This window comes from Streptomyces sp. NPDC046866 (assembly GCF_040704625.1).
Classification (GTDB): domain Bacteria; phylum Actinomycetota; class Actinomycetes; order Streptomycetales; family Streptomycetaceae; genus Streptomyces.
This window is the reverse complement of sequence record NZ_JBEYXN010000013.1, coordinates 57,672-115,342: the sequence shown is the minus strand read 5'-3', so window position 1 is coordinate 115,342 and position 57,671 is coordinate 57,672. Positions and strand designations below refer to the sequence as shown.

Sequence of the window (57,671 nt, the reverse complement as noted above, 5' to 3'; positions counted from 1 at the left end):
CACCTCCATCACCCTGCCCGACCTGCGGGCCCTGGCAGCCCGGGCCGGAGAACCGCCCGGGCCCGGCGGGGTCGTGATCACCAGCCCGCCCGGCTCCCAGCTGTCCTTCGACCCGGGCGGCGGCACGCCCGGCGGCGGCTCGGTGACCGGCACGACCCCCCGCATCTGCACCTTCGCCCTCGAGATCTTCATGATCGTGGCGTACTTCCTGTTCTCCATGTTCCTGCCGATCGTGGTGTTCCTGTTCCGGCTGTGGTGGCTGCTCGCCCTGCGGTTCTGCCTGCCGCCGTCCGCCACCGCGATCGCCACGCTGAAGGCCCACTTCGACGCCGGGCGCACCCTTGCCGACATGGGCGCCGCGGAAAGGGAGGCCTTGGACGGCCTGCTGGGCGCCCGGGGGGCCACCGCCCGGCTCCAGGCCGGCGAAGGAGGCTTCCGGGAGGAGGACGGCAAGGACCTCTTCGAGGCCGTGACCCCGCCCGACCCGGCACCCGTACCCGTGCCCCCGCAGCCGCTGCCGCCGGTGGACGACCCGCTGTGCGGGAGCGGGGGGTGACCGGCCGGGCCGGGCCCGTCCCGGCGCCCGCGCCCCGGGATCCGGCGGCCAAGGCGCCGGTGCCCGGCCCGGCTCCCCTTCCCGGGGCGGCTTCCACGCGGCTGGCGGACGAACTGGCCCGGGCCCTCATGGCCCCCGCCGCCGCCGAGGTGCGCTCCGCGCGCGAGGCCGCCTCGGCGCCCGGGGTACGGACGCACCGCCGCGGGGGTGCCGGCGGCGAGGGTTCCGCCCACCGCGGCGACCGCCGGGTGCCGGGCCCGGGCCCGCAGGGCGGCCGCGTACGGGCGGAGGAGACCCCCGCGGAGAAGGCCGGCGCGGAACCCGCGGAGCACTCCGGCCCCGGCGCGGACCCCGGTGACCTCGTCACCCTGGAGCTCGCCGAACACGAGCGGTGGGCCGCCTCCTTCGGAGGCCTGGGGACGGCCGGGACCGACGCCAGGGCGCGGTACCTGCTCGAGACGGCCGGCCAGGGCGCCGCGTCCGGCGCGGCCGGCGGCGCCGTGACGGGCTTGGCGATGAGCGCGATCGGCGCCGCCGTGGGGCAGATCGCCGCCCGGCGGCTCGCCACGCTGGCGGTGTCCCGGGGCCTGTCGGCGACGCCCGTCCCGGGGTTGGGACCGGCGATCGGCGGCCTCATGGCCCTCGGCGGACTCGCCACCCGCGACTGGAGTGCGACCGGGCGCACCGTCGACCGGATCGGCACCGGGACCGGCTACGAACGGCTCGCCAACGACCTCGAGGGGCTGGCCGAACTGCTGGACGTGGCCACGGCGCTGATGGACGTGGTCGGCGGCGTCCTCGGCGGCATCGCGGTGGGCATGTGGGTGGGGGCGGTGGTGTCCGGCGGGACCCTGGCCCCGCTCGCCCTGACCCTCTCGGCGGTGGCGACGGCCATGGGCCTCGCCACGACGGCCGTCGGCCTGATCACCAACGCGACCGTGCGGCCGGTGGTCACCGCGCTGCGCGCCCTGCACGCCTTCGAGTCCCAGGCCGACCCGGCGGGGATCGAGGAGCAGGGCCGGGAGCTGTCGGCGGCGGCGGGCCAGGTCACCGGCGCGGTGGCGGGCGCCCTGGCCGCGAAGGCGGGCGCGCGGGCGGGCACGGCGGGCGGCGACCGCCTGGACCGCGGCATCACCCGGCTCCGACAGCGCGCCACCGGCGGCGCCCCCGCCCCGTCCGTCACCTCGTCCGGCGGCCCCCGCCTCCACGTGGAGATGCCGGAGGCCCCCGGCCCGGCCCCTGCACCCCACACGGCCCCGACCTCGGGCACGTCGGTCCATGCGGACCCGGCCACGACCTCCGGCGCGACCATCCACGCCGACCCGGCAACCGGGTCGGGCGGCACGACGCACACCGACCCGGGTACGGGCTCGGGGCCGACCGCCCAGGCCGACGCCGGCTCCGGTGCGGTGGTCCACGTGGACCCGGCCGCGGACACCGAAACTGCGACGCACGCCGCCCCCGCCGCAGGCACGGGCGGCGCCACCCGCGCCAACCCGGGCACCGGCGCGGCGCGGCCCGCCGCGCACGGACCGGCGCCCCTGCACGATCCCGCCGACTTCAGCGACCTCGGCCCGCTGGTGCGGAGCCTGGACGAGGATCCCGTCGTACGGGCACGTCTCACCGACGAGCGCCCCGAGCTGCCCCGGCGGGCCGTCCCCTGGACGCGCCGCGAGGCCCGGGCACATGCCAACCGGCAGGCCGCGGACCACCGGGAGGCCACCGGCATGACCGGTGATGTCGTGGAGGCCGGGCACACCGCAGCCGCACGCCACGCGGCCGAGTCGGGGATTCGGGAGCAGGACTGGAACACCCAGCAGATGCAGCCCCTGCACAGCCGCCGCGACCCGGCCCTGGCCGTCACCGTCACCCACCAGGACGGCCGGCAGAGCACCAACACCCGCCACCGTGCCCAGGAGCGGCTCATCAACGCCGCGACCGACCATTCCCGGGCCGCCGCCGAGGACGGCACGCTCGGCCCCCGCGGGCAGCTCGACGCCGCCGACCTGGTGGTCTGGCAGGCGGAGAACGTGCCGCTCGCCCAGGACAACGTCGAGCGGCTCCGCGCCGGCGGCCGCGCCCCGGCGGAGGCCGGGCCCCCGGTCGACCCCGCCACCGGCCGGGTCGTCCCCCGGAAGGCGCCGGCGCCCGCGTCTCCCGCGGGGGCCGCCCACACGGCGCCCGCGCCCCCGGCGGCCGGGTACCCCGACCACACCGCCACCCTCCCGCCCACCGAGGACCGCGCCGCGGCGATGGCGCAGTACCGGGCACAGGTGCAGGCCGACCCGGCCCGCGAGTCGGGGGTCTGGCTGGACTCCGACGGCCGGTACCACGTCATGCAGGGCGGCCCGGGCTCCGTCAACCCGCCCCCCGGGGTGTCCGGTCCGCTGCGGCTCGTCTACCACAGCCACCCCACCACCGCCGATCCGGCGATGCGGCTCCTGAACAGCCGGCCCTCGCAGGCCGGCGGGGACTTCGCCGTACTCCAGTACCAGCACGGCGAGGGGCCGAAGGGCGCCCGCACGGTCTCGGAGCTGCACTTCCCCGTGTACGCGGAGGACGGCAGCCACAGCGGCTACGGGGCCACCCGGTTCGCCTACGACCCCACCCACCCGCTGCCGCTGCACGTCAGCACCACCGTCCCCGGCGGGCGCAGCACCACCCTCCGCTACCGGGACTTCGCCGACTACCAGCGCCGCGCCCGCGTCGGGGCCGGCGGCGCCACGCCGGCGGAGCGGGCTGCGGCCTTCGCACACAGCGAGGAACGGCTGCGCACCGACCGGGCCGAGGCAGCCCGGGCCGTCGAGGGGACCGTACGCGCGCTGCGCCCGGCGCCCGGGGTGCTCGGCGTACGCGAGGGCCGCGAGCAGGGGCGGCAGGACGGCGAACGCGCAGCGGCCGCCGGCGCCGAGCCCACCCGCACCGGGCCCGCGTACACGGCCCGCACGGCCGGTCTGCGGCCCGGCGAGTCCGTGGAGATGCCGGTCAACCCGGCCTACGCAGCGCCGCCCGGCACCCGGGCCGAGCTGGCGGCCCTGCGCGAACGGATCGCCCTGGCCCGGCAGGCCCAGGGCGAACTCGCCCGGACCGAAGCCCGGATGGCGGGCCAGGCGGCCGTCCAGCGGGGCCAGGACGCCCAACTCGACCGGGCGGGCGGGGTGTCGCAGCACCTCGTCGAAGGCGGCCGGGTCCAGGCGGCCGCCACCGGTGCCACGCGCTCGGCCAACCGCGAGCAGCAGGCGACGGCCGAGGGCGCCGCCGACCGGCTGGGCCGCTCGGCGCAGCAGGCCGGCGCGGTCGCCACCCTCGTGGGAAGCCTGAAGGCCTTCCAGGGACTGGCGCACCTGTTCGGCTGTCTGCCGGGCAGTCTCGGCGACAGCGCCCGCGGGGCGCGCGCCGATGCGGCGCGCCTGATCGCCGCCCTGGGGCGGGTCGCCGAAACGGACGCCGCCCGGCAGTCGATGGAGGCCGCACGGTCGGACCTCCGGGCGGACGAGAGCCGCATCGGCACCGTCGAACGGTCCGACCGGCAGACCGCCGGCGAGCTCGACCGGGGCCGCCGCCAGGTCGAGGAGCTGCGGGCGCGCAACCAGGAGCGGCTGGGCGAGTCGGAGGCGACCGGGCAGCAGGCCCGGCAGGAACGGCGTGCAGCCGTCGGCGACGAGGTGGGGACCCGGGCCGCCCACGACGACCTGCTCGTCCGGATGCAGGCCTGGGCGGCGGAGCACCGGGCGGCCCGGGAGCGCGCCGTCGAGGCGGCCCGCGCCCGGCTTACGGCGCAGGGGTACCGGGTGCGCGAGCCACGGTAACCACCGGATCCCAGGGAACCCCCGGAGCCCCGGGTACCCCCGGAGCCCCGGGTACCCCCGGAGCCCAGGGAACCCCCGGAGCCCCGGGTACCCCCGGAGCCCCGGGCACCCCCGGGAGCCAGCCGCGGGAGCCCGAGAACCCCCGGAGCCCGAGGAACCCCCGGAGCCCCGGGAGCCTCGGGAACCCCCGGGAGCCCCGGGAGCCCCGGAGCCCCCGGGACCCGCGGGCCCCCGGAGTCCCAGGACGTACAGGAGCCACAGCAGTCACAGGAGCCACAGAAGACAGGGGAGACGCGGTGGATGCGAGAGAGCCGATGACGACGATGCCCGAGCCCTCGGCAACCGCCGCCGCCCGGCAGCAGGTTGCCGAAATGCGCGGCAGCGGCCCAGCCGAACTGGCCGAGTCCCTGGAGCAGTTGGCCATGGCGGCTATGGACGAAGGGGACGTGGGCGCGGCCGCGGCCGCCCTGGAGGAAGCCGCCGGGCTGTGGGACCGGGCGCGGGAGCCCGAGCGCCAGGGGTTCTGCCTGCTCCTGGCCGCCACCGCCCAGCGCCTGCGCGGCGACCTCGGGGCGGCCCGGCACGACCTGGAGCGGGCCGCCGCCGCGGACCTGCCCGAGGCCGTCCGCCGGGCCTTCGGCACCGAGCGGGCCGAACAGGCGCTGGCGGCAGGCGATGCGCAGGGCGCGTACGAGGCCTTCGGCGCAGCCCTCGACGCCCTGGACGGCGCCGGCCCGGACGACGCCCTGGTCCGGGCCCGGGTCCTGCAGCGCCGGGCCGCCGCCGCGCTCGCCGCGCAGCGGTGGTACGACGCGGCCGGGGACCTGATGGACGCCGAGGAGCTCCTCTTCGCCCACGGCGCCCACGACGAGGCCGAGGCGGCGGCGCTGGGCGCGGCGCTGGCCGTCGCCCACGTCGCGCCGGACACCGCGGAACGCGTGTGGGCCGCCGCCACGGCCGCGGCCCCCCGCGACGCGACGGCCGCGGTCCGGCGGGCCCTTGCCGGCGGCCGGATCGCCCTGCTCGCCGACGACCCGGCCCGGGCCCTGCGGCGGTTCGACGCGGCCCGCGGGGCCGCCCTGGACGGAGCCGACCCGATCGCCTACCTGGCCGCCGTGCAGGAGGCCGTAGGCGCCGCCGAGTTGCTCGGCGACGACGCCACCGCCTACGCCCGCCTCGCGACGGCCTGCGCCACCGTCGGCGACCTCCTCGGCCGGGAGCTCGGCCGCCGCCTGGTGCGGCCGCTGCTGGACGCGCTGCGCGAACGCCTCGGACCCCGGCGCTTCACGGCCGCCCGGGCCGCGTACGAGGAGCGCGCCGACCGCCCCGGAACCGGCGCGACGCCACCGTGACGGCCGACCCGGAGGATCGCAGCCATGAGCGTGAGCACAGGGACCAACGGGGCCGGCGGCCGGACGGCCCCGGCCGCGGCCGACGCCTGGGCCGGGACCGGGATCCGCTTCCCGCTGCGCCCGCAGGCCGGCCCCGGCGGCGCAGACGCCCCGTACGACCCCGCCGCCGGGAACGGCCCCGACGGCGCACCCCGCCCCGGCGCCCGCCTCGGCTGGGTGTCGGGCGCGGACGCGATCCGCCAGTCCGTGGAGACCGTCCTCGACACCGAGCCCGGCGAGCGCGTCATGCGCCCCGCCTTCGGCTGCGCCCTGCGCCGCCACCTCATGGCCCCCAACACCGCCGCCACCCGGACCGCCATCGCCGCCGAGATCGGCGAGGCGCTCACCGCATGGGAGCCCCGGATCAGGGTGACCGAGGTCGGCGTGACCCCCGGAGAGGAGCCGGCCCTGGTGTGGATCGACATCTCCTACGTACGGCTGCTGGACCTGCGGGCCGACAACCTCGTCTACCCCTTCTACCTGCGATAGGGGCCGGGTGACGACCGCATGCCGCTGATCGGGCCCATCCTCGACGACCGCACCTTCGCCCAGCTCCGCGACGAACTCGTCCGCCGGATCCCCGTCTACGCCCCCGAATGGACCGACCACAACGCCGGCGACCCCGGCATCGCCCTGCTCGAACTCTTCGCCTACCTGGGCGAGTCCCTGCTCTTCCGCTTCAACCAGATCCCCGACGCCACCAAGGCCGCCTTCCTCCGGCTGCTCGGCGTACGCCCCCGCCCCGCCCTCACCGCCCGCACCCTCCTCGTCCTGGACACCGACCGACCCGAGGGCGTGCAGGTGCTGCCCGGCACGGAGGCCCGGGCCGGTGCCGTCCCCTTCGAAACCGGCCAGGAGACCGTCGCCTGGCCGCTGGAGGTCCTCGCCGCCGGCAAGACCCCCGCCGCCCCCGCCCCGCCCGGCAGCACCGAGGCCCGGCGCCGCGAGAACGTCGTCCAGACCCTCCCCAAGGCCGACCGCGACCGCATCGCCGCCGGCGCCCCGCTCTCCTTCCACCTCACCACCCGGGTCCCCGCCGACCCGCTCGACCCCGAGCAGCCGCCCCTCGACGTCAGCACCACCCTCGACCAGAGCCTGTGGATCGCGCTGCTCGCCAAGAGGACCACCGACCCCCGCCGCCTGTCCGGCCAGACCCTCTTCCTCGGCGTCGTCCCCGACGAGCAACTGCCCCGCCCCCACGACCTGCGCGCCCGCGACCCCCACGACCCGACCAGGGTGCGCGCCGGCGAACTGCTCACCGCACCGCCCGGCTTCCTGTGGGAGCTGTGGAACGGTCCGGCCGCCCGCACCCCGTTCACCCCGCTCGCCGTGCTCGGCGACACCACCCGCGGACTCACCACCGCCGGCGTGGTCAGCGTCGCCCTGCCCGCCGCCCTCCCCGAGCCGCCCCCGTCCCGGCCGCCCGCCGGCGGGGGCCTCGACCGGCCGCCCGTGCTCGACGACGAGGCGACCGCCGCCCGCGTCCTGTTCTGGCTTCGCGTGCGCCGCCCCGCCGGCGAGAACGACGCCATCCACCGCATCCGCTGGGTCGGCGTCAACGCCGTCGGCGCCGTCCAGGCCCGCACCGCGGCCCCCGAACTCCTCGGCACCGGCACCGGCGACGCCGGCCAGGCCTACCGCCTCACCCAGCGCCCCGTCCTCCCCGGCAGCGTCCGCCTCGAAGTGGAGGAGGCCGACGGCTGGCGGCCCTGGACCGAGGCCGAGGACCTCGCCGCCGACGGCCCCCTCGACCGGCACTACACCCTCGACGCCGACGCCGGGCTCGTCCGCTTCGGCAGCCGCGGACGCCTCCCGCAGATCGGCGAGCGCATCCGCGTCCTGTCCTACCGCCACGGCGGCGGCTCCGCCGGCAACGTCCCGGCGGGCGCCGTCACCGCGCTGACCGGGGTCGCCGGCGTCAAGGCGGTGAACCCGCTCCCCGCGGCCGGCGGCGCCGACCCCGCCTCCCTCGCCGACGCCCTCGACGCCCTGCCCGCCGAGGTGCACCGCCGCGACCGGGCCGTGACCGCCGACGACTACCGCGCCCTCGCCCTCGAAGTCCCCGGCGTACGGCGCGCCGAGGCCCTGCCGCTGCTCCACCCCGACACCCCGGCCGTGCCCGCCGCCGGCGTGGTCAGCGTCCTGGTCTTCCCCGCCGAGGACCTGCGCGACCCGGGCGCCCCGCTGCCCGACCTCGCGCTGCTGCGGCAGGTGGCCGCACACCTCGTGCCGCGGCGCCCGGTCACCGCCGAGCTGTACGTCATCCCGCCCACCTACGTCGACCTCGCCGTCTCCGTCGGGATCCGGACCCGCGAGGGCTACCAGCCCGACGCCGTGCGCCGCTGGACCGAGCTGATCCTGCGCCAGTACCTCGCCCCGCTCCCGCCGTACGGGCCCGACGGCGCGGGCTGGCCGCTCGGCCGGGCCGTGCGGCGAGCCGAGCTCGAAGCGGTCGCCGTACAGGTCGAGGGGCTGGAGTACCTGGAGGGCGAACTCCTGCTCGCCCGGCGCTCCGGCCCGGGCTGGACCCCGCAGCCGCTCGTCCCGCTCGAAGCGTGGGAGGTGCCCCGCCTGAGCGCGGTCACCGTCGTCACCGGCAGCCCGCCGCCCGCCGGCTCCGGATACGGCTCCCCGCCACCGCCCCCCGGCGACCCCGTGGTCGTCCCGCTCCCCGCGGAGGTGTGCTGATGCACGGCGACCGCACGACCGCCCTGCTCGCCGACCCGGACCAGTGGCTGCGCTGCCGCCACGAGTCCACCGCCCTCCTGGACGGCGGCGGCGTCCAACTCGCCTGGGAGCCGGAGCCGGAGCCGGAGCCGGAGTCCGAGCGCGACCCCGGCCCCGGCCCGGAGCCCGGGGCCGGCGCCGCCGCCGGGGTCGGAGCGGGAGCCGGAGCCGGAGCCGGGCCGACAGCGGCAGCCGGCGCGACCGCCGGTGCGGCCGCCGGCCACGGCCCCGCCGGGTTGGCCTTCGACCGCTGGGGCCGCGCCTACCGCTCCCACCCGCGCGACGGCCGCGTCGACGTCCTCCCGCCCGACGGCACGGGCACCCCGGCGGCCGGACCGCCGCGGCCCGGCACGCTCTGTGTCCCGCGCGGCCTCGCCGTGGACGCCGGACAGCGCCTCCACATCGCCGAATCCGGCGCAGGCTGCGTGCACGTCGTCGACCTGTGGGGCGAGCGGCTGCTGCGGCGCGTCCCCGTCCGCACCCCGGCCCACCCCCACCGCCGGCCCCTCGACCTCACCGCCCACTGCGGCGCGGTCGCCGTGCTCGCCACCCGGCCGGCCGGACTCCTCCTGATCCACGGCCGCCGCGGGCCCCAGCGCGGGCCCGCCCTGCACCGGCCGCCCGGCGCCGAGAAGCTGCGCCCCACCCGCATCGCCGACCACGCCGGCCTGCTCCACGTCCTGTGGACCGGGCCCGTCGGCGGCCGCGCCGTCGCCGCCCGGGCCGACGGCACCCTCCCGCTCACCGTCGAGGGGGGCACCGACCTCTGCCTCACCCCCGACGGCGCCCTCGTCGTCGCCCGCGGCCCCGGCCGCCCCTTCCGCCGCTTCCGCCCCGACGGCACCTCCTGGTCCGAGATCGAACCCCTGTACGCCCCCGGCTACGACGGAGGCGCCCTCACCGTCGACCCCGACGGCCGCATCGCCTTCACCACCGCCGACGGCACCGGCCGCACCGCCGGCCCCGCCGCCCGCTACACCCCCGCCGGCACCGTCCTGTGCTACCGGCTCGACGCCGGCGAGTACCGCACCCGCTGGGGCCGCCTCTTCCTCGACGCGTGCATCCCGCCCGGCACCGAGGTCAAGGCCGCCTTCCTGACCGACGACGAGGACACCGTCCCCGACCCGCTGCCCTGGCAGCCGCCCGTCCGCGGCCCCCGCGCCGTACGCCGCCCCGACCTCACCCCGCCCCTGCCCTCCGCCGCCGCCCGGGCCGCCCGGCTCGCCGCCCCCGCCCCGCTGTTCCGCCGGCCCACCGGACGCGAACTGCCCTGGACCCAGATCGACCCCGACGACGGCTTCGAGACGTACGAGGCCCCCGTCCAGGCCCCGCCCGGCCGCTACCTGTGGATCGTGCTCCGCCTCACCGGCACCCTCCGCGTCACCCCGCGCATACGCGCCCTGCGGGTGGAGCGGCCCGGCCACCGGCTGGCCGCGGCCCTGCCCCGTGCCTGGAGCCGGGACGAGGCCGACGCCGCCTTCCTCCAGCGCTTCCTCGCCCCCGCCGAAGGCCTCCTGCACGAACTGGACTCCCGCGCCGCCCTGCGCACCCTGCTCCTCGACCCCCGGACCACCCCGCAGGAGGCCCTCGGCTGGCTCGCCGGCCTCCTCGGCCTGGCCCTGGACCGGCGCTGGCCCGTGCCCGCCCGCCGCGCCCTGATCGCCCAGGCGTACGACCTCTTCCGCATCCGCGGCACCGCGGCCTGCCTCGAACGGATCCTGCGGCTCTACCTGCCCGTGCCCGTGTCGGTGGTGGAGCACTGGCGGCTGCGCGGCCTCGGCGGAGCCGTGCTCGGCACCGCACCCGGCGGGCCGCCCGCCCCCGCCGTCGGCGGCGCCGCCCGCACCTCCGGGGCGCTCGGCCGGTTCACCGTCGGCGGCACCCGGCCCGGCGAGGACGGCTACACCGCCACCGCGCACCGGTTCAGCGTGCTGATCGCCGCCGCACCGAGCCCCGCCCAACTCGACGTCGTCCGCGCCGTCGTGGAGGCCCACAAGCCGGCCCACACCCGCGTCGACATCTGCCCGCTCGGCGCCGGCATGCGCATCGGCCGCGCCCTGCACCTCGGGCTGACCTCCGTCGTCGGCCCCGGCGCGGCCTGGGCCCCTGCGGTGGTCGGCCGCACCGCGGTCGGCACCGACGGGATCGTCGGCGTGCCCGCGGCCGGCTCCCGCGTCGGTGAGAGCACCATCGCCGGGGCGGTGCGCGTCGGATGACCGCCTCGACGGCCGCCACCGCCGGCCCCCTTGCCGCCCCCGGCCTCGTCGTCGGCCGGCTCTCGGCCACCCTGCGCCACGGGCCGGGCCGCCCGCCGCCCGCCGCTGACCCCTTGCGCGGTCCCCTGCTCCACGCCGTGGGCGGCCGGCTGGAGTCGGCCCTGCGCGCCCTCGCCCTGCCGCCGGGCCGCTGGTGCGTGGCGCGGCTCGACCTGACCCTGCCCCTCGACCTGGACCGCCCCGAGCGGGCCCTCGCCGACGACTGGTCGCGGGCCGTCGCCGCCGCGATCGAGCGCACCGTACGCGAGGGCGCCGCGGGCGGGGGCCCGGCCGCTGCCGTCCACTACCGCCATGACGCCGACCTGCTCGCCGACGCCGTCGCCGGGCTCGCCACCGGACGCCTCGAACGGCTGTGGGCCTGGCGGCAGACGGGCCTGCTGCACCCCGGGGACCCGGCCCCGCAGACCTCCCCCGGCGAGGCCGCCCTCGCCGTCCTCGCCCGCCACCCGCAGCAGGCCGCCGCGGCCGTGCTCCGCGCCGCCGAGCAGTGCGGCGCCGCCGCCCTGCACCGGGCCTGGGGCCGGCACGGCTGGCAGCGCCTCGCGGCCCTCGCCGGCGGCGCAGGGCCCGCATCCGGCAGCGCGGCCCCCGGTTCCGCGGGCACCGAGCCGCGCGCTGCGGACAGCAGGGCGCGCGCCCACGCCCTGCTCGCCGGCTCACGGCTCGCCGCCCTGCTGCGGGACAGCCGGCTGCGCCCCGCCGAAGAGACCGCCGCCGCCTGGGCCGTCCTGATCCTCGCCGAGACCGACCCGGCCGCCCTGCACCGGCCGGGCCTGCACCGCCTGCTCACCGAGGCCCTGAGCGCCCCGGACCCGTCCGAGCCCGCGCTGCCGCCCCCCGGCCCGCAGGGCCCTGCGGGCCGGCGGCGGGAGGCGGCCGGCGCCCCGGGAGCCGTCGCGCCGGGCCCCCGCGCCGCCGCGGACGAGGACGGCCCCGCCGCCCCCGCCCGGCAGCCGTCCGCACACGCACCCCGCCGGCCGGCCGCAGCACCCTCCGGCCCCGCGCCCGACCCGGGCCCCGCCCTCGTACCCGTACCCGTACCTGTACCCGACCCGCCGGACGGTGCCCCGACCGACTGGGCCGGCCTGCTGTTCCTCCTCGCCACCGCGGCCGACGCCGGCCTCCCGGACCGGGCCCTGGACGAACCGGCCCTCGGCGCACGGCCGCTGCCCTGGGTCCTGCACGCCACGGCCCGCACCCTCCTCCCCGCCGCAGACCCCGACGACCCGGCCCTCCTCGCCCTCGCGGGCACGGCCCCCGCCCGAGCGGCCCCGCTGCTGGCCGCCGCCCCGCCCACCCCGCGGGAACGGCCCTGCCTCGACGCCCTCGCCGCGGCCTGGGCCCGGGCCACGGCCGCCCGCATGGCCGAGCCGGCCGACCCCCACCGCCTCGTCGCAGCCGTGGCGCGGCGGCGGGGCCGGATCCTGGCCGAGCCCGGCTGGATCGAGGTGGTGCTCCCCGGTGCCGATGCCGACGTGGCGGTGCGCCGGGCCGGGCTCGACCTCGACCCGGGGTGGGTCGGCTGGCTCGGTGCCGTCGTGAGGTTCCGCTATGTCTGAGCGCACCAGCCTCGCCCTGTCGGCCCGCGCCGCCGCCGTGGCCGTGCGGGTCGCCGACCTGCTGGACTCCCTGTGCAGCGAGGAGGCGGGCGCCGAGCCCGCCGCCTTCCTGCGCGACTGGGCCGCCACCGCCGTACGCCGGGCCCGGCCCGGCCCCGGCGGCCCGCCCCCGTCCGTCACCCCGCTCGACCGGCTGGTGCGCCGCTACGGGCTCGGGGTCCTGGAGACCGAACTCGTCCTGTTCGCCGGGCTGCCCGAGGAGCACGAGGGCCTCGCCCGCACGTTCCGCACCATGAGCCCCACCGGGGCCCCGCACCCCGGCGTCGGCCTGGCCGCCCTGCTGGCCGAGCGCGGCGGCGTACGGGCGCCCGCCGCGGACCGGGCCGCCCTGCGCCGGCTGCTCCACGAGGGCCCGGCCGTACGGTCCGGGGTGCTCGCCCTCACCGGCGAGGGCCCCTTCCACGAGCGCTCCCTGACCCTCGCCGACCAGCTGTGGGAGGCCCTGCACGGCTGCCCCGCCCGCCCGGCCGCCCTGGAGGAGGCCGACCCCGGCCCGCCCGTCCCGGGACTCGACGGCTGGCTCGCCCTGCCCGAGAGCGCCCGGGCCGTGGCCGCCCTCCGCTCCCGCGAGCCCAGGGTCCTGCTCGTCGGCGCCCGCGACGAGACCGTCGGCCTCAGCCGCTGCACCGCCCTGGCCGACGCCGCAGGGCTCGGGCTGTTCGCCGCCCGGGCCCGCCCCGACGACGCGCGCGCCCTGGGCCTGCTCGGCCTGCACGCCGCCGTGCGCGGCGCGGTCCCGCTGCTGGTGGTGCCCGCCCCGCCGCCCGGCGCCGCCGCCCCGCTCACCCCGGCGGCCGACCGCATCCGCGGCCCGCTCCTGGTCTGCGCCGCGCCCGGCACCGTACGCCCCGCCCCGCAGCGGCCGGTCCTCACCGTGCCCGTCGGCCCGGTCGGGGTGGCCGACCGGCGCCGGGCCTGGCGGGCCGCCCTGCCCGAAGCCCCCGACGCGGCCCCCGAGCTGGCGGCCCGTAACCCCCTGGACCCGGCCCTCACCGCCCAGGTCGCCCTCGACGTACGCAGCCGCGCCGCCCTCTCCCGGGACGGCGGGCCGGACGGCGGGGCGGTGGCCGACGTCTCCGAGGCCATCCGCGCCCGGGCCGGCGCCCTGCTGCCCCCGGGCGTGGACCTCGTCGGCCCGCAGGCCCGCTGGCCGCGCCTGGTCCTCGCCCCGGAGGCCGACGGGCAGCTCCGCGACGCGGTGGCCCGGCTGCGCCACCAGGCGCTGGTCCTGGACGACTGGCGGCTGCGCGAGGCCGCCCGGGCCGCCCGCGGGGTACGGCTGCTGCTGACCGGGCCGCCCGGCACCGGCAAGTCCCTGGCCGCGGAGGTCCTCGCCACCGAGGCGGGCCGGGACCTGCTCGTCGTCGACGGCTCCGAGCTGGTGTCGAAGTACATCGGCGAGACGGAGAAGAACCTCGCCGCCTGCTTCGAGGCGGCCGAGCGCACCCAGGCGGTGTTCCTGCTGGACGAGGCCGACGCCCTGTTCGGCACCCGCACGGAGATCTCCGAGGCGAACGACCGGTTCGCGAACATGGAGACCGCCTACCTGCTCCAGCGGCTGGACCGCTTCGACGGGCTCGCCGTCCTGACCACCAACCTGCGGCAGAACATCGACGCCGCGTTCATCCGCCGCATGGACTTCGTCGTGGAGTTCCCGCTGCCCGACGAGGCGGGCCGGCACCGCATGTGGGAGCTGCACCTGCCCCGCGCCCTGCGGCACGCCGACGTGGACCCGGCGGCCCTCGCCCGGCACTACCCGGTGCCCGGCGGCTGGATCCGCAACGCCGCGATCGGGGCGGCGTTCCGGGCGGCGGACGAGGCGGGCCCCGTGCGCCAGCGCCACCTGGTCGACGCCGTGCGCCGCGAGTACGGCAAGGCGGGCCGGCCCTTCCCCGGCGAGCCGCCCGCGTCCGGCGGCCCCGGCGCCGACGACCGGGCCGCCCGGGCCCTGGCCGCCGCACCCGTCCCGGCCGCCGCGGAGGTCCCGGGCGCGGCGCACCCCGCGGCCGCCGCGGCCCCAGGGGCCGCGCCGTCCGCCGCCCCCTTCGCGCTCGACAGGCGTACCCGGAAGGAGACCCCATGACCGCGCTCGGCACCGGCGGGCCCGGCGGCACCGGCGGCACCACCCCGTGCGGCTGCGGCTGCGGCGGCGCGCCCGCCCCCGACCTGCCCACCGGCCCCACCGGCCCCACCGGCTCCTGCGGGGGCGGTCCCTGCGGCGCGGAGGAGCTGCCCGCGCACCCGTTCCTCGCGCTGCGGGTGGCGTACGGGATGCTGCTCGGCGAGGACGACTTCCGCGTCCTGATGGGCAATCCGCGCGGCAAGCTGATGCTGCACCAGGCCTGGCAGCACGGCCCCGGAGTGGTCTGGGGCCTGGGGCTCGCCCGGACCGGCGACGAGCTCGCCGTCCTGCCCGGGCTCGCCGTGGACGCCCTCGGCCGCGAAGTGAACCTGGAGGCCCGCTGGTGCCTGTCCCTGGCCCGGTGGGCGAAGGACTGGGCCGAGGAGCACCCGCCGCAGGCCTCCGCACTGCCGGCCCCGCGCACGGCAGCCGGCGCGGCGGCGCCCGCGGACGCGGAGCCCGCCCCGCCCCTGCGCCGGACCGCCGAGGCCTGGATCGTCGCCGAGTTCGCCTCCTGCCCCGACCGGCCGGTGCCCGCGCTGGCCGACCCGTGCGACGTGACCCGCCGTCACGACGACTGGTCGCGCCACGTCGAGACCGCCCGGATCGCCCTGCGCTCGCGGCCGCCCGAGCCCTGGCGCCCCTATCACCGCGTACGGGTCCTGCTCGGCCTGGAGGAGGCCCGGCCGGGCGATCCGGCCGGCCGGGAGGCCCTGGCGGAGGCCGCCGCCGTCGCCCGGGAGCCCGCCCACCGGCGCGCCCCCGCGCTGCTCGCCGCGTTCCGCCGGCTCGCCGCCCGGGACGCCACCGCGCAGGCACCGCAGTGCGCGGAGGGCGACGCCTGCCCGCCGCGCGCGCCCGTGCCGGAGGAGCGGGGCGCCGTCCTCCTCGCCCGCCTGACCGTCGCACTCACCGAGTACGACGGCTGCGTACGGGTCGAGGGCGTCGACGTCGACCCCGACGTGCGGACCGCGCTCCTGCCCGCCACCACCTTGCAGGACCTGCTCTGCGGCCTGGCCCCCGGCCTCCTCGGCGTCGCCGCCGAGACCGATGCGGGAGGCCCGCGGCTCCTGCGCGACTCCCTCGCCTGGAGCCGCGAGCACACCGTGCTGACCTTCGAGGTCACCGCGCCGCTCGCCCCGGGCTGCGCCGAGCCGGAAGGCATCGAGATCACCTCGCTCTCCGACGGCGGCCGCGGCTGGGCCGCCGAAGAGGTCGCGCAGATCGGCATCTCGGCCGACGGCCTCCGGGTCCGGGTCGACCTCGACCAGCGGCCCGCCTACGAGACCGTGCGCATCCGCATCCGCGGCACCGGCCCCAAACCCCTGTACGGCAACGCCCCGCGCGCCCCCTTCGCGGGGGCGGTCGGCGGGCCGCCGGGCACCCTCGACGAGGGCCACGACGCCGTCGTCACCGTCCATTTGCCGCGGTCGGCGGCCTCCGGGAGGACCGACGCATGACGACCACCGAAGGAAGCGCCGCCCCAGCCGCAGGGCCCGCGTCCACGGCCCCGGCGTCCACGGCCCCGGCGCCCACGGCCCCGGCGCCCACGGCCCCGGCGCCCACGGCCCCCGCGTCGACGGCCGCCGCGCCCGCCGCACCGCCCTCGGCGACCGCCGACGGCGGGATCGACCGGCTCAACGCCTTCGACGGCCTCTTCCTGCGCGCCGAACACCTCACCCGCATCCAGGACTACGCCCGCGAACTCGCCCTCGCCGTGGGCGCCGCGGCCGGCCCCGGCGTGGCCGAGGGCTACGAGGTCAGCGTCCGGGCCGGCGTGCTGCGGGTCGGCGCGGGCCTGGCCGTCTCCGCCGAGGGCCGCCCGCTGCGCTCCGACCGCCTGGTCACCCTGCCCCTCGCCGGCCTCGTCCCCGGCCCCGACGGGTTCTGGTGGGTCGAGGCGGTGCCCGCCGCGCGCGAGTACGGCGAGGCCCCGGTCCAGGGCGTCTCCTGCGACGACCCCTGCTCCGGGACCGCCGCGACCCGGCACCCGTACACCGCGGAGGGCGTGCGGATCCGGCTGACGGAGGACCGCGAGCGGGGCCTGGACGCCCAACTCCCGGCCGCCCGCCGCAACTACCTCGCCTCCCGGATCTTCCGCGCCGAGCGCACCGAGCACTCCGCCTGGCCGTACGGCACCGCAGGCGGCGGCGCCGGAACCGGCACCGGCCCGGGCGGCGCCCCCGCCCTCCCGGCGGACTGGGACCCGCCGCCGGCGGCCCCGAGCCGCTCCCAGGCCGTCCGCCTCGCCGTGCTGCTGCGGGTCCCCGGCACGGCCGAGACCTTCGAGGCCGACACCTGGACCGCCCGCCGCGACCGCGGCGCGCCGCCGCCGGACCGGTACTGGCAGTCACGGCTCGGCATGCGCCCCCGGGACGTCTTCACCGCCCAGATCCTCCAGTTCCAGACCCAGCTGGCGCAGGTGCTCGCCGCGCAGGAGGCGCCCCGCACCGACCTGGGGCCGTTGCTGGAGCAGCTCGCGCTCCTCGGCGGGCCGCAGTTCCTGAAGTCCCACACCAAGGACCAGCTCGGCCGCGAGGTGGCCCGGATCGTCGCCGGCCTCGCCGAGGGCGCGCCGACCGCCCCGGCCGCGCCCCGGGGCCCGTACTCCATCGCGGAGCTCGGCCTCGTGGAGCTGCCGCCGGCCGGCTACCTGCCGCTACCGCCGGCGGCGCCGCCGGAGGATCCGCCGGAGGACCGCGACGGCCCGCAGCCGGAGGACCGGGACGGCCCCCGGGACGCGCAGGGCGGCCCCTGGGACCGGGTCCGGACCCTGCTCGGGCCGCACGTGGACCTGGCCTACTGCCGGGCCGGGCTCGCCGACGTGGCCGACGCCGTCGAGGAGGCCCGCAACCGGGACCGGATCAGGCTGGACCGGCCGGACGCCGTGGACGTCCTGCTGCCCGTCGACGAGGCGGGGGAACAGGCCGCCGACTGGGTCGCGTTCGTCCGCAGCAGGCGCCGCTCCTGCCACAGCCCGGGCAGCACCGCCCGGGGCCGCACGGACACCCCGGGAGCAGATCGAGAAGGGTGAACTGTAGCACTCGGTGACTGATCGGTGACGCATTGCGCATAGAGTGAGCGGTCGGACTTCTCTGAGGAGGACCGCCTATGTACCAGCAGTTCCTCGAGTCGCCGGTCCGGGTCCCCGGGCCCGGAGCGGGTGAGGCGCCGACCATCCATCTCCTCGGCGGCCCGCGCGTCGTCCACCAGGGGAGATGGCTGGACGTCCCGGAGGGGGGCAAGCGGCTGCTCGCGTTCGTGGCGCTGAACGGCGGACGCGTCGAACGGCGGCACGCCGCGGGCACGCTGTGGCCCTCCGGGGACGACCTGAGGGCGGCGGGGAACCTGCGGTCCGCACTGTGGCGGCTGAAGGCCGCCGGCATCGACCTGCTCGACTCCGACAAGTGCTCGCTCTCCGTCCGCGAGCACACGGTGGTCGACCTGTACGTGCTGTACGGCTGGGCCGGCCGGCTCATCAACGGCACCGCCACCACCCAGGACCTCTCGGGGCTGAAGTGGCGCGCCGACGCCCTGGACCTGCTGCCCGGCTGGTACGACGACTGGGTGCTGCTGGAGCGCGAGCGGGTCCGCCAGCGCCTGCTGCACGCCCTGGAGGCGCTCAGCCGCGAACTGGCGCGCGCCGGGCGGTACGCCGAGGCGGTCGAGTCCGCGCTCGTCGCGGTCAGCGCCGAACCGCTGCGCGAGAGCGCCCAGCGGGCCCTGATCCAGGCGCACTTGGCCGAGGGGAACCTCGTCGAGGCCATGCGCACCTACGACACCTACCGCGACCTCGTCAAGCGGGAGCTCGGAGTGGAGCCCGGCCGCGAACTCTCCTCCCTCATACGCGACTTCTGCCGCACCGCAACCCGGTCCCGCGAGGTCCTGGCCGCCCGGGTGCGACACGCCTGATCCCGGGCCAAGCTGGGGGCATGAGCGACGACCCACAGGGCGGGACCGGCACGGAGCTGCGCCTGGCCCTCGCGATGCGGGGCGGCGTCAGCCTCGCCGTGTGGATGGGCGGGGCCTGTTGCGAAACGGCGGCGCTCCGGTCGGCGGCGCCGGGGCCGCCGGCCGCCACCGCGCCCGAGGCGGCGGAGGAGGAGGCGCCGGCGGGCGAAGCCCCGGTGCACGGGCCCGAGCCCGCCCCGGGGCGGGACGTCTACCGGGGCCTGCTGGCGGCGTGCGGCTACGACCGCGTCGAGGTCGACGTCCTGGTCGGCACCAGCGCCGGCGGGCTCAACGGCGTCCTGATGGCCTGCCACCTCGTGTACGGGATGCCCTTCGGCGAAGGGGTGCGCAACCTGTGGCTGCGCCTGGGCGACCTCGAAGGACTGCTGCGCCGCTCGACCCCCTTCCACGTACCGGCCTCCCTGATGCGCGGGGACGGGGTCTTCTACAAGGAGCTGCGCTCCTCCCTCGGCGAGCTCGTCAACCAGGCCCCGCCCGCCTGGCGGCCGCCTGCTTCGCTGCGGCTGATCCTGACCGCGACCCGCCTGCGGCCCCGCCGCGACTGGGTGCGCCCCCGGCTCGGCCGGCCGCAGCTCGTCGGGCGGTCCGACGCCTACTTCCGCTTCCGCCACCGCGGGGCGCTCACCGACTTCCCCGACGACGTCACGGGCGCCGCGCGCGACGAGGCCCTCACCCGTCTGGCCTACGCCGCGCGCACCACCTCCTCCTTCCCCGGCGCCTTCGAGCCCGGCCAGGTGTACGTCGCCACCGGGGCCCAGAGCCTCACCGACCCCCCGCGGGTGGACATGCGGGGCGTCAGCAGCGAGACCGGCTACCCGGACGAGGACCCGGACGGCTGCGTCGAGCTCATGGACGGCGGCCTGCTGGACAACATCCCCGTCGCCTGGGCCGTACGGGCCATCGCCGGGGCCCCGGTGACCCGCAGGGCCGACCGGTGGCTGCTGTTCCTGCAGCCCGTGCCGCCGTTCCCGCCGCCCGCCGCGCCGCCGCAGGCCAGGCGGCGCGTGACCCGGCTCGTGCGGACGGCCGTGCAGTCCCTCGCCGTCAAGACCGGATCGGAGTCCCTGCGCGACGACGCCCTCGCGCTCCAGGCCGCGGACGCCGCGGCCCATCAGCGGCAGAGCGCCACGGGGGCGCTGCCGCTGACCCTCGACGCCCTGGAGGGCATGGTCCCGAGCCGGCTGGAGATGTACGCGAGCACGGTCGGCGGCGCGGAGGCCACCCGGCTGATCCGGCTGCTGGAGGACCCGGCGGACGTGACCGGCCCGGACGCGCTGCCGCTCCCGGCCGGCCCGGGCCCGCTGGAGCCGCTGGACGAGAGCGGCGAGGGCTCCGTCACGCTGTTCCGGCGGCTGCGGGCGGCCTCGGCGGCCCTGGTGCTCCCCGCCGGGGGCGGGCACCTGCCGGAGCCGGGGTGCTCCCCGCTGCCGCTGGCCCGTACGGTCCGGCTGCTCCTGGACTGGGTGCGGGCCTGGGAGGCCGGGCGGGAGGGGGCCGGGCCGGAGGGGGCCGCGCCGGACGAGGGGGAGCGGTACGCCGGGGGGCCGGGGGCCGCGCCGGCCGCCGGTCCGGTCGCCGAGGAGCTGCGCCGGCGGCTGCACGCCTTCCGGTTCGCCGTCGCCGTCCTCATCGCCGCCCGGGACCGCCTGCTCCTGCAGGCCTACCGCGACGCCCTGGCCCGGCGCATCCTGCCCGAGGACGCCACCGGGCCGTACGTCGCGGCCACCCTGCGGCTGGCGGCGCTGATGCCCGCGCTCCCGCCGCCGGGCGCGGACCCGCGGCAGTGGGAGACCTGGGCGGTCAACCTCGCCCAGGCGGCGACCGCCGGGACGCCGCCGCCCCCGCCGGCCGCCGGGCCGCCCGAGGCCGCGTACGCGCAGCTGTGGCTGCGGCTGGCCGAAGCGGCCGCGGACGTCGGCACGCGGCTCCCCGCCGGAATCGCCGGCTTCGAGGCCCTCCACGAGGCCGCGTCGCAGGGCGCGCTGCCGATGGCCGACGCCCTGGCCCGGGCCGAGGTGCTGCTCGGCCCGCTGCGCCCGAACCCGCTCGCCGAGGCCGCCGACATCGCCTTCCACACCGTCTCGGCGGCCAACACCGGCTGGGCCACCGACACCGTCCTGCCGCAGGTGGACCGCAATTCCCCGAAGGCGCTGGTCCGCGCCAAGCTCAGCGGCAACCAGCTCAACAACTTCGCCGCGTTCCTCAGCGCCCGCTGGCGATGAGCGACTGGACCTGGGGCCGGCTCGACGGGGCCGCCTCCCTCGTCTCCGTCGTCGCCACCGACGAGCGCCTGCAGCGCTCGTTCGGCGGCATCGAGGACCCCACCGCCCTCGCCCGGGCCGTCGCGGAGGCCACCGGGCTCGGCGAGGCGTTCGTCGAGGCCTGGGCCGCGCACGTCGTGGCGCAGGGAGATTCCGTCGCACCCTGGGACCGGGTCCGGGCCGTCCTCACCGAGCTGCGCCAGCGCGAGGTCCTCGCCGAGGAGCTGCCGCTCATCGCCGAGCTCCACGCCCGGGGCCCGCGCGGCGGCAACCGGCCGCCGCCGGTCCCGCCCGCCCCGCCCCCGCTCGCACCGGAGGCGTTCGAGGACGCCGTACGGGCCCTGCGGGCCATCGGAGCCGAGGAGGTCTCCGACCTGGTGCGACAGCGGGACCCGCGCCGGGCGGCCCTGCGCGCGGGCCTGCTGGCCTGGCCGGCTCTCCAGCCCTCCGGCAGGGGCGGAGCCCGGCTCGTCCAGGGCGTCCTCGGCGTGCTGAAGCCGCTGGTGTACCTGCCGTTCCTGTACGCCGTCCTGGCGCCCTGGCCGGCCCTGGCCGCCGCCGCGCTGATGTGGACGGGCATCGCCTTCTGCACCGGCCAGTGGTCCTCCCTGCCCGGCCACGTCCCGGTCTGCCTGTACGCCATGGCCGCCCTCGCCGCCGGCACCGGGCGGTTCCGGCCGCCCGGGCTGCGGTACGCGGCGCTCGCGTCCCTGGCCGTGCCGCCGCTGGCGCTGTGGCTGCTGCGCGGCCACCAGCCCCCGGACCTCGGCCCCGGCTGGCGGTCGCTGGTCATCGGTGCGGCCTTCGCCCTCGCCGCCGCGGGGGTGCTGGACGCCGGCACCGACCGGTGGCTGCTGTTCCCGGTGGCGGCCCTGGTCGCCGGCGGCTGGGCCGCGCTCGTCCAGTTCGGCCGGCCCGCCCTCGACAACGGCTGGTGGGGCGCACTCATGCTCTACGCCGTCCTCTTCTGGGTGACGTTCGTCCTGCCCTGGCTGTATCCACGGGCGGCGCCGCGGCCGACCCGGCGCCCGGGCACTCAGCCCCCCGCCGACCGCTCGGATAGGGTGAATCGGTAGGAATCAGACCCTCCGGGGTGAGGTCGGGTGCGGTGGACGCTTTCCAGTCGACGAGCGAGGTCCCGGACCAGCCGGCCGCGGCTGTCGGGTACGCGGGCGTGCTCCGCGAGCTCCTGCCGATCGCGCTGTGGCGCGAGGACGCCGACGGCCGCATCGTCGAGTGGTCCCTGGCCGCCCAGGACCTGCTGGGCCACCGCCCCGAGGACATCCTCGGCCGGCCCGGCACCGCCGTCCTCGTCCCCGAGAACAACCACGGCCTGGCCCGCCAGCTGACCCGCCGCGTCCAGGCCGGCGAGACCGTCGTCGGCACCCTGCCCGTCCGCCACCGCGACGGCCACCCCGTCACCATGGAGATGTGGATCGTCCCGGCCGCCGACCCCCAGGGGCGCACCGGAGCCATGCTCATCGCCGTGGAGACCTCCGAGGTCCTGCACATGCGGGACTCCCTCGCCGCCCTGCAGAGCCTGTTCACCCAGTCGCCCATCGGACTCGCCACCCTCGGCCGCGACCTGCGGTTCCTGCGCGTCAACGACGCCCTCGCCCGGATGAACGGCGTCAGCGCCGCCGACCACCTCGGCAAGCGCCTCACCGAGGTCGTCCCCGGCGTCAACGCCGCCGCCCTGGAGGCGACCATGCAGCAGGTCCTCGACCGCGGCACCGCCGTCCTCGACGTCCGCCGCACCGGCCGCACCCCCGCCGACCCCGACCGCGAGCACACCTGGTCCTGCTCCTACGCCCCGCTCCTCGACGGCTCCGGCCGCGCCCTCGGCCTCATCGCCTCCCTCATCGACATCACCGAGGGCCAGCAGGCCCAGATCGAAGCCGAGCGGGCCCGGCGCCGCTTCGCCGTGCTCGCCGAGGCCGGCACCCGCATCGGCACCACCCTCGACCTGCGGCAGACCGCCGAGGAGATCACCCACGTCCTCGTACCGCAGCTCGCCGACTCCGCCGACGTCCAGCTGCTCGAGGCCGTCCTCGCCCCGGACGACTCCGCCGCCTCCCACCGCGGCGTGCTGCGCCGCCTCGCCGCCGTCTTCCCCGACCCGCAGGCCCCCACGGCCAAACTGCTGCCGGGCCAGACCTTCCGGATCCCCTCCGGAACCGTGTACGAGCAGGTCATCGCCGACGGCCGGCCCATGAACCTCTACCGCACGGACATCCCGGCCCTCATCTCCGACCCGCGGGCCGAACCCCTGCGCGCCTACCTCGCCACCCTCGGCTCCGCCCGGCTGATCCCGCTCGTGGCCCGCGGCACCGTCCTCGGGGCCGTCACCGTCACCCGGCTGGCCGAGCGCGAACCCTTCGACGAACAGGACTGCATCCTGGTCGACGAGGTCGTCGCCCGCGCCGCCCTCAACATCGACAACGCCCGGATGTACACCGACCAGCGGCGGGCCGCCCTCACCCTGCAGCGCAGCCTCAGCAACAGCGCCCTGCCCCGGGCCGCCGGCCTGGAACTGACCGGCCGCTACCTGCCCGCCAGCGACCACGACGTCGGGGGCGACTGGTACGACGTCATCCAGCTGCCGGGCGGCCGCACCGGCCTCGTCATCGGCGACGTCATGGGCCACGGCATCCACGCCGCAGCCGTGATGGGCCAGCTGCGCACCGCCGTGCGCACCCTGGCCCGGCACGGCGTGCCCCCCGACCGGCTGCTGGGCTCCCTGGACGCGGTCGTCGCCGACCTCGGCGAGGACGAAATGGCCACCTGCGTGTACGCCGTCCACGACCCCGCATCGGGCGGCTGGGTCATCGCCCGCGCCGGCCACCCGCCGCCGGCCGTGGCCACGGCCGGCGGCACCGTCACCTTCCTCGACGGCCCGCCCGGCACCCCGCTGGGCACCGGCGGCCGCGCGTTCCGCACCGAGCGGCTCGAACTCGCCCCCGGCAGCCTGCTCGTGCTCTACACCGACGGCCTGATCGAGGCCCGCGACCGCGACCTGGACCAGGGCATGGCCCAGCTCGGGCGGGCCCTGCGCGACCCGGGCCGGCCGCTGGAGACGCTGTGCGACGGCATCCTCTCCCGGCTCCTGCCGGCGGCCCCGCAGGACGACGTGGCGCTGCTGCTGGCCCGCACGGCAGCCGGCTGACCCGAGGCCCCCGCTGATCCGAAGCCGCCGCTGGCCCGAGGCCCCCGGAGCCGCCCCGGCCGGGGGAGGCCGGGTCACCAGGCCAGGTCCTCCAGGGCGTCGAGGTCCGGCTCGGGGAGGGTGGGCTCCGGGCCTGCGGTCAGCGGGAGCTCCGCCCAGATGACCTTGCCCCGCTCGGTGTAGCGCGTGCCCCAGCGGTCCGCGTACTGGGCCACCAGGAACAGGCCGCGGCCGCCCTCGTCGGTGGTGGCCGCGTACCGCAGGTGCGGCGAGGTGCTGCTGGCGTCGGAGACCTCGCAGATCAGGCTCCGGTCGCGCAGCATCCGCACCCGGATCGGCGCGCTCCCGTACCGGATGGCGTTGGTGACGAGCTCGCTCAGGATCAGCTCCGCCGTGAACGCGATGTCCTCCAGCCCCCACGAGGCCAGCTGGGCCGAACTCGCGCCCCGGATCCGCGAGACGGCCGCCGGGTCGGAGGGGACCTCCCACTCGGCGATCCGGTCCGCCTCCAGCCGCCGCGTGTCGGCGATCAGCAGGGCGATGTCGTCGCTCGGCGAGGGGAACAGCAGCGCGGCCAGCACGTCCGTACACGCCTGCTCGGGGCTGCGGCCCGGGCGCCCCAGGGTCTCGGCCAGCAGGGCCAGACCCGTGTCGAAGTCCCGGTCCCGGTCCTCCAGCAGCCCGTCGGTGAACAGCACCAGCCGGCTCGCCTCCGGGAGCCACAGCTCGACCGCCTCGAACGGCATGCCGCCCACCCCGAGCGGCAGCCCGACCGGCAGCTCGAGGAACTCCACCCGCCCGTCGGGGCCGACCAGCGCGGGCCCGGGATGCCCGGCGCTGGCCATCGTGCAGTGCCCCGACACCGGGTCGTAGACCGCGTACAGGCAGGTGGCGCCCGTGAGTCCGGTCGGCTCCCCGGCCGCCGCGTCCTGCGCGTCCCGGCCGGCGCCGGACTCGTTCTGGTCGATCCGGTCGATCAGCTCGTCCAGGTGCCCCAGCAGCTCGTCGGGCGCCATGTCCAGCGTCGAGAAGTTGTGCACGGCGGTCCGCAGCCGGCCCATCGTCGCGGCCGCGTGCACCCCGTGCCCCACCACGTCCCCCACGATCAGCGCCACCCGCGCCCCCGCCAGCGGGATCACGTCGAACCAGTCCCCGCCCACCCCCGCCTTCGCCGGCAGGTACCGGAAGGCCACGTCCACCGCGCTCTGGTCGGGCAGCACCCGCGGCAGCAGGCTGCGCTGGAGGGTCACCGCCGTCGCGTGCTCCCGCGTGTAGCGCCGGGCGTTGTCGATGGACACCGCCGCCCGCGCCCCCAGCTCCTCCGCGAACGACAGGTCCTCCTCGTCGAACGCCTCCGGCGTGTCGGCCGCCCGCCAGAAGTTCGCCATCCCCAGCACCACGCCGCGGGCCTGCAGCGGCACCGAGATCAGCGAGTGGAGCCCGTACCCCAGGGCCTGGCGGGTGCCCTCCTCGTCCTGCGCCCGCCAGCCCTGCGCGGCGTGCAGGTCGGGCGCCAGCACCGCCCGCCCCTCGTCCAGCGCCGTCGCCATCGGTGCCGTCGGCACCTCGAAGCGGATCACGTCACCGACCGGCTGGAGCGGCTGGTCGGTACGGATCCCGCTCATCGCCGCCCGCCGCATCTCGGTGTACAGCCCGGCGGCGAGCTCCGGCTCCTCCCCGTGCAGCACCTCCTCCAGCAGCTCCACCGTGACGAAGTCCGCGAACCGGGGGACCGCCACCTCCGACAGCTCCTCCGCGGTGCGCACCACGTCCAGGGTCGTCCCGATCCGCACCCCCGCGTCGTACAGCAGCTGGAGCCGCTCGCGCGCCACCTCGACGCGGCCCGAGAGCGCGGCGAGCTCGGTGGAGTCCCGCAGGGTCATGACACTGCCGGTGGGGCGGCCGCGGTACGGCTCGGTGGGGCGCACGTTCACCGCCAGGAGCCGGTCGCCCGCCAGGTGCACCTCGTCCGTCGCCACCCGCCCGGACATCAGCAGCGAGGTGGTGCGCGCGTCCAGCCCGAGGTCGGCGACATGGCGTCCCTCGGCGTCGGCCGGCAGGTCCAGCAGCCGGCGCGCCTCGTCGTTGGCGAGCAGCAGCCGGTGGTCGGCGCTGATGATCATCACGCCCTCGCGCACCGCGTGCAGCACCGCCTCGTGGTGCTCGTTCATCCGGGCCATCTCGGCCGCGCCCAGCCCCCTGGTCTGCCGCCGCAGCCGCCCGCTGACCAGGGCCGCCCCGCCCGTACCGAGCAGCAGCGCGCCCGCGGCGGCGCCGATCAGCAGGGGGAGCTGGCCCGTGACGACCTCGGAGACGTTGGTGATCTCTATACCGGTGCCGACGAGCCCGACGATGTTGCCGTCCGCGTCGCGGACGGGCGCCACGGCGCGGACCGCATCGCTGGGCTGGCCCCTGAACACCTCGGTGAAGGCGTGCCCGGCGGCGGCGCGCGAGAGGTCGCCGGTGGCGCGCTGCCCGATCAGGTCCGGCCGCGAATCGGTGTACCGGACCCCGTCGCGTGTCATCACCGCGATGAAGTCCACGCCCGAGGCCCGGCGCGCGGCATCGGCCAGGGGCTGCAGCGTGGCCGTCGGGTCGGCCGACAACAGCGCCGCCGGCAGCCCGGGAGCGTGCGCGAAGGCCTCCGCCGCGGCCAGCGTGCGGTCCCGCGCGTTGCGCTCGCTGTCGTGGCGGGCCTGGAAGAAGAGGGCCAGCGCGGCGGCGGTGATCAGCACCAGCACGATCACCGCCTGGAGCGCGAAGACCTGACCGGCGAGGCTGTGCGCACCCAGGGAGAAGCGCGCGTGCGGTTCCGGGCCGAGCCGGGTCGGCTGCCGGGGCGGCGATCCCCTGGGGCGACCAAAACGTCCGGTCATGAGCCATTTCTAACACTGCTGCGGGGATTCGCGCGTGGCTGCCGGTGCGGTGGTGGCGGCCGCACGGTAGGCGCGCGGGCTCATCCCCACCCGCGCGGTGAAGTGCTGGCGGAAGGTGACCTCGCTGGCGAACCCCGCCCGCCGGGCCACCTCGGGCACCGGATGGTCGGTCCGCTCCAGCAGCCGCCGCGCCTCGTCGATGCGGTGGCCGAGCAGCCAGCGGTGCGGGGTGGTGCCGGTCGCCGCCGCGAAATGGCGGGCGAACGAGCGCGGCGACATCCCGGCCCAGCGGGCCAGCCGCGCCACCGGCAGCGGCTCGTGCAGCTGCCGCAGCGCCCGTTCCCGTACGCCGGCCAGCGCCTCGGCGGTGCGATCCGCGGCCGGAGTGGGCCGGTCGAGGTACTGGGCGTGGTCGCCGGTGCGGAAGGGGCCGGTCACCATCGACCGGGCGATGGCCGCCGCGGCCTCCGACCCGTGGGCCCGGCGCACCAGGTGCAGGCAGAGGTCGATCCCGGAGGCCACGCCGGCCGAGGTCCACAGGCCGCCGTCCTCCACGTACAGCGGTGCGTCCTCGACCAGGACCTCCGGGTGGCGCTCGGCCAGCTGCGGGGCCAGCCACCAGTGGGTCACGGCCCGGCGGCCCGCCAGCAGCCCCGCCTCCGCGAGGATGAACGCCCCGGCGCACAGCGCGGCGACGGGCACCCCCCGCCCGTGCGCCTCCCGCAGCGCGGCGAGGACCGGTTCCGGGGTGGGGTCGGTCGGCTCGGCCAGGGCGGGCACGACGACGAGGTCCGCCCCGGCGAGCCAGTCGAGCCGCCGGTCGGGGGCCAGGGTGAGGCCGCCGGGCAGCGCGATGGGCTCGGTGTCCACGGCGCAGCGGCGCAGCTCGAAGCGGGGGACGCCGATGCCGCTGCGGTCCGGCCCCCAGACCTCGGTGATCACGGCCAGGTCGAAGCTGCGGATGCCGGGCTGGACGAGGGCGGCGACGCGGTGCATGCGGCCATGCTGCCACCGGTGGCACGATGCTGCCAGGGTGGCAGGATCCCATCGGTTCGCGGCACCGGCGCCCCTGTCGGCGGGGCAGCGCGCGGACCAGCATGGAGCCATGACGAACTTCACGACGAACTCCACGACCTCCGCGGACTCCACGCCGAACACCGCCGCGCACACCGCCGCGAACCCGGTGCCCCACGAGGGGATCGAGATCGCCGCCGATGCCGCCCTGCTGGTCATCGACGTACAGAAGGGCTTCGACGACACCGCTTTCTGGGGCCCGCGCAACAATCCGGGTGCCGAGCGGAACATCACCGCCCTGATGGACGCCTGGCGGGCGACCGGCCGCCCGGTCGTGCTCGTCCAGCACGCCTCGCGCCCCGGGTCGGTCCTGGCCGCGGACCATCCTGGCCACGCCTTCAAGGACTTCGTCGCCGAACGGGCGGAGCATGCGGCGCTGCGCGTCACCAAGACGGTGAACTCCGCCTTCTACGGCACCCCCGACCTGGGCGACTGGCTCGCCGCGCGGGGGATCCGCCAGCTGGTGGTGGCCGGGATCCAGACCAACATGTGCGTCGAGACCACCGCCCGGATGGGCGGGAACCTGGGCTACGACGTCCTCGTACCGCTCGATGCGACCCACACCTTCGACCTGTCCGGCCCCGCGGGGCTGCGCCTGAGCGCGGACCAGCTCGCCGAGGCCACCGCCGTGAACCTCCAGGGCGGCCGCTTCGCCCGCGTGGTCACCACCGGCCAGCTCCTGAGCGCGGCGGCGGTGCCGCTCGCGGTATGAGCACGAACGGGCGGGGCCGGCGCTCCACCCCCCCGGGCAGGGGAGTGGAGCGCCGGGCCCCGCCCGTCGCGGCGCAGGCTCAGAGCACGTCGGCGGCGATGTTGGCCGCGACCCGCTCCAGCAGCGGACCCGCGTTGGCGATGCAGACCGCCGGGTCCGGCTCGATCTCCGTCAGCGGGTACGCGCGGCGGATGCCGGCCGCCTGGAGCTCCGACTGCTCCAGCAGGAGCCGGCCGCAGACCGCCACGACCTCCTTGCCCGCGGCCCGCGCCGCCGCCGCGACACCCGCCGGCGCCTTGCCGTGCAGGGTCTGCTCGTCGAGGGAGCCCTCACCGGTGATCACCAGCGTCGCCCGCTCCAGCGCCGGGGCGAAGCCCAGCACCTCCAGCATCAGCTCGATGCCGGGCCGGAAGCTCGCACCGAGCAGCAGCGCGCCGTAGCCGATGCCGCCGGCGCCGCCCGCGCCGGGCGAGGCCGCCAGCTCGGTGGCCTTCGCGCCGATGGCCTTCTCCAGCACCAGCGCGTAGTGCGCCAGCGCGGCGTCCAGCGTCGCCACGTCCTCGGGGGAAGCCCCCTTCTGCGGGCCGTACACCGCCGCACAGCCCTTGGGGCCGGTCAGCGGGTTGTCCACGTCGCTGGCCAGGACGAAGTCGACCTCCGCGAAGCGCGGGTCGACCCCGGACAGGTCCGCGGAGGCCAGCTCGGCCAGCGCGCCGCCGCCCGGACCGACCGGTTCGCCGTTCGCGTCCAGGAACACCGCGCCCAGCGCGGCCAGCATGCCGGCGCCTCCGTCGGTGGTGGCGCTGCCGCCCACTCCGAAGACGATGGTGCGCGCACCCGCGTCCAGGGCGGCCCTGAGCACCTCGCCCGAGCCGTACGTCGTCGCCGTCAGCGGGGCGAACACGCCCTTCGGCAGCAGCTGCAGCCCGGACGCCTCCGCCATCTCCACCACGGCGGTGCCGTCGCGCAGGGCGAAAGCGGCCGTGACCTGCTCGCCGAGCGGTCCGGTGACCCGTACCTCCCGGCGTTCGAACCCGGCCGCCACGGCGGCCGCGACCGTGCCGTCGCCGCCGTCCGCGACGGGGAGGGTCTCGACCTCCACGCCCGGTACGGCCGTGCGAAGGCCGGCCGTCACCCGCTCGGCGACCTGAACGGCCGTGAGCGAGCCCTTGAATTTGTCCGCGGCGATGAGCACGCGCGCGGCCTCAGTTACTGCTCCGTCCGTCACCTTGCTATCCCTTGCTATCGAACAGTGCAGTCGCGCCACCCCGAGCCTATCCGGAGGATCCTCCTATGCCCATGGGTGGCCTGGGCCACACGGAGCCCGGTATGCCCATGAAGCGGGACATATCCCTGCGTCGTGCGGCCGGGCGGAGCGGCGATCCGCCGACCGGGGCGCCGACGCGGCCCACCGGCGCAGGCCCGGCCCGGCGGACATGATCGCGCCGGCGGGGTGTGTGGGTAGGGTGGTCGGGTGACTGCCACGGATGACTACGCCACCTACATCGCGAGTCTGCCCCGGGTGCTTGCCGGCGCGGCTGCCCTCTACCGGGACGCACGGGGCCGGGTACTGCTCGTGGAGCCCAACTACCGCGAGGGCTGGGCCCTGCCGGGCGGGACCATCGAGTCGGACCGAGGAGAGTCGCCGCGGGCCGCCGCGCGCCGGGAGAGCGCCGAGGAGATCGGCCTCGACCTGCCGCTCGGCCGGCTGCTCGCCGTCGACTGGACGCTCGGCCCGGGCCGCCCCCCGCTGGTCGCCTACCTCTTCGACGGGGGCGTGCTCGACGAGGCGCAGCTCGCCTCGATCCGGCTCCAGGAGGAGGAACTGCTGTCCTGGAAGCTGGTCGAGCCCGCCGAACTGGGCGAGTACCTCCTCGGCCCGCTGGGACTGCGCGCCAAGGAGGCCTGCCGGGTGCTGGAGTCCGGCGAGGGCACCGCGGAACTGGAGAACGGCCGCCGCCCGGCCGCACCGTGACACCGGGCTTACCCCGAGCAGGACACAATCAGCTGATGATCACGATGTATGCCTGGCCCAGCACCGCCGACGGGCCCGACGCCCTGCCCATGGTCCACTTCACCACCGACCGGCAGGAGGGCGGCGAGGTCACCGACGACGGCACGCCGGTGTGGCTGTTCGACACGGCCATACGCGAGGGCGGCTGGGCCCGGTTCACCGACTTCGACGGCTGGGCCGCGCCCGCCGAGGGCTGGCAGGCGCTCTACCGCCGCGAGGACGACCTCCTGGCCGTCTCCGGCCCCGGCCCGTGCGAGGGCTGGTACCAGGGCAACCTCGGCGCCGACGAGGAGTGGGTGGCGGCCGCCGCCGCACAGCAGAGCGTCGTCCTCCTCGCGGCCCCCGTCCAGCACCCGTCGCTCTACGGCTACGCCGTCGAGGCCGGCGCCGCCTTCGCCCTGCTGGTGCCGCTGGCCGTGGTCTGACGGCCGCCGGCGCGCGGAGCCGCCGGGCGCCCTGCCCGGGGCCGCATCGGCTGCCGCCGCCGGCCAGGACCTCCCCGCGGGTCAGAACAGGGGCTCCGCAGCCGGGGCGGCGGGCACCGCGCCCGACTCGAAGGCCAGCAGCCGGACCTTGCGCTCGACGCCGCCGCCGTAGCCCGTCATGCTGCCCGACGCACCGATCACGCGGTGGCAGGGGACGATGATGCTGATCGGGTTCCGGCCGTTGGCCAGGCCGACCGCCCGCGAGGCGTTCGGCCTGCCGAGCCGGGCCGCGAGCTCCCCGTACGACCAGGTCTGCCCGTACGGGATCCGCACGAGCTGGTCCCACACGCTGCGCTGGAAGGCGGTGCCCTCCAGGCGCAGCGGCAGGTCGAACGCGGTCCGCTCCCGGGCGAAGTACGCGGCCAGCTGGCGCACCACCTCCGGGAACGGGCCCTCCTCGGCGGCGACCCGCTCCCCGAACGCCTCCTCGGCCGGCCGGTGCCGCTGCCCGCTCATGTACAGGCCGCTGAGGACGCCGTCGGTGGCGACCAGCGTCAGCGGCCCGTACGGGCTGTCGACGACGGTGTGCGTCCTGGCGGGGGCGGTGGTGGTGATCGTCGTGGTGGTCATGGCGGGTCTGTGCTCCTCAGGCGGGGAGGTGGTTGATGGCGTGGTCGTCGGTGGCCCACAGGTACTGCACGGCGTACGCCCGCCAGGGCCGCCAGGCGGCCGCCCGGGCCGTGAGCGCGGCCGGCGTCGACGGCAGCCCGAGCTCCTTCGCGGCGCGCCGCAGCCCCAGGTCCGAGGGCAGGAAGGCGTCCGGGTCGCCGAGGGCCCGCATCGCGATCACCTCGGTGGTCCAGGGGCCGAAGCCGGGCAGGGCGGCCAGTCGGGCTCGGGCCGCCTCCCAGTCGCTGTCGATGCCGAGCGGGAGCGAGCCGTCCGCCAGGGCGGCGACGAGCGTGGTCAGCGTGGTGCGCCTGCTGCGCGGCAGGGCCAGGGCCTCCGGGTCCAGGGCGGCCAGCGCCTGCGGGGAGGGGAACAGGTGGGTGAGCCCGCCCTCGGGGTCGGGGTCCGCGACCGGCTCGCCGTACGCCGCCACCAGACGGGCCGCGTGCGTGCGCGCCGCCGCGGTGGACACCTGCTGGCCCAGCACCGCCCGTACGGCGAACTCCGCCGCGTCGACGGTCCGCGGCACCCGGCGCCCCGGGGCCTTGTCCACCAGCGGGGCCAGCAGCGGGTCGGTGCGCAGCTGCCCGTCGACCGCCTCCGGGTCGGCGTCGAGGTCCAGCAGCCAGCGGCAGCGGCTGATGGCGATCGTCAGGTCGCGCAGGTCGGTGAGGGCCAGCTGGCAGCCGACGTGGTCGGGCCGCGGGGTGAGGGCGACGACGCCGGTGCCGTAGGGCAGGCGCAGGGTCCGGCGGTAGGCGCCGGCGCGCCACTCCTCGACGCCGGGGACCGCGGTCGCGGCGAGGTGGCCGAAGAGGTTGTCCGGGTTGAGCGGGGCCCGGTACGGCAGGCGCAGGCTGATCGTGCCGGGGATGCGGGGCTCCTGCCGCTTGGTCCGGGCCGCCCGGGCGGCGCGGGCGCGGAGCTCGCCCGGGGCGAGGGCGAAGACCTCGCGGACGGTCTCGTTGAAGGTGCGGATGGAGGCGAAGCCGGAGGCGAAGGCCACGTCCCCCATGGGGAGCTCCGAGGTCTCGATCAGCAGCCGCGCGGTCTGGGCGCGCTGCGCCCGGGCGAGCGCGAGGGGGCCGGCGCCGAGCTCGGCGTTGAGCTGGCGCTCGACCTGGCGGGTGGAGTAGCCGAGGCGGGCCGCGAGACCGGGCACCCCCTCGCGGTCCACGACGCCGTCCTGGATGAGGCGCACGGCACGGGCCACGGCGTCGGCGCGCGCGTTCCACTCGGGGGAGCCGGGGGAGGTGTCGGGCCGGCACCGCTTGCAGGCCCGGTACCCGGCCTGCTGGCAGGCGGCGGCGCTGGGCAGGAAGGTCATGTTCTCGACCTTCGGCGGCACGGCGGGGCAGCTGGGCCGGCAGTAGATCCCGGTCGTGCGGACGGCCGTGAAGAACCATCCGTCGAACCGGGCGTCCTTCGACTGCACGGCCCTGACGCAGCGCTCGGTGTCGGTGTACATGGATCCAGGATCGCGGGGCGGCCGGGGGAGGGTCTGGCAGTTTTCCGACATCAAGCGTAGGCGCCCACGCGGCCGCGGGGGTCCGGGCCGGCAGGCCGGGCCGGGGCCTCGGACGCCGACGACGGCCCGCCACGAGCCCGGCGCCGCACTCGGTACGACGGTCCGGGCGGACCAGGTACCCGGCGGAGCCGGATTCCCGGGGGGCCGCCCCACCCCCGCGCCTCAAACGCCGGAGGGCTGTAGGAGGACCCGGCGAAGCCGATCCTGGTGCCGGGCCCGGCCCCGGCGTATGCGAGCCCCGCCCGAAGCCGGTCGCGCGCCCCCTCCGTACGCCTCGAAGCCCGTCCTGGCGCCGGCGTCCGGCCCCAGTGTTCGAGCCCCGGCTTCGAGCCTGGCGGGGCGCCGCATCCCTCGGTACGTTTCGAAGCCGAGGCCCGCCACGTCCAGCCCCGCCGGCGTTCGAGCCGCGGGGCCGCGGGGAGCCCGGGGTCGGGTGACGGGGCCGGGCAGGCGCGGGCGCGGGTAGCGCGAAGGCCCCCGCGCGGTGCGCGGGGGCCTTCCGGGGCGGCGGGGGCTACGGCAGCTGGGCTGCGCGGGCCTCGCGGCGGTTGTGGCGGAACGTGTTCGCCCGGCGGGTCGTCGCGAACAGCGGGATCGTGGCCGCCAGCGCGATCTGCAGGGCGCAGCCGGTCTGCAGGAGCAGCTGGCCGCCGGGGGCGTCGAACGCCCAGGCCGCCAGGAGCCCCATGGCCGAGATGATCCAGCTGAGCATCGCCACCGCGAGGACACCCCGCGGCTTCGGGTACTCGACCCGGCTCACCATCAGCCACGCGACGCCGATGATCGCCAGCAGCGTCGGCACGAACGGCAGCTCCAGCAGGACGACGGAGACGACCGTCAGGGCGCCGAAGGGGCTCGGCATGCCCTGGAACATGCCGTCCTTCATCGTCACGCAGCTGAATCTCGCCAGGCGCAGCACCACCGCGAGCAGGACGACGATCGCCGCCAGCGCGGACATCTTCTGGTGCGCGTCGTCGGCGACCATGCCGTAGACCAGCACGAAGTACGCCGGCGCGAGGCCGAAGCTGATCAGGTCGGACAGGTTGTCCAGCTCGGCGCCCATCGGCGAGCTGCGCAGCTTGCGGGCGACGATGCCGTCGAAGAGGTCGAAGACCGCCGCGAGCAGCATCAGTATCACCGCGGTCGCCGCGCTGTGCCGGGCCATGCCCGACTCGCCGCTGCCGGTGAGGTGCGGGATGAGGATCCCGGTGGTGGTGAAGTACACCGCCATGAATCCGCACGTCGCGTTGCCGAGGGTGAGGGTGTCCGCTATCGACAGCCGCAGCGACAGCGGCATGTCGTCCTCGGCGGACTCCTCCTCCGCGGCCTCCGGCACCCAGCCGGTGGCGGGAGTCTCGGGGTCAGTCACGGTCAATTCGGGTCACCCCCGCGGTGGTGGTCTGACCGACCTCGACCGCGACCTCGACGCCCTCGGGGAGGTAGATGTCGACGCGGGAGCCGAAGCGGATCAGGCCGATGCGTTCGCCCTGCTCCACCTTGGTGCCGGCCGGCAGGTACGGGACGATCCGGCGCGCGACGGCGCCGGCGATCTGCACCATCTCGATGTCGCCGAGCTCGGTTTCGAAGTGCCAGACAACGCGCTCGTTGTTCTCGCTCTCCTTGTTGAACGCCGGGACGAACCCGCCGGGGATGTGCTCCACGGACGTCACCGTGCCGGCCAGCGGCGCGCGGTTGACGTGGACGTTCAGCGGGCTCATGAAGATCGCGACGCGGGTCCGCCCGTCCTTCCACGGCATGATGCTCTGCACCACGCCGTCGGCGGGGGAGATGACGCGGCCCTGGGCGATCTCGCGCTCGGGGTCGCGGAAGAACCACAGCATGCCCGCGGCGAGCGCGGTGGTGGGCACGGCTGCCGCGGCCCAGCGTCCGGACTTGCGGGCCCGGGCGAGGCTGAGCGCCGCGGTGGCGACGGTCGGCAGAAGCCACGGCGATGCTCCGCGCGCGAGGCGTACGCCGAAGAGGCTGTCGCGAGGTGCAGAGGTTTGGCTGTGGGGCATGGATGACCTTCGTAGCGGTGGATTGCCGCGCCGCAAACGGGGGGACGGGACGGCGGCTTTACTGGAATGCTATCGGTTGCGCGCGACAACTGGGCAAGCCAGAAGCCGAGTCGATGCCCGTCAGCCAGTCACTGCAAGTGATTCTTTTGCGGCGAACCCCTGGAGGATTCGCCGCAAAAGGGACTTTCAGCCCTGGAGTCGGTACTCCTCGAGCAGGCGTCGCCCAATGATCATTTTCTGGATCTCGGCAGTACCTTCACCGATGAGCAGCATGGGGGCCTCGCGGTAGAGGCGCTCGATCTCGTACTCCTTCGAGAAGCCGTAGCCGCCGTGGATGCGGAACGCGTCCTCCACCACCTCCTTGCAGTACTCGGAGGCGAGGTACTTCGCCATCCCTGCTTCGAGGTCGTTTCGTTCCCCGGAGTCCTTTTTGCGTGCTGCGTTGACCATCATGGCATGGGCAGCCTCGACCTTGGTAGCCATCTCGGCCAGCTTGAACTGGATGGCCTGGTGCTGGGCGATCGGCTTGCCGAAAGTGTGACGCTGCTGGGCATAGGAGACACCCAGCTCGAAGGCACGCTGTGCGACGCCGCAGCCACGGGCCGCCACGTTGACGCGGCCGACCTCCACGCCGTCCATCATTTGGTAAAACCCTCGGCCGGTGGTGCCGCCGAGGACCCGATTGGCCGGAATGCGCAGTCCGTCCATGATGAGCTCGGTCGTGTCGACGCCCTTGTAGCCCATCTTGTCGATCTTGCCCGGGATGGTCAGGCCGGGCCGGACCTCGCCGAAGCCGGGCTCCTTCTCCACGAGGAAGGTCGTCATCGACTTGTGCGGCGCCGTGCCCTCGGGGTGTCCTTCGTCACTCCGGCAGAGCACGGCCACCAGCGTGGAGCTGCCGCCGTTCGTCAGCCACATCTTCTGGCCGTTCAGGACGTACTCGTCGCCGTCCTTGACCGCCTTGGACGTGATGGCCGACACATCCGAGCCCAGCCCCGGCTCGGACATCGAGAACGCGCCGCGCACCTCGCCCAGCGCCATGCGCGGCAGGAAGTGGTCCTTCTGCTCCTGCGTGCCGTGCTGCTTGAGCATGTACGCCACGATGAAGTGCGTGTTGATGATGCCCGAGACGGACATCCAGCCGCGGGCTATCTCCTCCACGCACAGGGCGTACGTGAGCAGCGACTCGCCGAGACCGCCGTACTCCTCGGGGATCATCAGCCCGAACAGGCCGAGCTCCTTGAGCCCGTCCACGATCTGCTGCGGATACTCGTCGCGGTGCTCCAGCTCGGTCGCGACCGGGATGATCTCCTTGTCCACGAACTCGCGGACGGTCTTGAGGATCTCCTGCTGGACGTCGGTCAGCCCGGCGGTCTGGGCGAGTCGTGCCATGGCTACTTCCCCTGTTCCTTGACTCTGTTAGTTGGAAAGCGTGGGGCGGCCGGGCTGCTCGCCGCCGCGCTCTTTGATGTACGTCTCGGTCGGGACCATCACCTTGCGCCGGAAGACGCAGACGAGGGTGCCGTCCTGCTTGTAGCCCTTGGTCTCCACGTGGACGATGCCGCGGTCGCTCTTCGACTTCGAGGGGGTCTTGTCGAGGACCGTCGTCTCGCCGTAGATGGTGTCGCCGTGGAAGGTCGGCGCCACGTGCCGCAGCGACTCGATCTCCAGGTTGGCGATCGCCTTGCCCGAGACGTCCGGTACGGACATGCCCAGCAGCAGCGAGTAGATGTAGTTCCCCACGACCACGTTCCTGCCGAAGTCCGTCGTCTTCTCGGCGTAGTTCGTGTCCATGTGGAGCGGGTGGTGGTTCATGGTGAGCAGACAGAAGAGGTGGTCGTCGTACTCGGTGACCGTCTTCCCGGGCCAGTGCTTGTAGACCGCGCCGACCTCGAACTCTTCGTACGTGCGTCCGAACTGCATGGCCTCAGCCCTCCGGGATCTCGAACTTGGTGGTGCGCTGCATGCCGGCCGCGCGCCCCTTGCCGGCGATGACCAGGGCCATCTTGCGGCTGGCCTCGTCGATCATCTCGTCGCCGAGCATCGCCGAGCCCTTCTTCCCGCCGGCCTCGGAGGTGCACCACTCGTACGCGTCGAGGATCAGCTCGGCGTGGTCGTAGTCCTCCTGGGAGGGGGAGAAGACCTCGTTGGCGGCCTCGACCTGGCCCGGGTGCAGGACCCACTTGCCGTCGAAGCCGAGGGCCGCGGCGCGCCCGGCGACCTCCCGGTAGGCGTCCACGTCGCGGATCTGCAGGAAGGGGCCGTCGATCGCCTGGAGGTTGTGCGTACGGGCCGCCATCAGGATCCGCATGAGGATGTAGTGGTAGGCGTCCGCCGGGTAGCCGGGCGGCTGCATGCCCACGACCAGCGACTTCATGTTGATGGAGGCCATGAAGTCGGCGGGGCCGAAGATGATCGTCTCCAGCCGCGGCGAGGCGGCGGCGATCTCGTCGACGTTGACCAGGCCCTTGGCGTTCTCGATCTGCGCCTCGATGCCGATCTTTCCGACCTCGAAGCCCATGGTCTTCTCGATCTGCGTCAGCAGCAGGTCCAGCGCGACGACCTGCTGGGCGTCCTGGACCTTCGGGAGCATGATGCAGTCGAGGTTCTGGCCCGCGCCCTCGACGACGGTGATGACGTCGCGGTACGTCCAGTGGGTGGTCCAGTCGTTGACGCGCACGACCCGGGTCTTGCCGGTCCAGTCGCCGTTGTTCAGCGCGTCCACGATCGTGTGGCGGGCGCCCTCCTTGGCGAGCGGGGCGCAGGCGTCCTCGAGGTCGAGGAAGACCTGGTCGGCGGGGAGGCCCTGGGCCTTCTCCAGGAACCGCGGGTTCGAACCCGGCACCGCGAGGCAGGAGCGGCGCGGGCGCAGCCGGTTCACAGGGGACGTGGGCGTGGTCATGCGGGGACCTCCGTGCTGATGAGGGGGTTGAGCTTGTTCGCTGTGCGGATCTCGTCGACGATACGGCCGATGATCTCCGTGATGCCGAAGTCTTTGGGGGTGAACACGGCGGCGACTCCGGCCTCCTTCAGCGCGACGGCGTCGGCTTGGGGAATGATGCCGCCCAGGACGACGGGGATGTCACCCGCCCCCGCCGCGCGCAGCCGCTCCAGGACCTCCGGGACCAGCGCGCTGTGCGAGCCGGACAGGATGGACAGTCCCACGCAGTGCACGTCCTCGGCCAGTGCCGCCGTGGCGATCTCCTCGGGCGTCAGCCGGATGCCCTGGTAGACGACCTCGAAGCCGGCGTCGCGGGCGCGGACGGCGATCTGCTCGGCGCCGTTGGAGTGCCCGTCCAGGCCGGGCTTGCCGACCAGCAGGCGCAGCCGGCCGCTGCCCAGCTCCTCGGCGGTCCGGGCGACCTTCTCCCGGACCAGGGCCAGCGGCGTGCCCTCCTCGGCGGCGACGGCCACGGGGGCCGAGGAGACGCCGGTCGGGGCCCGGAACTCGCCGAAGACCTCGCGCAGGGCGCTCGCCCACTCGCCGGTGGTGACACCGGCCCGGGCGCACTCCAGGGTGGCCTCCATCAGGTTCTCGGTCCCCGCCGCTGCCTCCTTCAGCCGGTCCAGGGCCTGGCCGACCGTCGGGAAGACGAAGGGGTCGCCGCCGCCCTGCCGGTCGGAGGACTCCTGGCGCTCGGCCCGCCAGCGGCGGATGCGCTCGACGGTGAGCGCCTCCACCGCCGCGTCCACCGTCATGATGGCGCCGTCCAGGTCGGCGGTGAGCGGGTTCGGCTCGGTCTGCTGGAAGCAGTTCACGCCGACGATCTTGTCCTCGCCCGCCTCGATCCGGGCGCGGCGCTCGGCGTGCGAGGCGACCAGCTGGGACTTCAGGTACCCGGACTCGACGGCGGCCATCGCGCCGCCCATCTCCTGGATCCGGTCGATCTCGGCCAGGCAGTCGGCGACCAGGGAGTCGACTTTGGCCTCGATGACGTGGGAGCCCGCGAAGATGTCGTCGTACTCCAGCAGGTCGCTCTCGTGGGCGAGGACCTGCTGGATGCGCAGCGACCACTGCTGGTCCCAGGGCCGGGGCAGGCCCAGGGCCTCGTTCCAGGCGGGCAGCTGCACGGCGCGGGCCCGGGCGTCCTTGGAGAGCGTGACGGCGAGCATCTCCAGCACGATGCGCTGGACGTTGTTCTCCGGCTGCGCCTCCGTCAGCCCCAGGGAGTTGACCTGGACGCCGTAGCGGAAGCGGCGCTGCTTGGCGTCCTCGATGCCGTAGCGCTCGCGGGTGATGCGGTCCCAGATGCGGCCGAAGGCGCGCATCTTGCACATCTCCTCGATGAAGCGGACGCCCGCGTTCACGAAGAAGGAGATGCGGGCGACCACCTCGCCGAACCGTTCCTGCGGGACCTGGCCCGAGTCGCGGACCGAGTCCAGCACGGCGATCGCCGTCGACATCGCGTACGAGATCTCCTGGACCGGGGTGGCCCCCGCCTCCTGGAGGTGGTACGAGCAGATGTTGATCGGGTTCCACTTGGGGATGTGGTTGACCGTGTAGGCGATCATGTCGGTCGTCAGACGGAGCGAGGGCCCCGGCGGGAAGACGTGCGTCCCGCGCGAGAGGTACTCCTTGACGATGTCGTTCTGGGTGGTGCCCTGGAGCTTGGAGATGTCCGCGCCCTGCTCCTCGGCGGCCACCTGGTAGAGCGCCAGGAGCCACATGGCGGTGGCGTTGATCGTCATCGAGGTGTTCATCTGCTCCAGGGGGATGTCCTGGAACAGCCGCCGCATGTCGCCCAGATGGGAGACCGGGACCCCGACCCGGCCCACCTCGCCGCGGGCGAGGATGTGGTCGGGGTCGTAGCCGGTCTGCGTCGGCAGGTCGAACGCGACCGACAGGCCGGTCTGGCCCTTGGCGAGGTTGCGGCGGTACAGCTCGTTGGACGCCTCGGCCGTGGAGTGGCCGGCGTACGTCCGCATGAGCCACGGACGGTCTTTCTGGCGCTCTGTCATCTCAGGCTGTCCCTTTGGCCCTTGATCGCTGGATCGGTCCGACGACGGTTCGGATGGTGCGACTGGCTGGATTCGTCCGCTCCGCTACACGTCGCGGAACCGGTTGATGGCGTCGATGTGCTTGTCGCGCAGCTCCTGGTCGCGGACGCCCAGGCCTTCCTCGGGGGCGAGGCAGAGCACGCCGACCTTGCCCTGGTGGAGGTTGCGGTGGACGTCGTACGCGGCCTGGCCGGTCTCCTCCAGGGAGTAGACCTTCGACAGGGTGGGGTGGATCTTGCCCTTGGCGATCAGGCGGTTGGCCTCCCACGCCTCGCGGTAGTTGGCGAAGTGCGAGCCGATGATCCGCTTGAGCGACATCCACAGGTAGCGGTTGTCGTACTCGTGCATGTATCCCGAGGTCGAGGCGCAGGTGGTGATGGTGCCGCCCTTGCGGGTGACGTAGACGCTGGCGCCGAACGTCTCGCGGCCGGGGTGCTCGAAGACGATGTCGATGTCCTCGCCGCCGGTCAGCTCGCGGATCTTCGAGCCGAAGCGCTTCCACTCGCGGGGGTCCTGGGTGCGCTCGTCCTTCCAGAACTTGTACCCCTCGGCGTTGCGGTCGATGACCGCCTCGGCGCCCATCTTCCGGCAGATCTCCGCCTTCTCGGGCGAGGAGACCACGCAGATCGGGTTGGCGCCGCCGGCCAGGGCGAACTGGGTCGCGTACGAGCCGAGGCCGCCGCTGGCGCCCCAGATCAGGACGTTGTCGCCCTGCTTCATGCCGGCGCCGTTGCGGGAGACCAGCTGGCGGTAGGCGGTGGAGTTGACCAGGCCCGGGGAGGCGGCCTCCTCCCAGCTCAGGTGCGCCGGCTTCGGCATCAGCTGGTTGGACTTGACCAGGGCGATCTCCGCCAGGCCGCCGAAGTTGGTCTCGAAGCCCCAGATGCGCTGCTCGGGGTCGAGCATCGTGTCGTTGTGGCCGTCGGAGGACTCCAGCTCGACGGAGAGGCAGTGCGCGACGACCTCGTCGCCGGCCTTCCAGGAGTTCACGCCCGGGCCGGTGCGCAGGACGACGCCCGCGAGGTCGGAGCCGATGATGTGGTACGGCAGGTCGTGGCGCTTGGTCAGCTCCGACACGCGGCCGTAGCGCTCCAGGAAGCCGAACGTGGACAGCGGCTCGAAGATCGAGGTCCACACGGAGTTGTAGTTGACCGAGGAGGCCATGACGGCCACCAGGGCCTCGCCCGGGCCGAGTTCCGGCACCGGGACCTGGTCGAGGTGCAGGGACTTGCGGGGGTCCTTCTCGCGGGTCGGGAGCCCGGCGAACATCTCCGTCTCGTCCTTGTGCACGGTGATCGCGCGGTAGGACTCGGGGAGCGGCAGGGCCGCGAAGTCGGCGGCCGTAGCGGCCTGCGACTGGATCGCGTCGAGGATGTCCTTCACGGTGTTGCCTCCGGCGGCGCTGGAATGAGGGTGCGCTCAAGGGGTGCGCAGGTGCGCGGGTACGGGTGGTGGGTGCTGCGTGGTGCCGTCGGTCCGGCGGAGCGGTGGTGCTGGGGCGACGCCAGTGGTGCGGCGTGCGGGTGCCTGGTGACGCAGGCGTCCGGGGCGCGGTCCGTGCCGAGTGGGCGTGGACCGCGGGGACATCCGGACGGGTTCAACGTATGGCACCCCGTGTCACTCGACAAGGCACCGCGTGCCAAAACTTTCTCTCATTTGCCGATTGACCTGCGCAGATGAGCGATGATCGATCAGAGTTACCGGTGAGTAGGGGCAACTCGGACAAACGGAAGCGGCCGCTCCCTCGAGGGGAGCGGCCGCTGTGACGCGCATCGCTTCAGGTGGTTCGCGGTGGTGCCGGGCGGTGCTAGTGATCTGGTTTGCAGATCCTGTCGCAGTAGCGGCAGATGCGGTCGAGGATCTGGTCGGCGGTTTTGGTCCACTTGAAGGGTCGGGCCTCGTCGTTCCAGACCTTGATCCAGTTCTCAAGTGCGGCCTTGAGGTCGTCGAGTGAGCAGAACACCCCGCGTGCGAGGCAGCGCCGTTCCAGCTCGGCGAACCACCGCTCGACCTGGTTGATCCACGACGAGTACGTGGGGGTGAAGTGCAGCTGGAAGCGTGGATGCGCGAGCAGCCACTTGTGCACCACCGGTGCCTTGTGGGCGGAGAGGTTGTCGCAGATCACGTGGACCGCCAGACCGGGATCGGTCTGGCGGTCGATCTCGTCGAGGAAGTCACGGAAGTCCACGGCCCGGTGCTGAGCGGACAGCTTCGTGATCACCTTGCCCGTCGCGGTGTTCAGAGCCGCGAACAGGTCGACAGTGCCGTGGCGGACGTAGTCGAAACTCCGCCGCTCGGGCACTCCCGGGATCATGGGCAGCACCGGCGCGGTCCGCTCAAGGGCCTGGATCTGCGGTTTCTCGTCCACCGCGAACACCGCCGCGTTGGCCGGCGGGGCGAGGTAGAGGCCGACGACGTCACGGACCTTGTCGATCAGGAACGGGTCAGGGGAGATCTTGAAGGTCTCGGTTCGCCACGGCTGAAGGCCGAAGGCGTGCCAGATACGCAACACGCTCGCCGGAGAGATCCCCACGACCTTGGCCAGCTCCCGCTTCGACCAGTGCGTCCCGCCCGCAGGGGTCTCCTCCACGGTGCGGACCACCACTTCTTCCACTTGGGCGTCGGTGATGGTCCGCGGCACGCCGGGCCTGGGCTCGTCGGCGAGCCCGTCCAGCCGCTCCCGCAGGAACCGGGTCCGCCATCTCGCCGCTGTCTTGCGCTCGATTCCCAGCCGCGCGGCCACGACGGTGTTGTTCCACCCTCGCGCGCATGCCAGCACGATCCGAGCACGCTGGGCCAGGCCCTGCGCAGTCGAACGCCGCCTGGCCCAGTTCTCCAACGTCAGCCGCTCGGCATCCGACAGCACTACCGGCGGCAGCCTGGTATCACCCATCCGTCCAGGACACCGGCCGCAAACCGGTCACGTCAGGCGAACCCCAAGATCTGAAACAGGACACGCCTCATGAGGCGAGCCCAGACCTCAAAACCAGATCACTAGCCGTGGTTGCGCAGGGCTTCTTCGATGGTCCGCATGACCTCGTCCAGCGGGGCGTCCGTACGGGCCACCGCCACCAGCACCTCGTCGTGCGCCCGCACCGCCGCCGCCGGCGCCGCCTGGGCGGAGGCGGGCACCGAGGCCAGGCTCCGGCCCGCGCCGATGCCGGTGCCGAAGGTCTTGCGCACGATGGCGAAGGCGTGGTCCAGCTGGGCCTCCACGTCCCCCTGGCCGCCGGAGCGCAGCCAGCGCCGCAGCACGTGGTTGTGGGCGGTGACCACCGCCGAGGCGGCCACCTCCGCCAGCAGCGGGTCGTCGTTGCCGTCGTGGTGGTCGGTCTCGTCGAAGTGGGCCAGCAGGTAGCGCGTGAACAGCCGCTCGTAGCGGGCCACCGACGCGATCTCCCGCTCCCGCAGCGCCGGAACCTCCCGCGTCAGCCGGTAGCGCTCGACCGACACCGCCGGGGAGGCGGCGTACATCTTCATGACTTCCTTGATCCCGCGGCACACCGTGTCGAGCGGGTGTTCGTGTGCCGGGGCCACGTCCAGCACGGCCTCGGCGCGGGTCAGCGTGTCGTCGTGGTCCGGGAAGATCGCCTCTTCCTTGGACCGGAAGTGCCGGAAGAAGGTCCGGCGCGCCACCCCTGCGGCCGCGGCGATCTCGTCGACCGTCGTGGCCTCGTACCCCTTGGTCGCGAACAGCTCCATCGCGGCGGTGGCGAGCTCTCGGCGCATCTTGAGCCGCTGCGCGGCCGCCTTGGTGCCGGCCGCGCTCTCCGGGCTGTCGGAGGCCGTGGCGGCGCGGGGCGAGGTCTTGGCGGACTGGGACATAGAGCGAAAGTACTTCATTCGCGCCGGGGCGCGCGTCTGAGGGGGGTGGGACGGGAGTGATGGATGCGGGGGAGGGCCCGCACTGGGCTCGGAGGGTGCGGCCCGCCGTGAGGGTCCGGCGGACCCGAGCAGCCCTCCCCACGCATCCGGCTCGTGTGCCCCGTGGGCAGGGCGCGGCTTACCGGCGGGCGTACTCACGGAATCCGCGGCCGGTCTTCCGCCCCAGGCAGCCCGCCGCCACCAGGTGCTCCAGCAGCGGGGACGGGGCCAGGCCCGGGTCGCGGAACTCCTTGTGGAGGACCTTCTCGATCGCGAGGGAGACGTCCAGCCCGACGACGTCCAGGAGCTCGAAGGGCCCCATCGGGTAGCCGCCGCCCAGCTTCATGGCCGCGTCGATGTCGTCCAGGCTCGCGTAGTGCTCCTCGACCATCTTGATCGCGTTGTTCAGGTACGGGAACAGCAGCGCGTTCACGATGAACCCGGCCCGGTCCCCGCAGTCCACCGGGTGCTTGCGCACCTTCGTGCAGACCCCGCGGACCGTGGCGTGCACGTCGTCCGAGGTCAGGACGGTGCGGACCACCTCGACCAGCTTCATCGCCGGCGCCGGGTTGAAGAAGTGCATGCCGATCACGTCCTGCGGGCGCGAGGTCGCGCGGGCACAGGCGATCACCGGCAGCGAGGACGTGGTCGTGGCCAGGACCGCGCCCGGCTTGCAGACCTTGTCGAGGGTGGCGAACAGCTCCTGCTTGACCGCCAGGTCCTCGGCGACCGCCTCGACGGCCAGGTCCACCTGCGCGAAGGCGTCCAGCGAGCCGGCCGGGGAGATGCGCGCCAGCGTCTGCTCGGCGGCCTCCTGCGTCAGCCGCCCCTTGGCGACCGCCCGGCCCAGCGACGTGCCGATGGCGGCCTTCGCGGCCTCGGCCTTCTCCTGGCTGCGGGCGGCGAGCACCACCTCGTAGCCGGCCTGCGCGAAGACCTGCGCGATCCCGCTCGCCATGGTGCCCGAGCCGGCCACGCCGACCGAGGAGACCGGGCGGCCCTCGCCGAGCCGCGCCCCGTCCAGCGGGGTCTGCGCGTCGCGGACGACCGCCGGGCTGCCCGGCTCCTCGTACGTGTAGAAGCCGCGCCCGGACTTCTGCCCGGTCAGGCCGGCCTCGGCGAGGTGGCCGAGGATCGGGGCGGGGGCGTGCAGGCGGTCGCCGGAGGCGGCGTACATGGCCTCCAGGACGGTGCGGGCGGTGTCCACGCCGATCAGGTCGAGCAGCGCCAGGGGGCCCATCGGCAGGCCGCAGCCGAGCCGCATCGCCGCGTCGATGTCCTCGCGGGAGGCGTACTTCGACTCGTACATCGCGGCGGCCTGGTTGAGGTAGCCGAAGAGCAGGCCGTCGGCGACGAAGCCGGGCCGGTCGCCGACCGAGACGGGCTGCTTGCCCAGCTCGCGGGCCAGCGCCGTGACGGCCTCCACGGCCGTCGGGGCCGTCAGCACGCTGGAGACGACCTCGACGAGCTTCATCGCGGGCGCCGGGTTGAAGAAGTGCAGCCCGAGGACGCGCTCGGGGCGCTGCGACTCGGCCGCCAGCCGGGTCACCGACAGGGCGTTGGTGCCCGTCGCCAGGATCGTGTCGGGCCGCACGACGGCGTCCAGCTCGGCGAAGATCCGCTGCTTGAGCGGGTAGTCCTCCGGGACGACCTCGATGACGAGGTCGGCGTCGGCGGCGGCGCTCAGCTCGGTGTAGGTGCGCAGCCGGGCGAGGACGGCCTCGCGCTCCTGCTCGCTGATCCGCTCGCGGGCCACGGAGCGGGCCGTGGCGGCGGCGAGGGCCGCCGTGGCCCGGCGGGTGGCCGCCTCGCTGATGTCGATGCCGATGACCTCGCGGCCGGCGCGGGCGAGGACCTCGGCGATGCCGGTGCCCATGGTGCCGAGACCGACGACGGCGATGGTCTGGAGGGTGGACTGACTGGACGTGGACGGAAGGTCCATCGCGGGACTCCAGTGGATGAGGGTGACGACTGGGGGCGGCGCGCGGTGCACGACGCGCGGCCGGAAGGGCCAAAGAAGGCCGGCAAGGGTGCGAGAACGACGGGAGGTTCCGCGCAGGAGCCCAGGGGGCGGGGCGGAGAGCGGCGGACCCTGTCCCGGGGCCGCGCCGCGGAGAGCGCCGTACGCGGAGCAGGCGGGCTGCTGCAGTGCAAGGCGTGCGGGCGGTGCAAGGCGGTACGTGGCGTACCGGACCGACTGCACGAGGCGGCTGCGTCACCAGGCCGGCCCCGTACGTGTTGAAGGGAGACTAACCCGTCGGTAACTGCTTGGCCAGAGGCAGGGATACACCCGCCGGTGTGACGTACGCCGCGGCGGGCGCCGCCACCGGCGGCCGCGGCCGGACGGCAGGCCACCGCACCCTACGGGCCGTCAGGTGCGCGCGCACCGCCCGCGGCAGGGCACCGCAACCCGGCCAACGCCCCGCCCCGGGCCCCCCGCACCCCCTAGGGTGGGCGCCGTGAGCGACGTACTCGGGCGCCTGCGCGCCGAAGCCGAAGCGGACGGATCCGGCGGGCCGCGGCGGTACGCGGAGCTGCTCGTCGCGGAGCCGGACGCGCTGGCCGCCTCCCTGACGTCGACCGGGCTGCCCCTGTGGGCCCGGGAGCTGGCCGCGTACCGGCTGGGCCTGGCCGGCGACCGCCGCGCCTTCGAGCCGCTGGTCCTGCTGCTCAACCACCGCGACCCCCCGCGCTGCGCGGCCGCCGCCGAAGCCCTGGCCGTCCTGGGCGACCCGCGCACCGCCCGCGCGGCGGCCGCGCTGGCCACCAACGAGCTCCGCACGGCCTACGCCCTGCAGCCCGTGCGGCTGCTGGCCGCGCTGCGCGCGCCGGAGTCCGCCCCGGCGCTGATCCGCACCCTGTCCCGGCTGCTCGCGCCGAACGACCCGTACTGGCGGGTGGCGCTGGCCTGCGTGGAGGGGCTGGGGGCCCTGGCGGACCCCGCCTCCCGCGAGGTCCTCGCCCGGGCCCAGGCCCACCCGCGGCTGGCCGTCGCGGCGACCCAGGCGCTGCGCGCCCTGCCGCGGACCGCCTGACCCGGCTGGGGGAGCCGGCCGGGCCTGGTGCCGGCCCGCCCTCATGCCTCCGCGGGCAGGACGGCGTAGGCCTCGATCTCCACCAGGAGTTCGGGGCGGACCAGGGCCGAGACCTGGACGGCCGTGGAGGCCGGCAGCCGGTCCGGTGCGATCACCTCGTCGCGGGCCGCCCGTACCGCCGCCATGTGGGCCATGTCCGTGACGAAGTACGTCAGCTTCACCACGTCCTCGAAGCCCGCCCCGGCCGCCGCCAGGCACCGGCGCAGGTTCTCGAACACCTGCCGGGCCTGGGCGGCGGCGTCGCCCGCGCCGACCACCGCGCCGCCCTCGTCGAAGGAGCACTGGCCCGAGACGGCCACGAACCTGCCCGTGCCCCAGACGACGTGGCTGTACTGCGGGCTCGGGCTGACGCCCTCCGGGGCGGGGACACGGGTGATCGCGGTGGTGGTCATGGGCAGGATCCTGCCCGGTCGCGGTCAGCCGCGGAAGCCCAGCAGCCCGTGCAGGGCCGCGGCGCCCGCCGAGGGCACCGCCGCCCGGGTGGCCGCGGCCGGCTTCGGCTCGGGCTGCGCCGCGCAGGCCGCGTCCGCGGCCGCCCCCGTCCTCAGGTACGCCGCCACCTTGTCGTCCAGGCACTTGTTGCCGCTCAGCGAGATGCCGTGGTTGCCGCCGCCCTCCTCGACCACCAGGGCCGAGCCCTTCAGCTTCTCCTTCATCGCCAGCGCGCCCCCGAACGGCGTCGCCGCGTCGTCGGTGGCCTGGAGCAGCAGCGCCGGCGGCAGGTCGGCGTTGGCCACGTCCGGCGCCTGCAGCGGCTCCGTCTTCCAGAACGCGCACGGGGCGTTGTACCAGGCGTTGTTCCAGGTCATGAACGGCGCCTCGAGGTGCGTGCGCCACATGTCCGCCCGCCACCGGTTCCAGTCCTTCGGCCAGGCGGAGTCCCGGCACTGCACGGCCGTGTACACGCTGTAGCCGTTGCCCGCAGACGGCTCCACCGCGCCGAACTTCTCGTACGCCGCCACCAGCGGCGCCGGGTCCCCGTCCACCGCGTACTTCGAGAACGCCTCGGCCAGGTTCGGCCAGTAGCCGTTGTAGTACCCGCCCGGCATGTACGTGTCCTCCAGCTCGGACGGGCCCACCTTGCCGCCCGCCGGCTCCGCGCGCAGGGCGTCGCGCACCGCGTACCAGCGCCGCTCCACCTCGGCGGCGTCGGTGCCGAGCCGGTAGGCGGCGTCGTGCTCGGCGACCCAGGCCAGGAAGGCCTTGTGGCGGGCGTCGAAGGCGCGGTCCTGCGCGAGGTTGTCCTCGTACCAGACGCCGCCCGGGTCCACGACGGAGTCCAGGACCAGGCGGTGGATCCGGTCCGGGTGCAGCCGCGCGTACACCGCGCCCAGGTAGGTGCCGTACGAGTAGCCGAAATAGCTGAGCTTCTGCGCACCCAGCGCGGTGCGGATCAGCTCGATGTCGCGGGCGGTGGAGACGGTGTCGATGTAGGGGAGCACGTCCGCGTGCTTGGCCTGGCAGGACTCGGCGAAGGCCTGCACCCGCTTCAGGTTCGCCTCCTCGGCCTGCGCCGCGTACGGCACGGAGTCGGGGCGGACCGGGTTGAAGTGGCCGGCCGTGCAGTCGAGGGCGGGCTCGCTCTTGCCGACGCCGCGCGGGTCGAAGCCGATCACGTCGAACTGGGCGGCGACGTCCTTCGGCAGCGCGGTGGCGATGTACGGCGCCAGACCCCGGCCGCTGCCGCCCGGGCCGCCCGGGTTGACCAGCAGCGGTCCCTGGCTCTTGGCGGCGGTGTGCGGGACGCGGGTCAGGGCCAGGGAGATCTGCCGGCCGGCGGGCCGGGCGTGGTCGAGGGGGACCTTGAGGGAGGCGCACTGCAGCGTCGGGTAGCGGGTCGTGGCGCAGCCGGTCCAGCGCAGTGCGGCGGCCGCCGCGGCGGGGGCGCCGGCGGACGGGTGCGGGGCGGCCGGCGTGGCCCCCGCCGGGCCGGTCACCGCGGCGGCGGTGGCGGCGGCGGACAGCAGGACGGCGGCGCGCTTCTTCAGGGGACCGCGCTTCTTCATCGGGTGCATGGGGCCTCCCAGCCGAGGGTTCTGGGCGGAATCGTCCCGGAAACCCTGCCCGGAAGGCGGCATTGGGCGGCGGATTGGCCCGATGTGATGAGATTTCAGCGGCCGGTGCGACGCGGCCCCCGGATCACAGGAGCGTGAGCTGCGCCGGCCCCGCGGACTCCGGGCCGGCCGGCGGCTCGGGGGCGGCGATCCGGCGGGACGCGCCCCGCCGGGCGGGGCCGATGCCGAATTCCGCCGCCAGCTCGTGGACTTGGCGGGTGATGCGGCGCTGGTACCAGGTGGGCGCGTACGCCCCGTCCGCGTACATCCGCGCGTACCGCCCGACCAGGTGCGGGTGGTGCCGGCCCAGCCAGGCGGTGAACCACTCCCGCGCCCCGGGCCGCAGATGGAGTACCAGGGGTGTCACGGAGGTCGCGCCCGAGGCGGCGACCGCCGCGACGGTGGCCCGCAGCTGCTCGGGGGAGTCCCCGAGGAAGGGGATCACCGGGGCCATCAGCACCCCGCACTCGAGGCCGGCGTCGGTCAGGGCGCGCACGGCGGCGAGCCGCGCGGCGGGGGACGGCGTGCCCGGCTCGACGGTCCGCCACAGGGCGGTGTCCGTGAAGCCGACGGAGACGGAGACCCCGACCTCCGTGACCTCCGCGGCCGCGCGCAGCAGGGGCAGGTCGCGCAGGATCAGCGTGCCCTTGGTGAGGATGGAGAAGGGGTTGGCGCGCTCGTGCAGGGCCTCGATGATCCCGGGCATCAGCCGGTAGCGGCCCTCGGCGCGCTGGTAGCAGTCGACGTTGGTGCCCATGGCGATGTGCGCGCCGCTCCAGCGGCGCGAGCCGAGCTCGCGGCGCAGCAGCTCGGGGGCGTTGGTCTTGACCACGATCTGCGAGTCGAAGCCGAGCCCGGTGTCGAGGTCGAGGTAGCTGTGCGTCTTGCGGGCGAAGCAGTAGACGCAGGCGTGGCTGCAGCCCCGGTACGGGTTCACGGTCCACTCGAACGGCATCCGCGAGGCGCCCGGCACCCGGTTGAGGATCGACCGGGCCCGGACCTCGTGGAAGGTGATCCCGCGGAACTCGGGGGTGTCGAAGGTGCGGGTGACGACGGAGTCGGTGCCGAAGAGGGCGAGCGGCCCGGCCCCTGCGCCGTCCCGGCCGCCGCCGTCGTCCCCGGTCAGGTTGTCCCAGCGCATGGCGCGCCTCCCTCGGTAGCTCACTCCTTCCCGAGAATAGAACAAACGTTCCCATGATCGTGCGGGAGCGGCCTCGCGGGCGAGGTCGGGGGCGCCGTGCCGGAGGGTGTCGCGCAGCCTGAGCAGAGTGCGGCGGCGGGAGCGCGCCCGGACGGACCGGGGCGTGCCCGCCGCGGCGGCGAGGCGGCGCCGACGGGCGCGGTGGCCGGGGCCGCGGCCGCGGGGGCGCACAGCGCGGCCGGCACCGTCCCGGCCGCACCGGTCGCCGCGGTGGCCCCCGGCACCCGGCACCGGGTACCGCGCGTACAGCGGCCGGCGCCTGGTCAGCACCCACCCGGCGAAGGCGGCCCAGGCCAGGCCGATCGCGATCGGCCGGGCGAAGGCGGCCTGCGTCCACACCGAAGCGGACCGGGCCCGGTGGCCGAAGCAGCCCGACCAGCGCCGCCCCGCACCCGCCGGCCGGCCCGGTGATCGACGATCACGGTTCGCCGACGGCCGCCGACCGTCTGCGGCGGCTCAGGTCGTCTCCAGGTGCAGGGGCGGGACGTCCGGCCGGTCGAAGCCGAACACCTGGGCGTACAGCGAGAGTTCCGCCTCCAGGGCGCGGACCATGGTGTCCGCCCGGCGGAAGCCGTGCCCCTCGCCCTCGAACGCCACGTACGCGTACGGTACGCCCCGGCCCCGCAGGGCCGCCCGCAGCCGCTCCGCCTGGGCGGGCGGGCAGACCGCGTCGTCCAGGCCCTGGAGCAGCAGGAACGGCGCGGTGATCCGGTCGGCGCGGGCCACGGGCGAGCGCTCCCGGCAGCGTGCGGCGAGGGTCTGCGGCGGCCCGGCCAGACCCTCGACGTACCGGGATTCCAGGTCGTGTGTCTCCTCGGCGAAGCCCCGCAGGTCCAGGACGGGGTAGCGGATCGCGGCGCACGCGTACAGGGAGGTCGCGGCCAGCGACGCGGCGGCCGTCCAGCCGCCCGCGCTGCCGCCCCGGATGGCGATCCGCTCCGGGTCGGCCGTGCCCTCGGCGGCCAGGGCCCCGGCCACGGCCGCGCAGTCCTCGACGTCGACCACGCCCCACTGCCCGCGCAGCCGCTCCCGGTAGGCGCGCCCGTAGCCGGTGGAACCGCCGTAGTTCACCTCGACCACGCCGATGCCGCGGGAGGTGAAGTACGCGATGTGCAGGTCGAGCACGGGGGACACGTGTTCCGTGGGGCCGCCGTGCGCCCACACCGCGTACGGGGGCAGCTCCCCGGCGGGCGCCCGGCGGGCCGGGTGGCGCGGCGGGTAGACGTGGGCGTGGATCTCCCGGCCGCCGGGCCCGGAGAAGGTGCGGGTCTGCGGTTCGGGGTAGTACGCCGGGTCGACGGGACCCGCTCCGGCCGCGCCCGCCACCCGGGCGTGCCCGCTCCCGGTGTCGAGCTCGACGACCTCGTAGGCGCTGCGCGGGCCGGCCGCGACCCCGTAGACGAGGCTGCCGTGGACGGCGAGGGCGGGCTGCCAGGCGGTCCAGGGCCCGGCGGCGTCCACGAGGTCGCCCGTCCGCGGGTCGAGCACGCCGAGGACCGGGGAGCCGCGGCCGTGCAGCACGGCCACCAGCCCGTCGGGCAGCGGGGCGAGCCAGCGCAGGCCGGGCTTCCACAGCGGGCCGCCGAACTCCTCCTGCCGCGGGCAGAGGTTGACGGCCTCGCCGGTGTGCGGGTCGACCCGGTACGGGTTCCACCAGCCGCTGCGGTCGCTGACCGCGAGCAGGGTGCCGTCGGGCATCCACTCCACCTGGGCGACCGCCTCCTCGGGGCCGCCGACGAGGGTGCGGGCCGCGGCCAGGGTGCCGTCCGCGCGGACCTCGGCGAGCCGGACCTCGGTGCCGTCCCAGGGCATCCGCGGGTGGTCCCACACCAGCCAGGCCGCGTACCGCCCGTCGGGGGACAGCCGCGGGCCGGTGGCGAAGCGGTACCGGTCGTCGGTCAGCTCCCGTACGCGCGAGCGGTCTCCGGCGGCCGAGCCGTCCAGCGGTACGGCGGCGAGGACGCGGCGCACGTCGGTGGGGGCCGGCCCGGTGAACTCCTCCAGCACGCACCAGACCTCGTCCCCGCGCACCACCGGATCGGCCCAGCGCAGGCCGCCGCCGACCGGGGAGAGGGGGGTGAGGGGGCGCGGGGCGCTCCCGCCGGTCCCGCCGGGGGCGTCGGGCTCGTACGCGTACAGCCGCTGGTCGCCGTGGTGGGCGAACACCACCAGCGGTCCGCCGCCGGGCCGCTCGGCCCCCGCCCAGGGCATGCCGCCGTACTCGGTGAAGGCGCTGCGGACGTTCCACGGCGCGGGCAGCACCGAGACCGCGGGGCCGCCGGCCGCGGGGCGGCGCACGAGGGTGCGGCGGCCGCCCTCGGCCGGACGCGGCTCGGTCCACCACACGTCGGAGCCGATGGTGCCGAGGTACTCGGGCCGGCCGTCGAGGGAGGCGGCGAGCGCGGCGTCGACGGGCGAGGGCCAGCTGCCGTACGGCTGCTCGTCCATCACAGCGTCCGCAGCGCGTGGTCGAGGACGCGCACGCCGAAGTGCAGGGCCTCGACCGGGACCCGCTCGTCCACCCCGTGGAAGAGGGACCAGTACTCGAAGTCCGGCGGCAGCTTGAGCGGGGAGAAGCCGTAGCCGGTGATCCCGAGCCGGGAGAACTGCTTGGCGTCGGTGCCGCCCGCCATGCAGAACGGCACGACGCGCCCCTCGGGGTCGAAGCGCTCGACGGACTCGCGCAGGACGGCGAAGGTCCGCCCGTCGACGGGGGCTTGGAGGGCCACCTCGCGGTGGTGGAACTCCCAGGTGACGTCGGGGCCGGTCAGTTCGTCCAGGGTGGCGAGGAACTCCTCCTCCCCGCCGGGCAGCGTCCGCCCGTCGACGTAGGCCGTGGCGTGGCCGGGTACCACGTTGACCTTGTAACCGGCGCTCAGCATCGTCGGGTTGGCGCTGTTGCGCAGCGTCGCCTCGACCAGGGCCGCGGCCGGGCCGAGCTTGGGCAGGACCTCGTCGAGGTCGGTGCTGCGGGCGTACGGATCGACGGACAGGCCCTGCAGGGCGGCGAGTTCGGTGATGCAGGCGGCGACGGTGTCGGTGAGGCGGACCGGCCAGCGGTACGCGCCGATCCGTGCGACGGCGGCGGCGAGCCGGCTGACGGCATTGGACCGGTTCGGCTTGGATCCGTGCCCGGTCGTGCCGTGCGCGGTCAACTTCAGCCAGGCCGTCCCCCGTTCGCCGGCGGCGATCGGGTAGAGGGCCTGTCCGGGACCGTTGTGGACGGTGAAGGCGCCGGACTCGCTCAGGCCCTCGGTGCAGCCCTCGAAGAGGTGCCGGTGGTGGTCGGCGAGGAAGCCGGACCCGTCGACCGCGCTGTCCTCCTCGTCGGCCGTGTACGCGATCACGATGTCCCGGCGGGGCCGGACGCCGGCTCGCGCCCAGGCCCGCACCACCGCCAGCACCATGGCGTCCATGTTCTTCATGTCGACGGCGCCGCGGCCCCACACCACCCCGTCGCGGACCTCGCCGGAGAAGGGGTGCGTGCTCCAGTCGGCGGCCTCGGCGGGGACCACGTCGAGGTGGCCGTGGACCAGCAGGGCGTGCGCGGAGCGGTCGCTGCCCGGGATCCGGGCCACCACGTTGGTGCGGCCGGGCGTGCGCTCCAGCAGGACGGGTTCCAGGCCGGTCGCGGCGAGGCGCTGGGCGACGTACTCGGCGGCGGGGCGCTCGCGGCAGTCGCCGCCGCCGCGGTTGGTGGTGTCGATGCGGATGAGGTCGGAGGTGAACGCGACGGCCTCGTCGAGCGCCACCCGGTCGACCGGGGAGGCGCACGGGGCGCCCGTGCACGGGGCGCCCGCGGCGGCGGCGTCCGCGGGCAGCGGTCCGGGGGCGTCCTCCGAGGCCGGGTGCCGGGGGGCGGCTTCGGGCATGTCAGCCATACTGCTCCTCCACGGCCGCGCCGACGACCGTCGTGACCGCCTTGAAAGTGCGGATCCCCTCGTACATGGTTGCGCTGGTGTACGCGACGCGGCGCTCGCCGCAGCGCTCCACGCCGGGGACGACGGTGGCGGCCATCGCCAGGTGCTCCGCGTCGAACTCGACCTCCACGGCGTGGGGTCCCCGCTGCACCGGGTCGCGGCGCACCGCCAGGCCGGCGGCCTCCTTGGCGGCGGCCCGGATGTCGGCGGCCGTGCGGGCGGGGGTGCGGCAGACGGCGGCGTAGCGGGACACGTGGTCCTTGACGGCGACGGTCACCGCCTCCGGGGCGTAGCCGGCGGCGTCGGCGCAGGTCAGGTCGTCGCCCGTGACGAGGACGACGGGGGCGCCGAACTCGGCGGCGACCCGGGCGTTGAGCAGCCCCTCGCTCGCGCGGACCCCGTCCAGCCAGACGCCGGTGATGGAGTTCTCCAGGTACGTGTGCGCGAGCACGCCCTGCGATCCGGCGCCGGTGTGGTAGCCGACGAAGGCGACGCCGTCGACGTCGCCGTGCTGCACGCCCTCGACCATGCTCAGGGACTTGTGGCGGCCGGTGATCATCTCGGCGCGCTCGTCGAGCCGCTCCAGCAGCAGGTTGCGCATGGTGGAGTGGGCCTCGTTGATCAGGACCCGGTCGGCGCCGCCGTCGAGGAAGCCGAGTACGGCCGCGTTCACGTCGGAGGTGAAAAGGGACCGGCAGCGCTCCCACTGGGGGGTGCCGGGCAGGACGTCCGCGGGCCAGGTGACGCCGGTGGCGCCCTCCATGTCGGCGGAGACGAGGATCTTCATCGGGCCCCCTGGGAGGGTCGGCTGCGATGCGCGGCGCGGCGGGCCGCCCGACCGGACGACCGCCTTCCGCACAGACCTCCAGCCTAGCCTCGCGGGCCCGCCGGGGCCTGCGGGCCACGCCCGGCGCGGCGGTCGAAGTGGCCGCGCGGGGACTGTAGTTCGGCCGGGTGCCGACGCGCCCGGGCGGAGTTCACCCGATGTGGTGAGGCCGTGTGCGCGGCCTCACCCCGGACGGCGCGCCGTGTGCGCGGCCTCACCCCCGACGCCGTACGGACCGGCGGCGGTCAGGGCCGGCGGGTGCCGGTCAGCTCTCCACCTCGCGGGCCAGGTTCTCCAGCACCGTGTCATAGATCCGGCCGAGGCCCTTGGGCGCGAAGGTGCGCTCGAAGAAGCCGCCGATGCCGCCGGCGCCGTTCCAGACGGTGGTGACCACGGCCTTGGACCGGCCCTCGCCGGCCGGGGTGACGAGCCAGGTGGTCACCATGGAGGAGTTGCGGTCCTTCTCCACCAGCTGGCCGTCGGTGGGCTCGGTGACCTCCAGCAGGCAGTCGCGCACGCGCTTGCTCGTGGCCTGCAGCTTCCAGTGGACGAGGGTGCCCTCGCCGTCGCCGCCCTCGCGCACCTCGTACTCGCTGAAGTGCTCGGGCAGCAGCTTGCCCCGGGTGCCGGTGTAGTCCGCCAGCGCGTCGAACACGGTCTCCGCGTCGGCCGCGATGATCCGCTCCGTGGTGGCCTCGACCTGCGCCATACCTGTTCCTCCAGCAGTTGTGTTGCCTCGTCGGCCGCAAGCCAACCACTTCCGGGGCGGCCGCCCAAAATCGGCCCCCCTCCGGCCCGGCTCCGTCCTCCCCAGGGCCGCCCCCGTGTCGTTGCCGCCGCGCCCCGGCCCGTTCCGAGGCGATGCGTGCGCTCCCGTGGAGGGAATGGCTGCCTCCGGGCGGAGGTCCGTCCGCGGGGGCGGAAGCCGGCCGGGCCAGGGCGCGGCAGGGCTCCGTCGCGCCCCCTCAGGCCGTGTGGAGCCAGACGCGGAGGGGTCCCAGCGGGGCGAAGCCGTGGGCGAGGGCCGTGGCGAGGTCCTCGCCGTGCTCGTAGCCGACGACCGGTCGGCCCGGCCAGAGGGCCGCGATGCGGGCCAGGGCGCCCGACCAGGCCTCGTCCGGGGCGACGCCGTCCCGTGTGAACACGTTCGAGACGCCGACCGCACCCGCGGCCTCGTTCGCGACCGCCCCGGCCACGATCCTGCCCTCCTCGGACCGCCCCGCCAGGAAGGCGATCTCCGGCGTCAGCAGGTCCGGCCGGAACAGCCCCGTGGACTCCTCGCCGTCCCAGGCGGCCTCCCACGCGTCGAGGTCCGCCGCGGAGGCGATCCGCGACCACGACAAGGAGGCGGCGGGGGCCGGCGCGGGGGCGTCCGCCGGGCGGTGCATCCACTGCGCCTCGAAGAGCAGTTCGAAGCCGGCCGGGGCGAGGTCGAGCACGGCGAAGCTGTCCTTGACCGAGCAGCCGGGGGAACCGGTGTCGATGGCGGCCGTCAGGGCGGCGGCCGACACCTCCCGGGTCAGGGTCACCGCATCGGGGTAGTAGGGCGGGGTGCGGCGCGCGCTCGTCCAGGAGTCGGCGCCGAACACGCCTCCGGGGCAGACCGCCGCGCACCAGGCGGCGTTGTTGCGCACGGCCGCTCGGAGGGCGTCCTCGGTGTTTCGGGTGATGATCACACCGGGAGCTTGGCACAGCGCCTAGCCTGGGGCGATGTCCTTTTTCCCGTACACCGCGGAGGGCGCCCGGGTCGGCCTGCGCCCCTTCCGGCTCGCCGACGGCCCCGAGTTCACCGCCCGCGCGCGCGAGAGCCGGGACCTGCACCGCCCCTGGCTGTTCCCGCCCGTCACCGAGGAGGAGTACGAGACGTACGCGGCCCCGCTGATCGAGGGCGACGCCCGAGCCGGGTTCCTCGCGTGCGAGCGCGCGACGGGAGCCATCGCCGGGTTCCTCAACGTCAACAACATCGTGCGCGGGGCGTTCCAGTGCGGCGCACTGGGGTACGGGGCCTTCGCGCACGCGGCGGGACGCGGCCTGCTCGGCGAGGCGCTCGAACTGCTCCTCGGCCACGCCTTCGCCCCCCAGGAGCGGGGTGGGATGGGCCTGCACCGGCTGGAGGCCAACATCCAGCCCGGCAACACCGCCTCCCTCGCGCTCGTCCGCGGCCGCGGCTTCCGCCTGGAGGGCTACTCGCCGGACTTCCTCCTCGTGGACGGGGCCTGGCGCGACCACGAACGCTGGGCGATCACCGCCGAGATGGCGGCGGCGTCCGGCCCGGGGGCCGCCTGACCGGCCGCTCCGGCAACCGCGCGGCCCGCCCGCCCGCCCGCCCGGCCCGCCCGCCGGCCGCAGCCGCCGGCAGCCGTCCCCCAGCCGCCCGCCCCGGGCCCGTGGTTCCGTGGTCCCTCTGGCCCCGGCGGCCGCGGTGGCACAGGATGAGGCCATGCGAAGCCTGGTACTCCTCGACGCCCCGTCCAACCTGGGCCTGCGCCCGCCCGCTC

Annotated in this window: 43 protein-coding genes (2 of these 43 cut by a window edge); 20 read left to right on the top strand and 23 right to left on the bottom strand. The window is 75.7% G+C overall.

Annotated elements, in window-relative coordinates; all coding sequences use genetic code 11:
- The 14 genes from AB0953_RS20300 to AB0953_RS20235 all read left to right on the top strand — a co-directional run.
- Positions 1-556 carry the 3' portion of a hypothetical protein gene (locus AB0953_RS20300; RefSeq protein ID WP_366860885.1) on the top strand. The gene continues 1,052 nt to the left of window position 1, outside the view, so only the last 556 of its 1,608 coding nucleotides appear in the window; its start codon lies off the left edge, out of view; it ends in the stop codon at positions 554-556.
- Positions 553-4,365: a hypothetical protein gene (locus AB0953_RS20295; protein WP_366860884.1), complete on the top strand. Its 3,813-nt coding sequence runs from the start codon at positions 553-555 to the stop codon at positions 4,363-4,365. Before AB0953_RS20300 ends, AB0953_RS20295 begins: the two co-directional genes overlap by 4 nt.
- 314 nt (positions 4,366-4,679) lie before the next feature.
- Positions 4,680-5,717, top strand: a complete 1,038-nt coding sequence (locus AB0953_RS20290; RefSeq protein ID WP_366860883.1) for a hypothetical protein — start codon at positions 4,680-4,682, stop codon at positions 5,715-5,717.
- Positions 5,718-5,741: 24 nt separating this feature from the next.
- A complete protein-coding gene (locus AB0953_RS20285; protein WP_366860882.1) occupies positions 5,742-6,245 on the top strand; it encodes a GPW/gp25 family protein in 504 nt (167 codons plus the stop codon).
- Between the two features lie 18 nt (positions 6,246-6,263).
- Positions 6,264-8,444 (top strand): putative baseplate assembly protein, encoded by a 2,181-nt coding sequence (locus tag AB0953_RS20280; RefSeq protein ID WP_366860881.1) that lies wholly within the window; start codon positions 6,264-6,266, stop codon positions 8,442-8,444.
- Positions 8,444-10,699, top strand: a complete 2,256-nt coding sequence (locus AB0953_RS20275) for a phage tail protein (protein ID WP_366860880.1) — start codon at positions 8,444-8,446, stop codon at positions 10,697-10,699. Before AB0953_RS20280 ends, AB0953_RS20275 begins: the two co-directional genes overlap by 1 nt.
- Entirely contained in the window at positions 10,696-12,318 is a 1,623-nt protein-coding gene (locus AB0953_RS20270; protein WP_366860879.1) for a hypothetical protein, read from the top strand. Before AB0953_RS20275 ends, AB0953_RS20270 begins: the two co-directional genes overlap by 4 nt.
- On the top strand, positions 12,311-14,461 hold the full coding sequence (locus AB0953_RS20265) for an ATP-binding protein (protein WP_366860878.1): 2,151 nt from the start codon (positions 12,311-12,313) through the stop codon (positions 14,459-14,461). Before AB0953_RS20270 ends, AB0953_RS20265 begins: the two co-directional genes overlap by 8 nt.
- Positions 14,458-15,960 carry a hypothetical protein gene (locus AB0953_RS20260; RefSeq protein WP_366860877.1) on the top strand — a complete coding sequence of 501 codons (1,503 nt, stop codon included), beginning with the start codon at positions 14,458-14,460 and terminating at the stop codon, positions 15,958-15,960. Before AB0953_RS20265 ends, AB0953_RS20260 begins: the two co-directional genes overlap by 4 nt.
- On the top strand, positions 15,957-17,534 hold the full coding sequence (locus AB0953_RS20255; protein WP_366860876.1) for a hypothetical protein: 1,578 nt from the start codon (positions 15,957-15,959) through the stop codon (positions 17,532-17,534). The genes AB0953_RS20260 and AB0953_RS20255 overlap by 4 nt, the downstream gene beginning before the upstream one ends.
- Before the next feature lie 77 nt (positions 17,535-17,611).
- Positions 17,612-18,412, top strand: coding sequence for a BTAD domain-containing putative transcriptional regulator (locus AB0953_RS20250; RefSeq protein WP_366860875.1), 801 nt, complete (start codon positions 17,612-17,614; stop codon positions 18,410-18,412).
- A gap of 20 nt (positions 18,413-18,432) precedes the next feature.
- Positions 18,433-20,694, top strand: coding sequence for a patatin-like phospholipase family protein (locus AB0953_RS20245; RefSeq protein ID WP_366860874.1), 2,262 nt, complete (start codon positions 18,433-18,435; stop codon positions 20,692-20,694).
- Positions 20,691-21,809, top strand: a complete 1,119-nt coding sequence (locus tag AB0953_RS20240) for a hypothetical protein (protein ID WP_366860873.1) — start codon at positions 20,691-20,693, stop codon at positions 21,807-21,809. The genes AB0953_RS20245 and AB0953_RS20240 overlap by 4 nt, the downstream gene beginning before the upstream one ends.
- Positions 21,810-21,841: 32 nt before the next feature.
- A complete protein-coding gene (locus AB0953_RS20235) occupies positions 21,842-23,899 on the top strand; it encodes a SpoIIE family protein phosphatase (protein WP_366860872.1) in 2,058 nt (685 codons plus the stop codon).
- A gap of 74 nt (positions 23,900-23,973) precedes the next feature.
- On the opposite strand, the gene AB0953_RS20230 is transcribed toward AB0953_RS20235, so the two are convergent.
- Both AB0953_RS20230 and AB0953_RS20225 read right to left on the bottom strand, forming a co-directional pair.
- The gene (locus AB0953_RS20230) at positions 23,974-26,775 is read right to left on the bottom strand and encodes a SpoIIE family protein phosphatase (protein ID WP_366860871.1); all 2,802 of its coding nucleotides are present in this window, start codon (positions 26,773-26,775) and stop codon (positions 23,974-23,976) included.
- A 9-nt stretch (positions 26,776-26,784) separates the two neighbouring features.
- The gene (locus AB0953_RS20225; RefSeq protein ID WP_366860870.1) at positions 26,785-27,771 is read right to left on the bottom strand and encodes a helix-turn-helix domain-containing protein; all 987 of its coding nucleotides are present in this window, start codon (positions 27,769-27,771) and stop codon (positions 26,785-26,787) included.
- Positions 27,772-27,973: 202 nt separating this feature from the next.
- On the opposite strand from AB0953_RS20225, the gene AB0953_RS20220 reads away from it, so the two are divergent.
- On the top strand, positions 27,974-28,561 hold the full coding sequence (locus AB0953_RS20220; RefSeq protein ID WP_366860956.1) for a cysteine hydrolase family protein: 588 nt from the start codon (positions 27,974-27,976) through the stop codon (positions 28,559-28,561).
- A 79-nt stretch (positions 28,562-28,640) separates the two neighbouring features.
- Here AB0953_RS20220 and AB0953_RS20215 read toward each other — a convergent pair whose 3' ends face one another.
- The gene (locus tag AB0953_RS20215) at positions 28,641-29,789 is read right to left on the bottom strand and encodes a glycerate kinase (protein WP_366860869.1); all 1,149 of its coding nucleotides are present in this window, start codon (positions 29,787-29,789) and stop codon (positions 28,641-28,643) included.
- Between the two features lie 246 nt (positions 29,790-30,035).
- Here AB0953_RS20215 and AB0953_RS20210 point away from each other — a divergent pair, with 246 nt between their 5' ends.
- Both AB0953_RS20210 and AB0953_RS20205 read left to right on the top strand, forming a co-directional pair.
- Entirely contained in the window at positions 30,036-30,536 is a 501-nt protein-coding gene (locus AB0953_RS20210; RefSeq protein ID WP_366860868.1) for an NUDIX hydrolase, read from the top strand.
- Between the two features lie 35 nt (positions 30,537-30,571).
- Positions 30,572-31,000: a hypothetical protein gene (locus tag AB0953_RS20205; protein ID WP_366860867.1), complete on the top strand. Its 429-nt coding sequence runs from the start codon at positions 30,572-30,574 to the stop codon at positions 30,998-31,000.
- A gap of 81 nt (positions 31,001-31,081) precedes the next feature.
- Here the strand turns inward: AB0953_RS20205 and AB0953_RS20200 are convergent, their stop codons facing one another.
- From AB0953_RS20200 to AB0953_RS20145, 12 genes are all read right to left on the bottom strand, one after another.
- Positions 31,082-31,630, bottom strand: a complete 549-nt coding sequence (locus AB0953_RS20200; protein WP_366860866.1) for a methylated-DNA--[protein]-cysteine S-methyltransferase — start codon at positions 31,628-31,630, stop codon at positions 31,082-31,084.
- A 16-nt stretch (positions 31,631-31,646) separates the two neighbouring features.
- The gene (locus tag AB0953_RS20195; protein WP_366860865.1) at positions 31,647-33,137 is read right to left on the bottom strand and encodes an AlkA N-terminal domain-containing protein; all 1,491 of its coding nucleotides are present in this window, start codon (positions 33,135-33,137) and stop codon (positions 31,647-31,649) included.
- A gap of 574 nt (positions 33,138-33,711) precedes the next feature.
- The gene (gene pssA, locus AB0953_RS20190; RefSeq protein WP_366860955.1) at positions 33,712-34,533 is read right to left on the bottom strand and encodes a CDP-diacylglycerol--serine O-phosphatidyltransferase; all 822 of its coding nucleotides are present in this window, start codon (positions 34,531-34,533) and stop codon (positions 33,712-33,714) included.
- 25 nt (positions 34,534-34,558) lie between these two features.
- A complete protein-coding gene (locus tag AB0953_RS20185) occupies positions 34,559-35,215 on the bottom strand; it encodes a phosphatidylserine decarboxylase (RefSeq protein WP_366860864.1) in 657 nt (218 codons plus the stop codon).
- 186 nt (positions 35,216-35,401) lie between these two features.
- On the bottom strand, positions 35,402-36,607 hold the full coding sequence (locus tag AB0953_RS20180) for an acyl-CoA dehydrogenase family protein (RefSeq protein WP_362184014.1): 1,206 nt from the start codon (positions 36,605-36,607) through the stop codon (positions 35,402-35,404).
- Between the two features lie 27 nt (positions 36,608-36,634).
- On the bottom strand, positions 36,635-37,138 hold the full coding sequence (locus AB0953_RS20175; protein ID WP_366860863.1) for a MaoC family dehydratase: 504 nt from the start codon (positions 37,136-37,138) through the stop codon (positions 36,635-36,637).
- A gap of 4 nt (positions 37,139-37,142) precedes the next feature.
- Positions 37,143-38,117, bottom strand: a complete 975-nt coding sequence (locus AB0953_RS20170) for a CoA ester lyase (protein ID WP_366860862.1) — start codon at positions 38,115-38,117, stop codon at positions 37,143-37,145.
- On the bottom strand, positions 38,114-40,174 hold the full coding sequence (locus AB0953_RS20165; protein WP_366860861.1) for a protein meaA: 2,061 nt from the start codon (positions 40,172-40,174) through the stop codon (positions 38,114-38,116). Before AB0953_RS20165 ends, AB0953_RS20170 begins: the two co-directional genes overlap by 4 nt.
- Positions 40,175-40,258: 84 nt before the next feature.
- On the bottom strand, positions 40,259-41,596 hold the full coding sequence (gene ccrA, locus AB0953_RS20160; RefSeq protein WP_366860860.1) for a crotonyl-CoA carboxylase/reductase: 1,338 nt from the start codon (positions 41,594-41,596) through the stop codon (positions 40,259-40,261).
- Positions 41,597-42,020: 424 nt separating this feature from the next.
- Entirely contained in the window at positions 42,021-43,106 is a 1,086-nt protein-coding gene (locus AB0953_RS20155) for an IS630 family transposase (RefSeq protein WP_366860859.1), read from the bottom strand.
- Positions 43,107-43,207: 101 nt separating this feature from the next.
- Complete coding sequence (locus tag AB0953_RS20150) at positions 43,208-44,038, bottom strand: TetR family transcriptional regulator (protein ID WP_366860858.1); 831 nt, start codon at positions 44,036-44,038, stop codon at positions 43,208-43,210.
- 178 nt (positions 44,039-44,216) lie between these two features.
- Positions 44,217-46,019: a 3-hydroxybutyryl-CoA dehydrogenase gene (locus AB0953_RS20145; protein ID WP_366860857.1), complete on the bottom strand. Its 1,803-nt coding sequence runs from the start codon at positions 46,017-46,019 to the stop codon at positions 44,217-44,219.
- A gap of 517 nt (positions 46,020-46,536) precedes the next feature.
- On the opposite strand from AB0953_RS20145, the gene AB0953_RS20140 reads away from it, so the two are divergent.
- Positions 46,537-47,112, top strand: coding sequence for an adenylosuccinate lyase (locus tag AB0953_RS20140; protein ID WP_366860856.1), 576 nt, complete (start codon positions 46,537-46,539; stop codon positions 47,110-47,112).
- Positions 47,113-47,153: 41 nt separating this feature from the next.
- On the opposite strand, the gene AB0953_RS20135 is transcribed toward AB0953_RS20140, so the two are convergent.
- The 8 genes from AB0953_RS20135 to AB0953_RS20100 all read right to left on the bottom strand — a co-directional run bounded on the left by AB0953_RS20135 (position 47,154) and on the right by AB0953_RS20100 (position 56,849).
- The gene (locus AB0953_RS20135) at positions 47,154-47,564 is read right to left on the bottom strand and encodes a RidA family protein (RefSeq protein ID WP_366860855.1); all 411 of its coding nucleotides are present in this window, start codon (positions 47,562-47,564) and stop codon (positions 47,154-47,156) included.
- Positions 47,565-47,588: 24 nt separating this feature from the next.
- Positions 47,589-49,187, bottom strand: coding sequence for an alpha/beta hydrolase (locus AB0953_RS20130; RefSeq protein ID WP_366860854.1), 1,599 nt, complete (start codon positions 49,185-49,187; stop codon positions 47,589-47,591).
- Between the two features lie 124 nt (positions 49,188-49,311).
- Entirely contained in the window at positions 49,312-50,367 is a 1,056-nt protein-coding gene (locus AB0953_RS20125; protein ID WP_366860853.1) for an Rv2578c family radical SAM protein, read from the bottom strand.
- A 516-nt stretch (positions 50,368-50,883) separates the two neighbouring features.
- Entirely contained in the window at positions 50,884-52,875 is a 1,992-nt protein-coding gene (locus AB0953_RS20120) for a prolyl oligopeptidase family serine peptidase (protein ID WP_366860852.1), read from the bottom strand.
- Entirely contained in the window at positions 52,875-54,308 is a 1,434-nt protein-coding gene (locus AB0953_RS20115; protein WP_366860851.1) for a M20/M25/M40 family metallo-hydrolase, read from the bottom strand. Before AB0953_RS20115 ends, AB0953_RS20120 begins: the two co-directional genes overlap by 1 nt.
- Positions 54,301-55,134 (bottom strand): M55 family metallopeptidase, encoded by an 834-nt coding sequence (locus tag AB0953_RS20110; protein ID WP_366860850.1) that lies wholly within the window; start codon positions 55,132-55,134, stop codon positions 54,301-54,303. The genes AB0953_RS20115 and AB0953_RS20110 overlap by 8 nt, the downstream gene beginning before the upstream one ends.
- Before the next feature lie 304 nt (positions 55,135-55,438).
- Positions 55,439-55,882, bottom strand: a complete 444-nt coding sequence (locus tag AB0953_RS20105) for an SRPBCC family protein (RefSeq protein ID WP_361905876.1) — start codon at positions 55,880-55,882, stop codon at positions 55,439-55,441.
- 256 nt (positions 55,883-56,138) lie between these two features.
- Positions 56,139-56,849, bottom strand: coding sequence for a hypothetical protein (locus AB0953_RS20100; protein ID WP_366860849.1), 711 nt, complete (start codon positions 56,847-56,849; stop codon positions 56,139-56,141).
- Between the two features lie 34 nt (positions 56,850-56,883).
- Between AB0953_RS20100 and AB0953_RS20095 the strand changes: the two genes are divergently transcribed.
- A complete protein-coding gene (locus AB0953_RS20095) occupies positions 56,884-57,459 on the top strand; it encodes a GNAT family protein (RefSeq protein ID WP_366860848.1) in 576 nt (191 codons plus the stop codon).
- Positions 57,460-57,613: 154 nt separating this feature from the next.
- On the top strand, positions 57,614-57,671 hold the beginning of the coding sequence (locus AB0953_RS20090) for an arginase family protein (protein ID WP_366860847.1). 842 nt of this gene lie beyond the right edge of the window; 58 of the gene's 900 nt are visible here — the first part of the coding sequence; the start codon lies at positions 57,614-57,616; its stop codon lies off the right edge, out of view.

Excerpts from the sequence above, each read along its gene's own strand:
- AB0953_RS20290 (WP_366860883.1), top strand. The coding sequence starts at position 4,680 with ATGACGACGATGCCCGAGCCCTCGGCAACCGCCGCCGCCCGGCAGCAG.
- AB0953_RS20285 (WP_366860882.1), top strand. The coding sequence starts at position 5,742 with ATGAGCGTGAGCACAGGGACCAACGGGGCCGGCGGCCGGACGGCCCCG.
- AB0953_RS20280 (WP_366860881.1), top strand. The coding sequence starts at position 6,264 with ATGCCGCTGATCGGGCCCATCCTCGACGACCGCACCTTCGCCCAGCTC.
- AB0953_RS20275 (WP_366860880.1), top strand. The coding sequence starts at position 8,444 with ATGCACGGCGACCGCACGACCGCCCTGCTCGCCGACCCGGACCAGTGG.
- AB0953_RS20270 (WP_366860879.1), top strand. The coding sequence starts at position 10,696 with ATGACCGCCTCGACGGCCGCCACCGCCGGCCCCCTTGCCGCCCCCGGC.
- AB0953_RS20265 (WP_366860878.1), top strand. The coding sequence starts at position 12,311 with ATGTCTGAGCGCACCAGCCTCGCCCTGTCGGCCCGCGCCGCCGCCGTG.
- AB0953_RS20260 (WP_366860877.1), top strand. The coding sequence starts at position 14,458 with ATGACCGCGCTCGGCACCGGCGGGCCCGGCGGCACCGGCGGCACCACC.
- AB0953_RS20255 (WP_366860876.1), top strand. The coding sequence starts at position 15,957 with ATGACGACCACCGAAGGAAGCGCCGCCCCAGCCGCAGGGCCCGCGTCC.
- AB0953_RS20250 (WP_366860875.1), top strand. The coding sequence starts at position 17,612 with ATGTACCAGCAGTTCCTCGAGTCGCCGGTCCGGGTCCCCGGGCCCGGA.
- AB0953_RS20245 (WP_366860874.1), top strand. The coding sequence starts at position 18,433 with ATGAGCGACGACCCACAGGGCGGGACCGGCACGGAGCTGCGCCTGGCC.
- AB0953_RS20240 (WP_366860873.1), top strand. The coding sequence starts at position 20,691 with ATGAGCGACTGGACCTGGGGCCGGCTCGACGGGGCCGCCTCCCTCGTC.
- AB0953_RS20230 (WP_366860871.1), bottom strand. The coding sequence starts at position 26,775 with ATGACCGGACGTTTTGGTCGCCCCAGGGGATCGCCGCCCCGGCAGCCG.
- AB0953_RS20225 (WP_366860870.1), bottom strand. The coding sequence starts at position 27,771 with ATGCACCGCGTCGCCGCCCTCGTCCAGCCCGGCATCCGCAGCTTCGAC.
- AB0953_RS20205 (WP_366860867.1), top strand. The coding sequence starts at position 30,572 with ATGATCACGATGTATGCCTGGCCCAGCACCGCCGACGGGCCCGACGCC.
- AB0953_RS20200 (WP_366860866.1), bottom strand. The coding sequence starts at position 31,630 with ATGACCACCACGACGATCACCACCACCGCCCCCGCCAGGACGCACACC.
- AB0953_RS20195 (WP_366860865.1), bottom strand. The coding sequence starts at position 33,137 with ATGTACACCGACACCGAGCGCTGCGTCAGGGCCGTGCAGTCGAAGGAC.
- AB0953_RS20185 (WP_366860864.1), bottom strand. The coding sequence starts at position 35,215 with ATGCCCCACAGCCAAACCTCTGCACCTCGCGACAGCCTCTTCGGCGTA.
- AB0953_RS20180 (WP_362184014.1), bottom strand. The coding sequence starts at position 36,607 with ATGGCACGACTCGCCCAGACCGCCGGGCTGACCGACGTCCAGCAGGAG.
- AB0953_RS20175 (WP_366860863.1), bottom strand. The coding sequence starts at position 37,138 with ATGCAGTTCGGACGCACGTACGAAGAGTTCGAGGTCGGCGCGGTCTAC.
- AB0953_RS20170 (WP_366860862.1), bottom strand. The coding sequence starts at position 38,117 with ATGACCACGCCCACGTCCCCTGTGAACCGGCTGCGCCCGCGCCGCTCC.
- AB0953_RS20165 (WP_366860861.1), bottom strand. The coding sequence starts at position 40,174 with ATGACAGAGCGCCAGAAAGACCGTCCGTGGCTCATGCGGACGTACGCC.
- AB0953_RS20155 (WP_366860859.1), bottom strand. The coding sequence starts at position 43,106 with ATGGGTGATACCAGGCTGCCGCCGGTAGTGCTGTCGGATGCCGAGCGG.
- AB0953_RS20150 (WP_366860858.1), bottom strand. The coding sequence starts at position 44,038 with ATGTCCCAGTCCGCCAAGACCTCGCCCCGCGCCGCCACGGCCTCCGAC.
- AB0953_RS20145 (WP_366860857.1), bottom strand. The coding sequence starts at position 46,019 with ATGGACCTTCCGTCCACGTCCAGTCAGTCCACCCTCCAGACCATCGCC.
- AB0953_RS20135 (WP_366860855.1), bottom strand. The coding sequence starts at position 47,564 with ATGACCACCACCGCGATCACCCGTGTCCCCGCCCCGGAGGGCGTCAGC.
- AB0953_RS20130 (WP_366860854.1), bottom strand. The coding sequence starts at position 49,187 with ATGCACCCGATGAAGAAGCGCGGTCCCCTGAAGAAGCGCGCCGCCGTC.
- AB0953_RS20125 (WP_366860853.1), bottom strand. The coding sequence starts at position 50,367 with ATGCGCTGGGACAACCTGACCGGGGACGACGGCGGCGGCCGGGACGGC.
- AB0953_RS20120 (WP_366860852.1), bottom strand. The coding sequence starts at position 52,875 with ATGGACGAGCAGCCGTACGGCAGCTGGCCCTCGCCCGTCGACGCCGCG.
- AB0953_RS20115 (WP_366860851.1), bottom strand. The coding sequence starts at position 54,308 with ATGGCTGACATGCCCGAAGCCGCCCCCCGGCACCCGGCCTCGGAGGAC.
- AB0953_RS20110 (WP_366860850.1), bottom strand. The coding sequence starts at position 55,134 with ATGAAGATCCTCGTCTCCGCCGACATGGAGGGCGCCACCGGCGTCACC.
- AB0953_RS20105 (WP_361905876.1), bottom strand. The coding sequence starts at position 55,882 with ATGGCGCAGGTCGAGGCCACCACGGAGCGGATCATCGCGGCCGACGCG.
- AB0953_RS20095 (WP_366860848.1), top strand. The coding sequence starts at position 56,884 with ATGTCCTTTTTCCCGTACACCGCGGAGGGCGCCCGGGTCGGCCTGCGC.